The sequence below is a fragment of the Rhodococcus phenolicus genome, assembly GCF_001646785.1.
In the GTDB taxonomy this organism is placed as follows: domain Bacteria; phylum Actinomycetota; class Actinomycetes; order Mycobacteriales; family Mycobacteriaceae; genus Rhodococcus; species Rhodococcus phenolicus.
In genome coordinates, this window is record NZ_LRRH01000038.1 from 1 (window position 1) to 57,671 (window position 57,671).

55 protein-coding genes are annotated in these 57,671 nt (G+C 67.5%); 20 read left to right on the plus strand and 35 right to left on the minus strand.

The window, feature by feature from the left end; genetic code table 11:
* Window position 1 precedes the first annotated feature (1 nt).
* From A8G15_RS11850 to A8G15_RS11870, 5 genes are all read right to left on the minus strand, one after another.
* The gene (locus tag A8G15_RS11850) at window positions 2–574 is read right to left on the minus strand and encodes an alpha/beta fold hydrolase (RefSeq protein ID WP_245687813.1); all 573 of its coding nucleotides are present in this window, start codon (window positions 572–574) and stop codon (window positions 2–4) included.
* A gap of 77 nt (window positions 575–651) precedes the next feature.
* Complete coding sequence (locus A8G15_RS11855) at window positions 652–1,260, minus strand: pentapeptide repeat-containing protein (RefSeq protein ID WP_068159372.1); 609 nt, start codon at window positions 1,258–1,260, stop codon at window positions 652–654.
* Between the two features lie 92 nt (window positions 1,261–1,352).
* Window positions 1,353–2,525 (minus strand): methyl acetate hydrolase AcmB, encoded by a 1,173-nt coding sequence (gene acmB, locus A8G15_RS11860; RefSeq protein ID WP_068159374.1) that lies wholly within the window; start codon window positions 2,523–2,525, stop codon window positions 1,353–1,355.
* A gap of 137 nt (window positions 2,526–2,662) precedes the next feature.
* A complete protein-coding gene (locus tag A8G15_RS11865) occupies window positions 2,663–3,664 on the minus strand; it encodes a helix-turn-helix transcriptional regulator (RefSeq protein WP_082899833.1) in 1,002 nt (333 codons plus the stop codon).
* Window positions 3,665–3,772: 108 nt separating this feature from the next.
* Entirely contained in the window at window positions 3,773–4,666 is an 894-nt protein-coding gene (locus tag A8G15_RS11870; protein ID WP_068159296.1) for a manganese catalase family protein, read from the minus strand.
* A 160-nt stretch (window positions 4,667–4,826) separates the two neighbouring features.
* Here A8G15_RS11870 and A8G15_RS11875 point away from each other — a divergent pair, with 160 nt between their 5' ends.
* On the plus strand, window positions 4,827–5,405 hold the full coding sequence (locus tag A8G15_RS11875) for a hemerythrin domain-containing protein (RefSeq protein ID WP_068159378.1): 579 nt from the start codon (window positions 4,827–4,829) through the stop codon (window positions 5,403–5,405).
* Window positions 5,406–5,421: 16 nt separating this feature from the next.
* Here A8G15_RS11875 and A8G15_RS11880 read toward each other — a convergent pair whose 3' ends face one another.
* From A8G15_RS11880 to A8G15_RS11900, 5 genes are all read right to left on the minus strand, one after another.
* Window positions 5,422–6,390 carry an LLM class F420-dependent oxidoreductase gene (locus tag A8G15_RS11880; protein ID WP_068159297.1) on the minus strand — a complete coding sequence of 323 codons (969 nt, stop codon included), beginning with the start codon at window positions 6,388–6,390 and terminating at the stop codon, window positions 5,422–5,424.
* Window positions 6,391–6,544: 154 nt separating this feature from the next.
* The gene (fahA, locus tag A8G15_RS11885) at window positions 6,545–7,735 is read right to left on the minus strand and encodes a fumarylacetoacetase (protein ID WP_068159298.1); all 1,191 of its coding nucleotides are present in this window, start codon (window positions 7,733–7,735) and stop codon (window positions 6,545–6,547) included.
* Window positions 7,732–8,616 carry a hypothetical protein gene (locus A8G15_RS11890; protein WP_068159299.1) on the minus strand — a complete coding sequence of 295 codons (885 nt, stop codon included), beginning with the start codon at window positions 8,614–8,616 and terminating at the stop codon, window positions 7,732–7,734. Before A8G15_RS11890 ends, fahA begins: the two co-directional genes overlap by 4 nt.
* Window positions 8,613–9,821 (minus strand): homogentisate 1,2-dioxygenase, encoded by a 1,209-nt coding sequence (locus A8G15_RS11895; RefSeq protein WP_068159300.1) that lies wholly within the window; start codon window positions 9,819–9,821, stop codon window positions 8,613–8,615. Before A8G15_RS11895 ends, A8G15_RS11890 begins: the two co-directional genes overlap by 4 nt.
* 238 nt (window positions 9,822–10,059) lie before the next feature.
* Window positions 10,060–10,617: a MarR family winged helix-turn-helix transcriptional regulator gene (locus A8G15_RS11900; protein WP_068159301.1), complete on the minus strand. Its 558-nt coding sequence runs from the start codon at window positions 10,615–10,617 to the stop codon at window positions 10,060–10,062.
* 228 nt (window positions 10,618–10,845) lie between these two features.
* Between A8G15_RS11900 and A8G15_RS11905 the strand changes: the two genes are divergently transcribed.
* From A8G15_RS11905 to A8G15_RS11915, 3 genes are all read left to right on the plus strand, one after another.
* On the plus strand, window positions 10,846–11,529 hold the full coding sequence (locus A8G15_RS11905; RefSeq protein WP_068159302.1) for an IclR family transcriptional regulator: 684 nt from the start codon (window positions 10,846–10,848) through the stop codon (window positions 11,527–11,529).
* 257 nt (window positions 11,530–11,786) lie between these two features.
* Window positions 11,787–14,093, plus strand: coding sequence for a cytochrome P450/oxidoreductase (locus A8G15_RS11910; RefSeq protein ID WP_068159304.1), 2,307 nt, complete (start codon window positions 11,787–11,789; stop codon window positions 14,091–14,093).
* Between the two features lie 41 nt (window positions 14,094–14,134).
* Entirely contained in the window at window positions 14,135–15,484 is a 1,350-nt protein-coding gene (locus A8G15_RS11915; RefSeq protein WP_068159380.1) for an MFS transporter, read from the plus strand.
* A gap of 100 nt (window positions 15,485–15,584) precedes the next feature.
* On the opposite strand, the gene A8G15_RS11920 is transcribed toward A8G15_RS11915, so the two are convergent.
* Window positions 15,585–16,334 (minus strand): MFS transporter, encoded by a 750-nt coding sequence (locus A8G15_RS11920; protein ID WP_342671572.1) that lies wholly within the window; start codon window positions 16,332–16,334, stop codon window positions 15,585–15,587.
* Window positions 16,335–16,373: 39 nt separating this feature from the next.
* Window positions 16,374–17,537, minus strand: a complete 1,164-nt coding sequence (locus A8G15_RS11925) for an RNA-guided endonuclease InsQ/TnpB family protein (RefSeq protein WP_068159307.1) — start codon at window positions 17,535–17,537, stop codon at window positions 16,374–16,376.
* A 121-nt stretch (window positions 17,538–17,658) separates the two neighbouring features.
* Here A8G15_RS11925 and A8G15_RS11930 point away from each other — a divergent pair, with 121 nt between their 5' ends.
* A complete protein-coding gene (locus A8G15_RS11930; protein WP_156665355.1) occupies window positions 17,659–18,231 on the plus strand; it encodes an IclR family transcriptional regulator domain-containing protein in 573 nt (190 codons plus the stop codon).
* Between the two features lie 3 nt (window positions 18,232–18,234).
* Here A8G15_RS11930 and A8G15_RS11935 read toward each other — a convergent pair whose 3' ends face one another.
* From A8G15_RS11935 to A8G15_RS11965, 7 genes are all read right to left on the minus strand, one after another.
* On the minus strand, window positions 18,235–19,215 hold the full coding sequence (locus A8G15_RS11935; RefSeq protein WP_068159309.1) for a permease prefix domain 1-containing protein: 981 nt from the start codon (window positions 19,213–19,215) through the stop codon (window positions 18,235–18,237).
* Window positions 19,212–19,577, minus strand: coding sequence for a PadR family transcriptional regulator (locus tag A8G15_RS11940; RefSeq protein ID WP_068159382.1), 366 nt, complete (start codon window positions 19,575–19,577; stop codon window positions 19,212–19,214). The genes A8G15_RS11935 and A8G15_RS11940 overlap by 4 nt, the downstream gene beginning before the upstream one ends.
* A gap of 70 nt (window positions 19,578–19,647) precedes the next feature.
* A complete protein-coding gene (locus A8G15_RS11945) occupies window positions 19,648–21,210 on the minus strand; it encodes a polyamine aminopropyltransferase (RefSeq protein ID WP_068159312.1) in 1,563 nt (520 codons plus the stop codon).
* Entirely contained in the window at window positions 21,207–21,677 is a 471-nt protein-coding gene (locus tag A8G15_RS11950) for a DUF350 domain-containing protein (protein ID WP_068159313.1), read from the minus strand. The genes A8G15_RS11945 and A8G15_RS11950 overlap by 4 nt, the downstream gene beginning before the upstream one ends.
* 32 nt (window positions 21,678–21,709) lie before the next feature.
* Complete coding sequence (locus A8G15_RS11955; protein WP_068159315.1) at window positions 21,710–22,120, minus strand: DUF4247 domain-containing protein; 411 nt, start codon at window positions 22,118–22,120, stop codon at window positions 21,710–21,712.
* Entirely contained in the window at window positions 22,108–22,614 is a 507-nt protein-coding gene (locus A8G15_RS11960) for a DUF2617 family protein (RefSeq protein WP_068159318.1), read from the minus strand. Before A8G15_RS11960 ends, A8G15_RS11955 begins: the two co-directional genes overlap by 13 nt.
* Window positions 22,611–23,198, minus strand: coding sequence for a DUF4178 domain-containing protein (locus tag A8G15_RS11965; protein ID WP_068159319.1), 588 nt, complete (start codon window positions 23,196–23,198; stop codon window positions 22,611–22,613). Before A8G15_RS11965 ends, A8G15_RS11960 begins: the two co-directional genes overlap by 4 nt.
* Window positions 23,199–23,420: 222 nt before the next feature.
* Between A8G15_RS11965 and A8G15_RS11970 the strand changes: the two genes are divergently transcribed.
* From A8G15_RS11970 to A8G15_RS11980, 3 genes are all read left to right on the plus strand, one after another.
* Complete coding sequence (locus tag A8G15_RS11970; protein WP_068159385.1) at window positions 23,421–24,740, plus strand: YhgE/Pip domain-containing protein; 1,320 nt, start codon at window positions 23,421–23,423, stop codon at window positions 24,738–24,740.
* A gap of 75 nt (window positions 24,741–24,815) precedes the next feature.
* Entirely contained in the window at window positions 24,816–27,047 is a 2,232-nt protein-coding gene (locus A8G15_RS11975; RefSeq protein WP_068159321.1) for an MMPL family transporter, read from the plus strand.
* 142 nt (window positions 27,048–27,189) lie between these two features.
* The gene (locus tag A8G15_RS11980; RefSeq protein WP_068159323.1) at window positions 27,190–28,776 is read left to right on the plus strand and encodes a bifunctional 3'-5' exonuclease/DNA polymerase; all 1,587 of its coding nucleotides are present in this window, start codon (window positions 27,190–27,192) and stop codon (window positions 28,774–28,776) included.
* Here A8G15_RS11980 and A8G15_RS11985 read toward each other — a convergent pair.
* From A8G15_RS11985 to A8G15_RS12000, 4 genes are read right to left on the minus strand one after another with little or no spacing between them, the layout of a single operon-like run.
* A complete protein-coding gene (locus tag A8G15_RS11985) occupies window positions 28,728–29,615 on the minus strand; it encodes a DNA-3-methyladenine glycosylase family protein (protein WP_068159325.1) in 888 nt (295 codons plus the stop codon). The genes A8G15_RS11980 and A8G15_RS11985 overlap by 49 nt on opposite strands.
* Window positions 29,612–30,199 carry a methylated-DNA--[protein]-cysteine S-methyltransferase gene (locus A8G15_RS11990; protein WP_068159328.1) on the minus strand — a complete coding sequence of 196 codons (588 nt, stop codon included), beginning with the start codon at window positions 30,197–30,199 and terminating at the stop codon, window positions 29,612–29,614. Before A8G15_RS11990 ends, A8G15_RS11985 begins: the two co-directional genes overlap by 4 nt.
* Window positions 30,199–30,696 (minus strand): RNA polymerase sigma factor, encoded by a 498-nt coding sequence (locus tag A8G15_RS11995; RefSeq protein ID WP_068159329.1) that lies wholly within the window; start codon window positions 30,694–30,696, stop codon window positions 30,199–30,201. The genes A8G15_RS11990 and A8G15_RS11995 overlap by 1 nt, the downstream gene beginning before the upstream one ends.
* Entirely contained in the window at window positions 30,683–31,180 is a 498-nt protein-coding gene (locus tag A8G15_RS12000) for a methylated-DNA--[protein]-cysteine S-methyltransferase (RefSeq protein WP_068159331.1), read from the minus strand. The genes A8G15_RS11995 and A8G15_RS12000 overlap by 14 nt, the downstream gene beginning before the upstream one ends.
* Window positions 31,181–31,294: 114 nt before the next feature.
* Between A8G15_RS12000 and A8G15_RS12005 the strand changes: the two genes are divergently transcribed.
* The gene (locus tag A8G15_RS12005; RefSeq protein WP_068159333.1) at window positions 31,295–31,900 is read left to right on the plus strand and encodes a ribulose 1,5-bisphosphate carboxylase large subunit; all 606 of its coding nucleotides are present in this window, start codon (window positions 31,295–31,297) and stop codon (window positions 31,898–31,900) included.
* Window positions 31,901–31,903: 3 nt separating this feature from the next.
* Here A8G15_RS12005 and A8G15_RS12010 read toward each other — a convergent pair whose 3' ends face one another.
* From A8G15_RS12010 to A8G15_RS12030, 5 genes are all read right to left on the minus strand, one after another.
* Entirely contained in the window at window positions 31,904–32,644 is a 741-nt protein-coding gene (locus tag A8G15_RS12010) for an SDR family NAD(P)-dependent oxidoreductase (protein ID WP_068159335.1), read from the minus strand.
* A complete protein-coding gene (locus A8G15_RS12015; RefSeq protein WP_068159337.1) occupies window positions 32,641–33,672 on the minus strand; it encodes a phosphotransferase family protein in 1,032 nt (343 codons plus the stop codon). Before A8G15_RS12015 ends, A8G15_RS12010 begins: the two co-directional genes overlap by 4 nt.
* The gene (locus A8G15_RS12020) at window positions 33,669–34,886 is read right to left on the minus strand and encodes an acyl-CoA dehydrogenase family protein (RefSeq protein WP_068159339.1); all 1,218 of its coding nucleotides are present in this window, start codon (window positions 34,884–34,886) and stop codon (window positions 33,669–33,671) included. Before A8G15_RS12020 ends, A8G15_RS12015 begins: the two co-directional genes overlap by 4 nt.
* Before the next feature lie 91 nt (window positions 34,887–34,977).
* Window positions 34,978–35,604: a TetR/AcrR family transcriptional regulator gene (locus A8G15_RS12025; RefSeq protein ID WP_068159341.1), complete on the minus strand. Its 627-nt coding sequence runs from the start codon at window positions 35,602–35,604 to the stop codon at window positions 34,978–34,980.
* A gap of 53 nt (window positions 35,605–35,657) precedes the next feature.
* Complete coding sequence (locus tag A8G15_RS12030) at window positions 35,658–36,785, minus strand: NDMA-dependent alcohol dehydrogenase (protein ID WP_068159343.1); 1,128 nt, start codon at window positions 36,783–36,785, stop codon at window positions 35,658–35,660.
* Window positions 36,786–36,936: 151 nt separating this feature from the next.
* On the opposite strand from A8G15_RS12030, the gene A8G15_RS12035 reads away from it, so the two are divergent.
* Window positions 36,937–37,380 (plus strand): SRPBCC family protein, encoded by a 444-nt coding sequence (locus A8G15_RS12035; RefSeq protein ID WP_068159346.1) that lies wholly within the window; start codon window positions 36,937–36,939, stop codon window positions 37,378–37,380.
* Here the strand turns inward: A8G15_RS12035 and hppD are convergent, their stop codons facing one another.
* On the minus strand, window positions 37,381–38,586 hold the full coding sequence (gene hppD, locus A8G15_RS12040; RefSeq protein ID WP_068159348.1) for a 4-hydroxyphenylpyruvate dioxygenase: 1,206 nt from the start codon (window positions 38,584–38,586) through the stop codon (window positions 37,381–37,383).
* A gap of 186 nt (window positions 38,587–38,772) precedes the next feature.
* Between hppD and A8G15_RS12045 the strand changes: the two genes are divergently transcribed.
* Complete coding sequence (locus A8G15_RS12045; RefSeq protein WP_068159388.1) at window positions 38,773–39,285, plus strand: Lrp/AsnC family transcriptional regulator; 513 nt, start codon at window positions 38,773–38,775, stop codon at window positions 39,283–39,285.
* A 54-nt stretch (window positions 39,286–39,339) separates the two neighbouring features.
* A complete protein-coding gene (locus A8G15_RS12050) occupies window positions 39,340–39,954 on the plus strand; it encodes a dihydrofolate reductase family protein (protein WP_068159349.1) in 615 nt (204 codons plus the stop codon).
* Between the two features lie 228 nt (window positions 39,955–40,182).
* Here the strand turns inward: A8G15_RS12050 and A8G15_RS12055 are convergent, their stop codons facing one another.
* Together A8G15_RS12055 and A8G15_RS12060 are read right to left on the minus strand one after the other, a co-directional pair.
* Complete coding sequence (locus A8G15_RS12055; RefSeq protein ID WP_082899836.1) at window positions 40,183–40,539, minus strand: CD225/dispanin family protein; 357 nt, start codon at window positions 40,537–40,539, stop codon at window positions 40,183–40,185.
* 162 nt (window positions 40,540–40,701) lie between these two features.
* On the minus strand, window positions 40,702–43,896 hold the full coding sequence (locus tag A8G15_RS12060; RefSeq protein ID WP_068159358.1) for a type I restriction endonuclease subunit R: 3,195 nt from the start codon (window positions 43,894–43,896) through the stop codon (window positions 40,702–40,704).
* Window positions 43,897–44,030: 134 nt separating this feature from the next.
* On the opposite strand from A8G15_RS12060, the gene A8G15_RS12065 reads away from it, so the two are divergent.
* From A8G15_RS12065 to A8G15_RS12075, 3 genes are all read left to right on the plus strand, one after another.
* On the plus strand, window positions 44,031–44,510 hold the full coding sequence (locus A8G15_RS12065) for a hypothetical protein (RefSeq protein ID WP_068159360.1): 480 nt from the start codon (window positions 44,031–44,033) through the stop codon (window positions 44,508–44,510).
* A 37-nt stretch (window positions 44,511–44,547) separates the two neighbouring features.
* Window positions 44,548–45,219, plus strand: a complete 672-nt coding sequence (locus A8G15_RS12070) for a DUF4352 domain-containing protein (protein ID WP_068159362.1) — start codon at window positions 44,548–44,550, stop codon at window positions 45,217–45,219.
* A gap of 135 nt (window positions 45,220–45,354) precedes the next feature.
* Window positions 45,355–45,954, plus strand: a complete 600-nt coding sequence (locus A8G15_RS12075; RefSeq protein WP_068159365.1) for a DUF2510 domain-containing protein — start codon at window positions 45,355–45,357, stop codon at window positions 45,952–45,954.
* A 30-nt stretch (window positions 45,955–45,984) separates the two neighbouring features.
* Here A8G15_RS12075 and A8G15_RS12080 read toward each other — a convergent pair whose 3' ends face one another.
* Window positions 45,985–46,566 carry a TetR/AcrR family transcriptional regulator gene (locus tag A8G15_RS12080; RefSeq protein ID WP_068159367.1) on the minus strand — a complete coding sequence of 194 codons (582 nt, stop codon included), beginning with the start codon at window positions 46,564–46,566 and terminating at the stop codon, window positions 45,985–45,987.
* Between the two features lie 96 nt (window positions 46,567–46,662).
* On the opposite strand from A8G15_RS12080, the gene A8G15_RS12085 reads away from it, so the two are divergent.
* The 3 genes from A8G15_RS12085 to A8G15_RS12095 are packed head-to-tail and all read left to right on the plus strand — an operon-like array spanning window position 46,663 to window position 49,317.
* Window positions 46,663–47,676, plus strand: coding sequence for a hypothetical protein (locus A8G15_RS12085; protein ID WP_068159368.1), 1,014 nt, complete (start codon window positions 46,663–46,665; stop codon window positions 47,674–47,676).
* A gap of 43 nt (window positions 47,677–47,719) precedes the next feature.
* Entirely contained in the window at window positions 47,720–48,790 is a 1,071-nt protein-coding gene (locus A8G15_RS12090) for a DNA polymerase III subunit beta family protein (protein ID WP_156665356.1), read from the plus strand.
* 20 nt (window positions 48,791–48,810) lie between these two features.
* Entirely contained in the window at window positions 48,811–49,317 is a 507-nt protein-coding gene (locus A8G15_RS12095) for a hypothetical protein (RefSeq protein ID WP_068159369.1), read from the plus strand.
* A 12-nt stretch (window positions 49,318–49,329) separates the two neighbouring features.
* On the opposite strand, the gene A8G15_RS12100 is transcribed toward A8G15_RS12095, so the two are convergent.
* The 3 genes from A8G15_RS12100 to A8G15_RS12110 form a co-directional block, all read right to left on the minus strand.
* A complete protein-coding gene (locus A8G15_RS12100) occupies window positions 49,330–50,202 on the minus strand; it encodes an SGNH/GDSL hydrolase family protein (RefSeq protein WP_068159392.1) in 873 nt (290 codons plus the stop codon).
* Between the two features lie 911 nt (window positions 50,203–51,113).
* Window positions 51,114–52,724 (minus strand): GMC family oxidoreductase, encoded by a 1,611-nt coding sequence (locus A8G15_RS12105; RefSeq protein WP_068159370.1) that lies wholly within the window; start codon window positions 52,722–52,724, stop codon window positions 51,114–51,116.
* A gap of 167 nt (window positions 52,725–52,891) precedes the next feature.
* A complete protein-coding gene (locus A8G15_RS12110) occupies window positions 52,892–53,935 on the minus strand; it encodes an LLM class F420-dependent oxidoreductase (RefSeq protein WP_068159393.1) in 1,044 nt (347 codons plus the stop codon).
* Window positions 53,936–54,657: 722 nt separating this feature from the next.
* On the opposite strand from A8G15_RS12110, the gene A8G15_RS32505 reads away from it, so the two are divergent.
* The gene (locus tag A8G15_RS32505) at window positions 54,658–54,921 is read left to right on the plus strand and encodes a DUF2510 domain-containing protein (protein WP_082899834.1); all 264 of its coding nucleotides are present in this window, start codon (window positions 54,658–54,660) and stop codon (window positions 54,919–54,921) included.
* A gap of 42 nt (window positions 54,922–54,963) precedes the next feature.
* Window positions 54,964–57,570: a rifamycin-inactivating phosphotransferase gene (rph, locus tag A8G15_RS12115; RefSeq protein WP_068159371.1), complete on the plus strand. Its 2,607-nt coding sequence runs from the start codon at window positions 54,964–54,966 to the stop codon at window positions 57,568–57,570.
* The last annotated feature ends 101 nt before the right edge of the window (window positions 57,571–57,671 follow it).

The window sequence follows — 57,671 nt, forward strand, 5'->3', positions numbered from 1 at the left end:
GCTATCTGCGGCACCCGCCCGCCCGTTTCGACACCTCCATCGCGCGAGGCGCCCGCGTCACCGCGCGGTGCAGCACCGATGCGGCCGGGTGCCGCAGATAGCGGCCCACGCCGTTGTCGGCGAGCCCGGACGCGGCGGTCGCGATGAGCCCCACGCCGACGATGCGGGTACCGATCGCGGCCGGGTACAGCCGCGCATACACCATCGCCACCATGCCGCCCATCGAATATCCGGCCAGCACGATCGGGCCGGCGGGCACCAGCGTCCGCAGCACGGCGTCGAGATCGCCGGCGAGTCCCTCGAGCGTCAGCGCGGAGACGTCACCCGATCCCGAACGGCCGTGTCCCCGTTGGTCGTAGCGCACGATACGTACACCTGGCCGGGTCACGCGGACGCAGACGTCGTCCCAGCTCCCGGCCTCCTGGCAGTGGCCGTGCACCAGGACGACGGTCAGCGCCGCATCCGGCGGACCTTCGATCGTCGCGGCCAACGGCACCCCGTCGTCGGCGACCACCGTGACACGCGAGATCCCGTTACGGGCGGACCCTGTCGACAGCTCGGACATCTCGGACATGGGCACTCCTGCGATGCGGTCTGCCCGGGTAGTCGTCCGACGACCGAATGCCGTTAGCCGCCTTCACCGAATCGTGATCACTGCTCGACGATCACCCCGAACGCGGAGGCCATCGCCACCGCCTGCGTGAGGTCGATCTTCGCGCCCTCCAGCTTCGCCGACGTCCACAAGGCCGCCCCGGCATGCGCGCCGCGCAGGTCCGCACCTTCGAGCCGAAGACCCACCGTTCGCGCACCCGACAGGTCGACGCCCCGCAGCGAGGCGGTACGCAGGTCCGCCTCGACGAGGTTCGTCTCCCGCAGCCGGCAGCCGGTCAAGTCGACGCCGCGCAGGTCCGCCCGGCCGAGAGAAGCCAGGGTCAGATCCACCTCATCGAGCACCACCGGACGTATCCGGCACTGCTCGAACGTCGAACCGAGCAGACTGGAACCACGGAATTCACTGTGCCACAACGTGGTCCGAGTGAACGTACACGAACGGAACGCCGTCATCGTGTGCCGGGACTCGGACAGATCGGCACCTGTGAAGTCACAGTCGGTGAACACCACATGGCTGGTGTCCAGCCCGCTCAAGTCGGCATCACGAAAGCTGCACCCGGTGTAGTTCCGGTTCGTCCAGCGCTGACCGTCCAACCGCGCGTCCGAGAAGTCCTCGCCGACGAATTCCTGATCCTGTTCCGCACTCATGCCCCCGATCCTGCCTTGCCGGGCCGACACCGCCGGCAGGGCCACCTGTTCGACACGGCCGGGACCGGAGAGAACACACCGCTACGGGTCTTCTATCGATATGCGGCAGACTCGAATTCGAGGTATCCGCCGTACGACGCGGGGTCACCGAGCGGCAGGATCTGCGTCGCCCAGAACCCGGCGAGGCCGTTCTCCCGGTCGATCCAGTAGTAGAGATTGGCCAGGCCCGCCCAGCCGAGCGCGCCGGCCGGACGCCCGGTGGGCGCGAGTTCCTCGTTCACCATGAACGGCAGTGCCCAATTCTTGCGGATTCCGGGGAAGAACTCGGTGTCGTGCGACAACGTCGGGTCCACGCCGCGCAGCATCGTGACCTCCCGGCCGTCCAGACCGCCACGGACCGCCTCGGCGACGGTGTGCGCGGACAGCACCCGCCCGCCCGGGCCGGCACCGTCACCCAGCCACATGCGCAGGAACCGCATGTAGTCCGGCACCGTCGTGTACAGGCCGTGTCCACCCATGTGCACCTCCGGGTCCTGCGGCAGCTGCAGGTCGGGAAGCGGAATCAGGGTGCCGTCGTCGGCCCGCTGGTGGACGACGGCCAGGCGGTCACGCATGTCACCGGTGAGGGTGAACGCCGTGTCGATCATCCCGAGCGGTTCGAAGATCCGCTCCCGCATAACGTCGCCGAGCCGGCTGCCGCGTACGGCCTCGACGACCAGCCCCGCCCAGTCGATGTTCGTACCGTAGTTCCAGCGTTCGCCCGGATCGAACAGAAGGGGCGTGGTCAGCGCAGCCATCGTGGCGGACAGGACGCCGGGCCGGGCGTGCTCGGTCGCGAGGCGCCGATAGGTCTCGTCGAAGAAGTCGTAGCCCAGGCCCGCGGTGTGCAGCAGGAGCATCCGGGTGGTGATCTCGCGCTTCGGGGCACGCAACAAGGGGTTGCCGTCGTCACCGAATCCATCGATGACCTGCAGTTTTCCGATCTCGGGCAGGTACTGAGCCGCGGGCGCATCCAGATCGAGCAACCCGTCCTCGGCACACTGCAGCACGGCGGTGGCGGTGATCGCCTTGGTGGTCGAGAACGCGGCGAACACCGTCTCCGCGGTCATCGGAATGCCGGATCCGAGGGCTCGTTCCCCGGCCGCGCCTTCGAACACCGTGCCGTCGCGATCGGTGAGATGAGCGACGACGCCGGGGACCCCGGCCGGGGTGGCGGTGAGCGCATCCAGGACGGGTCCGACGATCGATGCGAAATCCTCGTACACGGGGTTCTCCAGGGTTTTCGGGAGGCGGCCCCGATGGCCGCCCGTTCGCAGCTGCGACGCTACGAACCCCGATGTGACCTGCGCCACCTCCGATCGGCACACCACGTCGCCGATCGGCACCTTCTTCTCCGGCGCGTTCAGTCGCCCCGGGCGAGGGTCTGCGACGGGTTCTCCCCGAACCTGCGGCGGTACGACGCGGCGAACACCCCGAGGTTGACGTAGCCCCACCGCGCAGCCACCTCCGAGACGGTCGCTCCGGGCCCGGCGGCCACGAGTTCATCGCGAATACGATTCAAGCGCACGTCGCGCAGATAGCGGCTGGGTGTGGTTCCGCGGTACCGCCGGAATCCGCCGGACAGCGCCCGCACACTCACCCCCACCGCGGCGGCGACCTCGCTGACCGTGGGGAGCTGCCCAGCGTGCTCGTCGAAGTACTGCTCCGCTCGGCGCACGTAACCCGGGGTCGCCTGCCGATCGCTGCCGTCCAGAGGCACACCCGCACTGGTGGCCCACTCGGTGAGCAGGTGCCCGATCAGCATGTCCTGCAGGTGGATTCCCGGCCGGCCGTGCGCGAGACCGGCAGGGTCCGCCAGAACGGACTGGACGGCGTACGCAAGGAGCTTCGTCCAGCCGGATTCTCCCCCGCCGACCACGCATCTGTGCCGCCACAGCCGATCGTCCGGCAGGAAACCGAACCACCGCTCGGCGAGGTCCGCGACCAGGGTGTGCGGGATCGTCAGGTTGAGCTGCAGGTCCTCGTGGTCGAAGTCGCTACGGTGCTCGATCCGGCTGCAATCGACCACGAAGCATCCGCCCGGCCCCACCTCCACAGAGCCGGCGGCGGTCTGGTGCAGCCCGAGACCACGAACAGTGTTGAGCACCAATATTTTTCCGGCTTCAGGGGAGAACCGGTCCACCGCAACCGGGATTCCGTACCGGAAACGGGTGAGCGTGATCTGCGCGATGTCCGCCGAGAACATGCTCGAACTGGGCCGGACGACCCGACCGGTGGGACGCACCCGATAGGGCATGTAGACGGTGTCCGACCATGCCCGGATCTCGTCCCAATCCGGCGAACGGGTCGCGCTGTCCCGCGGTATGCCGACCGCGAAGGGATCCAGCGACTGCGTCAGGTCCACATCGGCGAGGGTATCGGAGGTCTGACCGCGGATACCCGACGCGGTCCCGGATCGGGACCGCGGGGGGCAACGCTCACGCTGTCGTGGTTGTTCGGTTCGTGATGGTTGTCAGGTCGTAGCGGTGTGATGCTCGTGCGTGAACGGCTTCGTTCCGTGCACCTCGGGTCCACCCTCCGGGTTGTTCTCCGCGCCGTGGTTCTCCCGGATATCGGTGCCGAGCCACTGCTCCGTCGGCGCTTCGACGTACTCCCATTCCATGCCCTGCGGCCACGGTCCCTGGCCTTCGTTCCAGGGCCCCCGCACCGAGTCCGCACCATCGGACATGTTGAACGCGAGATTCTGGAAACGGTCGTCGCCCGCCAGTGCCCCGGGCGGGAAGTTCACCGGCAGCTCGTTCAGCGCCGCGGTGAACTGCTGGTAGTGCGCGACTTCACGAGTCATCAGGAAGGTGAGCGTCTCCTGCACACCGGGATCGTCGGTGAACTGTTTGAGGTACTCGTAGACGATCTTCGCCCGGGTCTCCGCGCCGAGATTGCTGCGCAGGTCGACCGTCGGATCGCCGTTGGAGTTGATGTAGGCACCGGTCCACGGCGTTCCCGCCGAGTTGCTCACATCCGGTCCGCCGCCGGTCAGCGCCAGGTACAGCGGATTGACGGCGACCTGGTGAATGGCCTGTTCCTTACCGTCGGCCGTACCCACCAGCGGCATCCAGTCGCATCGTTCGTTCGCGATCTTGAGATCGTCGTTGAGGCCGTCGAGCAGCATCGTGATCATCGACCCGACCATCTCGAGGTGACTCAATTCCTCGGTGGCGATGTCCATGAACAGGTCGTACATCTTCGGGTTCTTCCGTCGCAGCACGAACGCCTGCGTGAAGTACTGCATCGCTGCCTTCAGCTCGCCGTTCGCACCGCCGAACTGTTCCTGAAGCAACGTGGCGAATCGCGGATCGGGCCGGTCGACCCGCACCTCGAACTGCATATCCTTGTTGTGGATGAACATGTCACTCCCATTTCTGTGTGTGCAGAGGGTCGGGAGCCGGGTACCCGGGCCGCACCAACGGAAACGACCCGTATTCGTCCGCGCCGGTGGGGCACGACCGTTTACCGCCCGCCTGGGACGGGTACGCCGTCGCCACCACGGACCGGAGGCGATGACAATGGTGGATGCGTTCACACTTCTCAGAAACGATCACGAAAGCGTGCTGGGCATGTTCGAGGTGCTCGACGGTGCCCCGCAGGGCAGTGGTGCCCAGCTCAGCGGATTGGGCACCATGGTGACCGATCTGGTCGTCGCCGAGTCACGGCACGAGGCGATCGAACAGCAGCACTTCTGGCCCTTGGTGCGGGAAACCCTCGAGGACGGCGACCGGCTCGCCGATGACGCCATGGCACAGGAGAACTCGGGAAAGCACCTGCTCCAGAAGCTGGAGAACGGCAAACCCGGCGAACCCGAATATCACGGTGCGCTCGCCGCTTTCATCGAAGCGGGCCGCAGGCACATCGCGTACGAGCAGAACGTGGTGTGGCCGCGCCTGGCCGCCGCACTGAACGAGTCCCAACTTCAGGAGCTGGGGGCCACCCTGGCCCGCGCCAAGGAGAAGGCGCCGACGCGCCCGCATCCGGACACACCGTCCGGACCGGGTGCCCAGAAGACGATGGGCGCGGCCGCGGCAACGCTCGACAAGCTCCGCGATGCGGTGACCGGCCGCGAGAATCCCCCGGACCCGCCCGCTCCGTGAGCGGCCGGGACCACGGTCAGCGGGGCGCCAACGCGCGAATCGCTTCCGCGGGATCACCCGGGGTCACCAGCGCAATCGCCGGTGTCGTCACGCCCGCGTCCCGATAGCGCTCGACGTGCTCACGGCACGCGTCCGGACCGCCGTGGATCACCAGTTCGTCGACGACGCTGTCCGGGATGGCTTCGAGCGCGCCCTTGCGGTCACCTTCCGCCCACAACCGCCACATGCCCGCGAACTCGTCCGACCGGCCGAGAAATTCGTGGAACGCGCGGTAGACGGGGACGTTCATGTAGGAGGCGATCATGCGCCGGCCGAGCGCGCGGGCGGTGTCGGTGTCGAAGCCGTGGAGCACGAAGATGCGCGCCACGATCTCCTTGCCGGCACCACCCTCGTGCACGTAGGGCGCGACGGTGCGCACGTCGTCGGCCGACAGCCAGTTGACGATCGCGCCGTCCGCCTCCCGCCCGGCGAGCCGCAGCATGCCGGGACGCAACGCGGCGAGCAGGACCGGGGGTACAGGATCGGCGACCAGGCCGGGGCGGAATCCGTCGATCGCGAACGTGTCGAACTCGCGGCTCACCTTCTCCCCCGCGAGCGCGGACTTCAAAAACCGCAGGGTGTCACGGGCGCGCTTGAACGGCTCGTCGAACGCGATACCGTTCCACTTCTCGACGATGACATCGGACGAGGTGCCCACACCCAGGACGAACCGTCCCGGCGCCGCGGTCGCGAGAGTCGCGGCGGACATCGCGAGGGTCGCCGGACCACGCGTGTAGACGGGGACGATCGCAGTACCCAGACGCAGGGCCGGCGCCCACACACTCGCGAGCGCGAGGGGGGTGAACGCGTCCGCCACGCTCGACTCGGACGACCACACGTCCGTGTATCCCAGATCCGGGAGTTCCTCGATCAGCCGGCGCTGGTCGGGAAGCGGAATGCCGTCGAGGGGGACGGTCAGGCCCCAGCGTCCTGTGGTGTGCGTCATGGTCGCCACCCTAACCACCGATGCACCTGTTTCGCAGTCAGGGCGCCAGTGATGCCCGGGACCTCGTGGGTCCCGGGCATCACTGGTGTGGTCCGGCGCTCGTTCCAGCGGCGCTCCGGTTACTGCGCGGACCTGGTCTCGGTGAAGACCGTGCTCAGTTGCGGTCGCCGGTGGCGGGCAGGATCCGGGTGCGGACCTCTCCGAAGCCGATGCGGGCGCCGTTCGGGCCGGGTGCGGTCGCCGAGATCGCGATCTCGTCGCCGTCCTGGAGGAAGGTGCGGGTCTCGTCACCGACCTGGACGGGTTCTGCTCCGCCCCAGGTAAGTTCGATGAACGCACCGCGCTGGTCCTTCTCCGGTCCGGAGATGGTGCCGGACCCGAACAGGTCGCCGGTACGGGTCGCGGCGCCGTTCACCGCGGTATGTGCGAGCATCTGCGCCGGCGACCAGTACATCTGCGCGTACGGCGGGCGGCTCACGACGTGACCGTTCCACTCGACCTCGAGATCGATGTCCAGACCCCACTTCTCATCACCCTGCAGGTAAGGCAGCGGTTCCGGGTCCTGCACCGGGGTCGCGATGCGGGCCGCCTCGAGCGCGGCGAGCGGCACGACCCACGGGGAGATCGACGTCGCGAAGGACTTGCCGAGGTTGGGGCCGAGCGGCACGTACTCCCACGCCTGGATGTCGCGGGCGGACCAGTCGTTGAGGATGACCGCACCGAAGCAGTGGTCCGCGAACTCGTCGGGGCTGATCTGCGAGCCCATCGGGGATCCGACGCCGACGATGAAGCCCATCTCGGCTTCGATGTCGAGCCGGACGGACGGGCCGAAGACCGGTGCCGGATCGTTCGGGCCCTTGCGCTGTCCGCACGGGCGCACGATGTCGACACCGGACGCGACCACCGTCGACGACCGGCCGTGGTAGCCGACGGGCAGGTGCTTCCAGTTCGGCATCAGCGGATCCGGGTTCTGCGGGCGGAACAACCGGCCGAGATTCGACGCGTGATTCTCGGATGCGTAGAAGTCGACGTAGTCCGCGACCTCGATCGGCAGGTGCATCGTCACGTCCGCGACGGGGAACACGGCGTCGTCGGTGACATCATCACCGACGAGTTCGACGATGGCGGAACGCACTTCGTCCCAGCGACGACGACCCTGCGCCATGAACGCGTTGAGCGACGGCTCGGCGAACACGACGTCGTCCTCGAAGATCCGGCTCAGGTCGAGGACCGTGTCGCCGACGCGGACGCCGACGCGGGGTTCGCTGTCCTCGGTGGAGAAGATGCCGTAGGGGAGGTTGTCGATGCCGAAGAGCGAGCCCTCCGGGATGTCGATGACGGTCATGCGGGAGATCCTTCGATAATCGGGGTAACGGTCGCAGGCACCAGGCCGAGGTCGACGAGATCGACGAGCGGTTCGAGGATGCTGCAGGTACCGAACGAACGGAAACGGCTGCGCACCTCTGCGATCCGCGATGCACTCAGCGCGGACAGGCGGGCAGCGAGGAGAGTTCCGTCTCGCTCGGCCAGCACCGCGGCGATCGCGGCGACGTCTGCGCCGTCGAGCGCCGCGTCGACGGCCGCGAGCACGTTGACGAAGCCGTGCTGTTCGAAACCGGTGTGCGGGTCGGTGTTCCGGACGGCGTGGTGCAGTCCTGCGGTCGCCTTGAACGGTACGCCGAGAGTCACGGCGGCCCGGATCGCCTCGGCCAGTTCGGTTTCGTCCGGGTACGCCTCGGCGACGACACCGCCGGTGCGGAACTTGGCGGCGTGCGCGGTCCCGGCGAGCCCGGCCAGGAGAGCGGCGCGGCGGTCGTCGCGCGGCACCTCGACGAACAGCGAGACGTCCGGCAGCACCGCGGCGACGGTGTCGAGCGCGGTGAGGAATTCGTCTGCAGTGTGGTCGGCGGGTACCGCGATCTCGACCGCGTCGACGGTGACGCCGTCGAGCTCGCGCAGCCGCGCCACCGCGGCCGGCACGGTCGCGGGCCCACCCGGAGCCGTGACGCTGAGGGCGAGCTCACCGCCGAACGGACGGGCTTCGAGCACGCTGGTCAATTCGTCGATGCGCGGGACGGGAAAGACGAACAGTCCCACCAGATCTGTGTAATCGGAGACGCGGTGTCCCGCGTGCGCCGGAAGCGCCTGCTCCAGCGGAGCGTTCCCCGGCGGGAACAACGCCGCGTCGTCGCACAGTCCGGTGAGCAGGGATCCGAGGGCGGTCATCGGCCTGCACCTCGGTTGCGGTTCCAGCTCCCGGCATACGTGGGGTCTTCGCATGCGAATGCACCCTCGCCGAGTTCGAGCGGACGGAACGTGTCGACCATGACGGCGAGTTCGTCGAAGAACTCGACACCGATGCTGCGTTCGTACGCGCCGGGCTGCGGGCCGTGCGCGTGCCCACCGGGGTGGACCGAGATGGAGCCCTGAGCGATGCCGGATCCCTTGCGGGCCTCGTAATCTCCGCCGCAGTAGAACATGATCTCGTCGGAGTCGACGTTCGAGTGATAGTACGGCACCGGGATCGACAGCGGGTGGTAGTCGACCTTGCGCGGCACGAAATTGCAGATGACGAAGTTGTTGCCTTCGAACGCCTGGTGCGCCGGCGGCGGCTGGTGAACGCGGCCGGTGATGGGCTCGTAGTCGTGGATGGAGAACGTGTACGGGTACAGGCAGCCGTCCCAGCCGACCACGTCGAACGGGTGCGTGGGCACGACATAACGGGTGCCGACGATGCCGTGCGACGTGCGGTGCTTGACAAGCACCTCGACCTCGGCCTCGAGGTCGGCGACCTCGACGAGCGCGGACGGTCCGTGCAGGTCGCGCTCGCAGAACGGGGCGTTCTCGAGGAACTGACCGAACCGCGAGAGGTAACGCTTCGGCGGCACGATGTGGCTGTTGGCCTCGATGACGTAGGCGCGCAGCGGCTCGTCGCCGGTGGGGATCCAGCGGTGTGTCGTCGCCATCGGCAACAGCACATAGTCGCCGGACTTCGCTGCGAGCGTTCCGAAGACGGTTTCGACGGTGGCCGTGCCGGATTCGACGTACACCATCTCGTCACCGACGACGTTGCGGTACAGCGGCGACTCCGTCGCCGACACCACGTACGAGATGCGCACGTCGGCGTTGCCGAGGATCAGGCGCCGCCCGGTGACGACATCGGTGTCCGCCCACACCTTCTCGGGGAACAGCTCGTGAAGCTTCAGGTGCCGCGGCTGGAGCGGGTGGTTCGGGGTGGTCGCCTGGTCCGGCAGCTCCCACACGGTGGCGTCGACGATCGCGGACGGGATGTGCCGGTGGTACAGCAGCGACGAGTCGGACGAGAAGCCCTCCTCACCCATCAGTTCCTCGTAGTAGAGGTTGCCGTTCTCGTCGCGGTGCTGAGTGTGACGCTTCGGCGGGATGACGCCGAGCTGTCGGTAGAACGCCATGGGGGTTCAGCTCCTCGCAGGTTCCTCAGGCCGATCGAGGCAGTCACGCCTCGGTATTAATAAACACATTAACTAGTTTTCGGGTGCGAGTGCAACCACGGGGCGATCACAAGGTCGTGACGATCCGGTCTGCTCGGCCACCACCCCACCGGGTGACGGGAACCTTCAGCCGGTCAGACCGAATACTGGTTCCCATCACCCTGGGCTGCGGGGGTCGCCCGGAAAGGTGCGTGCGCGGTCAGTTGCGTCCGCGCACGTCGAACTGACTGCGGTTCGTGATCAGCTTGTTCAGCAGCATGACGAGGATCTGCTGCTCGGCCTCGGTCAGCACCTCGACCCACGCTTCTTCGCGCTCGTTCTGCACGCGGAACGCCTCGGCGATCTCGGTCTCCCCCGCCTCGGTCAGCGACAACTGGACCGAGCGACCGTCGTGACTCGCCGGGGTCCGTTCCAGCAGACCCGCCTCCACCAGCGGTTTTGCGAGATTCGACACCGCGGCGCGGCTCATGCCGGTCAGCCGTGCGGCACCCTTCGGCTCGATCGGTCCGGCCAGCCAGACCACGAACAGCAGGCGGTAGGCCGACCACGACCGGCCGTTGGGGCGGTGCACGGTGGACTCGAGGTCGTAGGTGACAACGTCCGACGCCCGGTTCAGGGTGAGCAGGACCTCGGTGGCGTTGCGGTGATAGTCGCCGAACCTGTTCCCCAGCCGGCTCTTCGCGAGCTCGACGAACGACCAGTAGTCGAGCGAATCCGGCGCGGCCGGCTCCCCCGCCTCGTTCCGCGCATCGTCCATGCGCCCAACCCTATCCCGGCCGGTGGAAGGGGTCTTCGGCGCGGACGGTTCCCGGTGACTCACTGGAATAGTATACGTATTGACTATATTTCCGGTGGGTGTTCCGCCGCGGGCCCGCGCCCACGCTTCCCGGCCACCGCCGTATCGCGGGCGTTACCGCTCCGCACCGAAAAGTCTGTACAAAGGACTCGAACGGACAGCCCGCCGGACGGCCCGAGAAGGACCTACATGAGCACTCTGCAGACGCTCGATCGTGGGCTGCGCGCACTCGATCTCGTGTCGCAGTCGCCGTCCGGAATCTCGGTCGCGGACCTGGCCAGGGAACTCGACGTCCACCGGGCCATCTGCTACCGGATCGTCGCCACGCTCGAGGAGCACTCGCTGGTCACGCGCGCCACGGACGGCCGGATCCGTCTCGGCGTCGCCGCGGCTGTGCTCGCGTCGAGATTCGAACCGCAGTTCGCGGTCGACGTCCAGCCCGTCCTGCACACGCTCGCCGACACGACCCGCGCAACGGCGTTCGTGTCGGTCGCCCAGGGACAGAACTGCGTCGTGATCATGGTCGCCGAGCCGGAAGGCACCCTGTTGCGGGTCGGCTATCGGGTCGGCAGCAGCCACCCGATCGACCGCGGTGCCGCCGGCATCGCGATTCTCGCCCTGCGACCCGAGTCGCCGGGCGACTCCGATGCCGTACGCCGCGCCCGCGCCGACGGCTACAGCCTCACCCGCGGCCAGCTCGAGCACGGTGCCGTCGGCATCGCATCCGGCATCGCGCTGCCTCGGGGTATCGGGGCGAGCACCGGGCTCGAACGCAGCGTGGGAGTCGTCGCGATCGACGGCCTCGACACCGCACGCGCCGCGGATGCGGTCAAGCGCACCGCCCGCGAGGTCGAGCGCCTCATCAGCATCTGACGCTCCCCGCACACCCCCCTTTCCGCAGATCCCGCGCCCACCCGCGCACCCGCCGTGCGGCGACGGCCGGGGTCGGCGCATCCCGTCTTCCGAACCGGCTCCACCCCCGCCGGCCGAGCTGCGTCGTTGCCCGGGCCGCACTTGACCTCGAATGTGACCGCACTTACTCTGTGCGGAGTTCGCTCACCGATACACGATGTGCGTTATTCGTAACTTCGCAGTTCAATGCGGGTTAGACACAGATGGAGAAGTAACCCATGAGCGCATGCCCGATCGATCACACGAGCCTGCACCCCACCGGCTGCCCGGTATCCGCCAACGCCGCGGCCTTCGATCCGTTCACCGGCCCGTACCAGGTGGACCCCGCAGCGTCGCTGCGCTGGTCGCGCGACGACGAACCCGTGTTCTACAGCCCCGAACTCGGGTACTGGGTCGTGACTCGGTACGAGGACGTCAAGGCCGTCTTCCGCGACAACATCCTGTTCTCTCCCTCGATCGCGCTCGAGAAGATCACCCCCGTCTCGGAGGAAGCGACCGCGACGCTCGCGAAGTACGACTACGCGATGGCGCGCACCCTCGTGAACGAGGACGAACCCGCGCACATGCCGCGCCGGCGGGTGCTGATGGACCCGTTCACCCCCAAGGAACTCGTCCACCACGAACCGATGGTCCGCCGCCTCACCCGCCAGTACGTCGACCGGTTCGTCGAGTCCGGCAAGGCCGATCTCGTCGACGAGATGCTTTGGGAAGTCCCGCTGACCGTGGCCCTGCACTTCCTGGGCGTGCCCGAAGAAGACATGGACACGATGCGCAAGTACTCGATCGCGCACACTGTGAACACGTGGGGCCGGCCGGCGCCCGAACAACAGGTCGCGGTCGCCGAGGCCGTCGGCAAGTTCTGGCAGTACGCGGGCCAGGTGCTCGAGAAGATGCGCAAGGACCCGTCCGGCCACGGCTGGATGCCGTTCGGCCTCCGGGTCCAGCAGGAGCAGCCCGAGGTCGTCACCGACTCCTACCTGCATTCGATGATGATGGCGGGAATCGTTGCGGCACACGAGACCACGGCCAATGCGTCTGCGAACGCCTTCCGGCTGCTGCTCGAGAACCGCAGCGTGTGGGAGGAGATCTGCGCCGATCCGAGCCTGATCCCCAACGCTGTCGAGGAGTGCCTGCGCCACTCCGGTTCCGTCGCCGCGTGGCGCCGACTCGTCACCGCCGACACCACGATCGGCGGTATCGCCATCCCCGAAGGCTCGAAGCTGCTGATCGTCACGTCGTCCGCCAACCACGACGAGCGCCATTTCGACAACGCCGACGACTTCGACATCCGCCGCGAGAACTCGAGCGACCACCTCACGTTCGGATACGGCAGCCACCAGTGCATGGGCAAGAACCTCGCCCGCATGGAGATGCAGATCTTCCTCGAGGAGTTCACCACGCGCCTCCCCCACATGGAACTGGTTCCCGACCAGGAGTTCACCTACCTGCCGAACACCTCGTTCCGCGGCCCGGATCACGTGTGGGTGCAGTGGGATCCGGAGAAGAATCCCGAACGCGCCGATCCGTCGATCCTGGACGACCGACGTCCGGTGAAGATCGGGGAGCCGTCGAAGACCAACATCTCGCGAACCGTGTCGGTCGACACGATCACCCCTGCCGCCGACGGCGTTGTCCGTGTACGGCTGTCCGATCCGGCGGGCAGGCCGCTGCCCAAGTGGACTCCCGGATCGCACATCGATCTCGAGCTCGGCGAGCTGTCGCGGCAGTACTCGCTGTGCAGCGACCCGAACGACCTGTCGCACTACGAGATCGCCGTGCTCGAGGAACCCGCGAGCCGCGGCGGCTCGCGCTACGTGCACCGCACCCTGCAGGCAGGGCACCGCCTGAAGATGCGCGGTCCGCGCAACCACTTCAAGCTCGACCCGGATGCCCGCCGCTACATCTTCGTGGCGGGTGGAATCGGCGTCACCCCGATCGTCGCGATGGCCGACCACGCGAAGGCCGCAGGCAAGGACTACGAGATCCATTACTGCGGAAGAGATGTCGACACGATGGCACTACTCGACCGGCTCACCGCCGAGCACGGCGCCGAGCTCGAGGTGCATTCGAGTGCGGCGGGCAATCGCCTCGACATCCCGGCCCTGCTCGCGACGCCTGTCGAAGGCACGCAGATCTACTCGTGCGGCCCGGAGCGTCTGCTCACCGCCCTCGAGGACGCGACTGCGCACTGGCCCGAGGACTCGTTGCACGTCGAACACTTCACGTCGAACCTGGCCACGCTCGACCCGGCCGACGAGCACGCGTTCGAGGTCGAACTCCGCGACTCCGGACTGACCGTCCAGGTGGCGGCCGACCAGACGGTGCTCGACGCCCTCCGTGCGTCGAACATCGACATCCAGAGCGACTGCGAGGAGGGGCTGTGCGGATCGTGCGAAGCCCCCGTCCTCGACGGCGAGGTGGATCACCGCGACATGGTACTCACCAAAACCGAACGGGCTCGGAACAAGTCGATGATGACGTGCTGCTCCCGCGCGTGCGGCACGAAGATCACCCTCGCCCTCTGAACCCGCCCCTCCAGAATTTCCAGCACCCGAAAGGATCCGTCATGGGATCACCGACCGTCACCGGGGCCGACGTGCCACCGGGCCAGGCCGTGACCGACCAGCCACCCAGGTCCAGCTTCAAGCGCGTCCTCACCGGAAGCATGGCAGGCGCCGTGCTCGAGTGGTACGACTTCGCGATCTACGGCATCCTCGCCGCGACCGTCCTCGGTCCACTCTTCTTCCCCGGGGACAGCGGGGTCGCCAAACTGCTGCTGGCGCTGGCCACACAGGGACTCGGATTCGTCGCCCGCCCGTTGGGCGGCATCGTCTTCGGGCATCTCGGTGACAAGTTCGGCCGCAAGCCGATGCTCGTCGCCACCTTCCTCATGCTGGGCACCGCGACCGCGGCGATCGGTCTGCTGCCCACCTACGACCAGATCGGTATCTGGGCGACGGTCCTGCTGGTCGTGCTGCGCATGATCCAGGGCTTCGCGCTCGGCGGCGAATTCGGTGCCGCGGTGCTGCTGGTCAGTGAGTACGGCGAGCCGAAGAAGCGTGGCTTCTGGGCGTCCTGGCCGCAGGCGGGCGCACCGATGGGCACCGTCCTGGCCACCGTCGTGGTGTCCGCGATCGGCCTCTTCCTCACCGACGAGGCCTTCGACCAGTGGGGGTGGCGCGTCGCCTTCCTGTTCGCGATCCCGCTGCTGATCATCGGCTTCTGGGTGCGTCGCGGCGTCGAGGAGTCCCCCGTGTTCAAGGCGGCACAGGAGCAGGCCGCGAAGGCCCCTGCGGCGCAGGAACGTTCGTCGATCCTCGAGGCGCTGTCACGTCCGCGCGCGGTCCTCACCGGCCTGGGCATGCGCCTCGGCGAGAACATCGCGTTCTACGTGTACACGGTCTTCGTCATCGCGTACGCCACCACGTACTTCGACTTCCACCGCGGTGACATCATCATGGCGGTGACGTTCGCGTCGCTGTTCCAGTTCGTCGGCATGATCGGCGGCGGCGCGTGGTCCGACCGGGTGGGCCGCAAGAAGGCGATGCTCGTCCCCGCGATCGTCCTGGTGGTGTGGGCGCCGGTGTTCTTCTGGCTGGTCCAGCTCGAGAGCCTGCCGATGCTGTGGGTCGGTGTGTGCGTGGGTGCGTTCTTCCACGGCATGCTCGCCGGCCCGGAAGCGGCGTGGATCACCGAGCTGTTCCCGACGCGCTACCGCTACGCCGGTTCGTCGCTGGTCTTCCAGGGATCGTCGATCATCGCCGGTGCCCCGGCCCCGTTCATCGCGGTCTGGCTGATCGAGAACTTCGGTGTCGGCACGGTCGTCGGCTACCTGGTGGTCACGATGACGATCACGGTGATCGCGCTGGCACTGAGCCGGGAGACCAAGGGCGTCGATCTCGACGACGTCGCGTAACCTGCAGCGCCCCTTCGACGAACTGCTCCCCGGAGGCCGGACCGAGAATTCGGTACCGGCTTCCGGGGAGCAGTTTTCGTGTGGTCGGGTGCGTACCCGGTCAGCTCGTGACGGGCTCCTTGGCGGACTCGCCGGAGCGCACCATCGCCGGGACCTTCACCAGCGCCAGCATGATCTCGGAGACCACGAGGCAGCCGATCGGGAAGTACAGACCGATCGTGACAATGATCTGCGGCAGGAAGAACGTGAATCCGTACAGACCGCACGCGGCGAACAGGTTCGCCACGGCCGGGTGCAGGATGCGCGGGTTCTTGATCGCCGCGAGCTGCTGCTTGAGCGCCACGATACCGAGCAGGATCGTCGGCGCACCCTGGAGGATGAACACCCAGCGCCAGCCGCTCAGGTCGAACCAGGTGATGTGGTCGAGGATGAGCCCGCCGGTGAAGCTGCCGAGGATCATCGCGATCGGCTGGGCGAGGGCCATCGCGGCGATGGCGCGGCCGCGCTCACCCTGCCGGAACCAGAACGTCAGGTACAGCAGCAGACCCGGGTAGAGGCCGGCCTCGGCGATACCGAAGGCGATCCGCGCCACGTACAGCTGGGTGACGCTGTTGACGAAGCCCATGATGACGGTGACGATGCCCCACGTGATCGCGATGCGCGCCAACCAGATTCGTGCGCCGTACCGCTTGAGGGCCATGTTGCTCGGGATCTCGAAGACCACGTACGCGAGGAAGAATATCGACGCGGCCACGCCGAACGTCGCTGCCGTGATCCCGAGCTCGTGCTGCATGCCGAGCTGGGCGTAGCTGATGTTCGTCCGGTCCATGTAGTTGAAGATGTACAACAACTTAACGTCTCTCCCGCCCGAGGCCAGGAGATTCCCGGCTCAGACCGCAACCGCACCACCACCCGAAGGGAGGTGATCCACTTGACTCACGTCGTCGACACCGGTGTGGCCACGCTCCGCCACAGCCAGAATCACCCTGGCAGCGTTCCGATCCCGGCATGCGGTGTGCCCGCACACCCAGCACCGGAAAATCCGTTCCCCGAGCCCGAGGGGTTGCTTGGCTCTCGCGAAACACCCCGAACACGTCATCGTCGTATACGCGGGCCGCACCACCACCACCTTCCGGCCGGCCCGCCTGCCCTGTTCGACAAGTTCACGCTTGATGGTCGCGACCGCGGCATCGGCGGCCTTGCGCGCCATGGTGGTCTTCGACAGGAACTTGGGTTTGAAATCCTCCACCGCGATGAGGTGATGCGCCTCGACCACGGTCCTGGCCCACATCCGGCCGTCGTGCCGGTTCTGCCGCGCCGCCTTCTTCTGGATTCTCGCGGCCTGCTTACGGGCCTGCCGGTAGCCCCTCGACGGCGGATGGCCCCTGCCGCGACGCCGACGCGCCATCCGGCGCTGGGATTTCGCCAACTCCGCCGCACACCGTTTCCGGTGCCCGGCATGCGGCAGATCGAACCGGGTGTCGGTCGCGGTCGCAGTCTGCGTGACACCCCAATCGATCCCGACACCACTACCCTCGTCGGCGACGGGGATCGGCTCGGCGACGCGGCTCACCACGAACGAGGCATACCAATGCCCCACCGAATCACGCGTGATCCGCACACTGGACGGGTCGGACGGCAGTGCCCGGGACCACACCACCGGGATACTCACGCCTTTGGGCAACACCAGACGTCCGCCGCGGATCCGAAACCCGCGGCGCGTGTACTCGAGCGACGGCAACGTCTTCTTCCGCGCCTTGAACCGAGGCCGGCCCCGACCCTTGACCGTGAACGAAACATCCAACGCCTGCGCGTAGGTACGCAACATCTGCTGCTGCGCGACCTGGGAACCATCCCGCAGCCACGACGACCGTGCCCGAGTCTCGGTCAACAACTTGCTCAGTTTCGCGAACGTCGGTTTCGCGCCGGTCTCGGTTTGGTGGACCGCTTCGTTCCACAGGAACCGGCACCGATGCCACTCCTCGATCAGGGCGCGTTCGGCGGTGGTGCCCGGCCGCAGCCGATAGTTGTAGCGCACCACCTCGGTCCTCATGCCGGGCACGGTAACCGACCTCACCGACACGTTTCCTCGACTTTCACCATCACATCTTTGAAAGGGAGGTCGGCGCTGCCTCTCCCCCCGTGAACGGAGGAGTATCCACGCCGAGCAACGGATGACGATCGGCATGATCCGTACGGCGACCTTCCGGATCGTTGCACGGCCGAGGTCGCTGTCCGCGACCTCCGACCACAAGCGGATCTCGCTGGGCACCGGGCTGGTCACTCTCGCCGAGCCGGTCGAGCAGGATCTGCGCACACTCGCACGGCCGGTCCTGGAAGGCCTGGCCGACGCCGTCGGGGCGACCGCTCACCTCGTGGTGCGCGAATCCGAGCACGAGGCGCGCGCCCTGATGGTCGTCGAGCCTCGGCGCGCGACCGTGCACATCGCGTTCCGGCCGGGCCAGAGCATCCCGATCGAGCGCGGATCCGCGGCGATGGCGATCCTGTCCGCACTGCCCCCCGTCGAGGGCGAGCGCCCGGAGATCGCGGAGGGGCGGCGGCGCGGCTGGGCGATCTCCGAAGGCGAGGTCGTACCCACCACGATCGGCATCTCGGCGCCGGTGCCGGCCCGTCGCGGGGGCCCGCAGGCCGCGATCGGCATCTCGGTGTTCGACGACACGCGCGCCGAGGAGCAGGCCGCGGCGGTCACTGCCGCGGCGCGCGAACTGGGCGAACTGCTGCGCTGACGGTCAGGCGTGCCGGGTCCGGCGCTGTCGCACGCGAGGCGCCGGATCCCGCAACGCCTTCACCCAGCCTTCACCGATCTCCCACACGGCGATCAGTGCCACGACGACGATCACCGTCGTCGAGGCGACGCGTGCGGAGTCCGTCGCCTCACCGAACGCGGCGACGAGATAATCCGGCTCGAACAGTTCGTCGCTCGCCGCCAGCCAGATGACCGGAACCGTGAACAGCAGGTTGAGAACCGTGTTGATCACGGCGAGAGGGACCGTCCATCCTCCGATCGCGTACCGGACGATTTCGAAGACAGCGCTGAGCACCAGCAGGACGAGCAACGCCGGGATCCAGAACGACCAGAGGCCGGGTTCGAGAATCGCAATCGCCGTCCCGTCGTCGGAGTGGAATCCGGAATAGGTGCGCTGGAGGATCAGGAACACGAACAGGAACACGTAGACCGCGACCGCGAACACGGTGTCGGACAGGGACACTCGACGCTCGTCGTCGCCCTCCGGAAGGCGTTCCGGAGTCCACGCGCCCGTGGGGTTTTCGGCAGATCCTCCGGTGCGCTCGAGGACGGCGAAGACCAGGGTCGTCCAGAACACGATGTGCAGGGCAACCGTTGCCGCGGTCCAGATTCCCGATCCGAACGCGGCGAGCACCGAACTTCCCTCGAACGCATCCAGGACCAGGACGACGATGCCGGGGATCGGGGCGATCCACAGCAGCACCGCAAGGAGCCGGCGCCAGTCCAGGTAGAGATCGGGCCCGATGAGATACAGCGGCCGCTCCGAGTAGTCGGCGGCCAGCCGGGCCGGGTCACCGAGATCGGTGAGCACGTACTTCTCGGCCTCGGCCGAGTCGTCGCCGGAGTCGATGCGCGCGTCGACCGCGTCGGCGATCGACCCGCGCAGTTCGCGTTCGATGTCGTCGCGTTTGCTCGCGGGGATGTTCCGCAGGGTCGCAGCGACATAGCGATCGGTGAGCGTCACGACGCGCCTCCTTCGGTGGTGGGTTCGGTGGGGCCGGGGTCGAGCGCGCCGAGACTGCGGGCCAGGGTGTTCCATTCCCGCAGCAGGGATTCCGCGAGTTCGCGGCCCGCCGGGGAAGTCCGGTAGAACTTGCGCGGTCGCGATTCGTCGGTGTTCCACTCGCTGACGAGCAGCCCCTGCTTCTCGAGGCGACGGAGCAGTGGGTACAGCGTGTTCGCCTCGACGGGAAAGCCCGCGTCGGCCAGGGCCTCGAGCAGCCCGTAGCCGTAGCCGGGCGTGCGCAGCATCAGCAGGCTGGCCACCACGACGGATCCGCGGCGCACTTCCTGTTCGTGTACGGCGACAACCTCGGGATCGAGCATGCCGAACACGATAGTGTGTGTCACACACTATCGCAACGGACACAGGCAGCTCGGATCCGGCAGAGGGGTCTCAGCGTTCGAAACCGCGCCGCATGTCGTCGACGATCCGCGGCCGGTCGAGAGTCGACGGCTCGAGCACCCGGCGCTCGCGGTCCAGCGGAAACACCGCCGCCGCGGCGAGCGTCGACGGATCGAGGAAGCGCCGCGACGCGGCTGTCGGCGACAACGCGAGTTCCGGTGGTGTGCCCGCCTGTGCCAGCGTGTAACCCCAGTCCCCGAAACTCGGCACGTGGACGTGGTACGGGGTGACACCCAGGCCCGCCGCCTCGATGCTCGCCACGGTCCGCCAGAACGCATCCGGCGTCGAGTACGGGCTGCCCGACTGGACGACGAGCAGGCCACCGGGGTTCAGCGCCGCGGCGGTGAGCCCGTAGAACTCCGTGGAGTACAACCGGCCCAGCGCCGGGGTGTCCGGGTCGGGCAGGTCGACGATCACCGAGTCGAACCCGGCACCGGCGTGTTCACGCAACCAGCGGAACGCGTCGTCGGCCACGAGGGTGACCCGGTCGTCCTGCAGCGCACCGGCGTTGAGATCGCGGAGGCGGGTGTTGGCCAGGTCGACCACCGCGGGGTCCAGTTCGATCTGCACGATCTCACGAACGGTGTCGTGGCGCAGCACCTCTCGCGCCGCGAGGCCGTCGCCGCCCCCGAGGATCAGGACCCGCTCGGGGTCCCGCGCCAACGCCGGATACACCAGCGCCTCGGTGTAGCGGTGCTCGTCGCGGCTCGAGAACTGCAGGTCGCCGTCGAGGTACAGGCGCACGTCGCCGGCCCTGTCGGTGACGACGATCTCCTGGTACTGCGACCGCTGCGCGAACACCACCGGATCCGGGTACAACCGCTGCCGCGACGTCGTCTCGATATCGGCGGCACGCATCAGCAGCCATCCCAGCAGCGCAGCCGCGATCAGCAGTGCCGCGACCGACAGCACCCGCGCGACCGGCCGCAACTGCCCGCGCAGCAGGAACAGTGCAGCGACCGCGGCGGCACACAGGTTCACCATCCCGGTCAGTGCGGCGCCACGGATCAACCCCGCCGCCGGCAGCAGCACCAGCGGCCACACCAGCCCTCCGATCAACGCGCCCGCGTAGTCCGCCGCGTTGAGATTCGCCAGCACCTTCCCGGTTTCGCGGGCGTCGGAGTCCCGGCCGGTCTGCAGCAATGTCATCAGCAGTGGCACCTCGGCGCCGACGAGCATGCCGATCGCCGCGGTCGCGACGACGAGCACCCACGTGGACGAGCCGACGAACGTGAACGCGACGTACAGCGCCGCCGCGCTGAGACCTCCGACCAGGCCGAGAACCACCTCGACGGCGACGAACGCCTGCGCCGCGTACGGCAGCAGAGGCTTGGCGAGCAGCGCGCCGACACCGAGAGCAGCGACGAAACCCGCTACGATCAGCGATGTTTCGGTGATGCCGCCGCCGGTAAGACTCACCGACAGGGTGAGCAGCGCGAGTTCGTACACCAGGCCACACGCGGCGCACGCCGCCACCGCGGCGAGCAGCACGACCCGCGACCGGCGATCGAGGGCCGGCGCCTCCGCGGCCGGTGCGATCGCGCGCGTCGTCACGAGAGTGCAGCGGCGTTGACCAGGCCCACCGAGACGAGCGTGACCGCGACCGCCCACGCGGCGCCGCACATCCGCGGTTCCGTCACCAGCGCGACCAGGCGGCCGGGCAGCACCCGGTTCATGATCACCAGGGCCACCGCCTGCAAGCCGATCCCGACGAGGCCGTAGACCGCCGAATCCACCAGTCCCTGCGCGAATCCGTCGGAACTGGTGAGAATCGCGGTCACCACGATGATCGCGAGTGCGAGGTGGTTCGCACCGAGCAGCAACGCCGCGTTCGGGTTGCGATCGACGTACACCTGGTGGCGCAGGTTGCCGGGGGTCAGTGCATCCAGGACCGCGAATCCTGCCGCCAGGACCCCGATTCCGACGACGAAGTACGCCAGTGTCGCGAGGACACCACCGACCAGCAGGGCCGGGTCGACGGTGCCGATCTCGGTGTCCGCGGCCAGCCATGTTGCGGTCATGTTGTCAGCTCCCGAATAGAGTTGTGGTGCGGTCATTTCGCGTCCCCCGACCCGCCCGAGGTGTTCCCGGCGGCGGGTGATCCCGGTGTGAAGCCCGGCCCCAGGTAGGCGAAACCGCCACTGCTGTACCGGCCGCCGAGGTCTTCGACGACGATGGTGCTTCCGCCGCCTGCGGCGGCAGCGACGGTGACGATGTCGTCGTCGTACCGCAGGTACTCGCGACCGCCGTCGGCGCTGCGCGCCGCCGGTTCCCGCTCGTCGACGAGGCGGGACACCGTGGTGCCCACGGGATCCGGACTGTAGTAGGTCTCGACGTCACCGGTGCGGTCGCGCAGTTCGTAGGTGTCGGCGATCCAGTCCCGTACCGGCGCACCGCAGCCGGCGGAGAACAGCGTCATCACACCGAGCACGATCACGGCGACCGCCCGCTTCACGGTTGCCACCGGCTCTCGGTCTCGACGATCACCGACTCGTCCCGGTACGGATACAGATGCCAGGTACGCCAATGCCACTGCCCGTCGGCCGCGGCCGCGGTCAGGACGGTGAGCGCGTCGCGGTCGCCGGGGAACGCGGCGCACAGCCAGCCGGACCTGTCGGCGGCCTTCGCGCGGAGCGTCTCGGCACGGCGGCCCAGTGCGCGGCGGGACACCGACTCGGTGCGGCTCGCGAACCGGTAACCGCCCCGGTGTTCGGCGTCGGGCAGCGGCCGGCCACCGGCACCGATCGCGTCGCACGACACCTGCTCGGTGAGGGTGCGGCCCCGTGCGGTCGCGGTGACCACGTGCGAGGCGCCGAGCACACCGAGGGTCAGCGCCCCGGCGACGGGATCGGTCAGGTTCAGTGCCACCAACGGGCGGGGGGCCGGTGCGTCGACGACGAGACCGAGCCGGCCGGCGGACACGTCCCGGGACTCGACGTCGAGCAGGTGCACGGTCACCGTGCGGGACCGGCGTGGATGACGCCGAGTTCACCGCGGGTGACGGCGCGTCCGGTCGACACCTCCCAGGACGCGGTGCGTGCCCACCGTTCGAACGACAACAGGCCGGTACGGTCGGCGGTCGCGTAGTCGGCGTAGTCCACGGTGCCGGTGGGGGCGGTACCCGTCGTGCCCTCCGCGGTGAACCGTGCGGTGCCGCGTTCGATCTGCCGGTACACGCGGTCGTCGAGGATCACGTCGCCGCCCGGTTCCAGGCCCGTGCCCTCACGACGGATCCACAGCGTCATCTCGAGTTCGCCCTCGTCGTTCTCGACGGTGAGCCAGCGGCGGCCGGTGGATCCGTCGAGCAGGTGCTCGTGCCAGCGGTAGCCCTCCTCGTCGAGGGTGATGGTGCCGCGCACCACGTGATCGATCCCCGCGTAGGAGATGATGTCGCCCACCCCGATGGCGTACGGGTCCCACACCTCCGGGAAGTCGGCGAGCGGATCGACCCGTGCTGCCGGTGGCCGCTTCCGGGCCCGGATCACGACGACGGTCGCCACGACGACGAGCACGATCAATACGACGATCAGAATCTCGGTCACTGCGGTGAAGCCCCCTCGGATATACGTCGGGGCCGACCTTACCGGCGTCGAGTGAGGCGTCTCGCGTCGCGGTTGCGGCGTGGTTCTCGACACCCGCGGCTCGCCGGACGCCTGTTTCCGGGCCGTCCGTGTGCACAATCTATGGGCCGGACCAACGGCCCGGTACACGTGGACGAAGGACCTCGCCGCACGCTGTTCGCCGCCCGCCCACGGAAGGCCGGTATGAGTTCCACCGAGAACGTCATCGATCCGCATCACGGCACACTGCGCAGTCCCCGCTTCTGGCTCGGACCGATCCTCGTGGTGACCGCCCTGATGGCGGCGCTGTCCTATCTGTACCTCGGCAGCATGATCAGCCCCGCCGACAACCTGCGGAAGTTCCCCATGGCGATCGTCAATCAGGACGTCGGGGACGTGATGCCGGGCTCGGACGTCCGCCGGAACCTCGGCGACGAGATCACCGCGGGAATCCTCGACGGCATCGACCCCGAGCGCATCGACCTGCAGCCGATGGGTATCTCGGCGATGAACTCCGGGCTGGACAGCGCCGCCCTGTACGGCGCGATCGTCATCCCCAGCGACTTCACCAAGCGAACCGCGATCCTCGCGCAGGGCAGTGTCGTGCCCGGTGACATCGAGAGACCGATCCTCACTGTCTACACCAATCCTCGTACCGGCACGTTCGGCTCGAACATCACCCAGACCATCGCCGACCAGGCCATGACCACGGTGAACACCACGATCGGCGAACAGCTCACCCGCACCGTCGAGGACACCCTCGCCACGAGCGCCCCGGATCTCCAGTTGTCGGGGGGAAGCCGGATCACGCTGGCCGATCCCATCGACGTCCGCGTCGTCGCCCACCGGCCGCTGCCCGACAACACCGGCGCCGGACTGTCGGCGTTCTACTACACGCTGCTGCTGATCCTCGCCGGGTTCACCGGCGGCATGATCGTCAACACCATGGTCGACCAGTCCCTCGGCTTCCTGCCCGCCGAGTACGGCCCGCGGTTCATCGCCCGCGAGACGACCCATCTGTCCCGGATGCGGGTACTGCTCGTCAAGTGGGGAATCATGCTCGTCGTCGCGATGCTGGCCTCGGGCGTGTTCCTCGCGATCGGGACCGCGCTCGGGATGCCGTTCCCGCGTGCGCTGCTCATGTGGGAGTACGGCACCCTCGCGATCACCGCGGTCGGTGTGACCGCGCTCGCCGTCGTGTCGATCTTCGGCCAGGCCGGCCTGCTCGTGAACCTGCTGCTGTTCATCGTTCTCGGACTGCCGTCGTCCGGCGGCACGGTGCCGCTCGAGGCGATGCCGCCGCTGTTCGAGTGGCTCGCGACCTTCGAGCCGATGCATCAGATGTACATCGCGACCCGCGCGATCCTGTACTTCGACGGCCGCGGCGATGCGGGCCTGACGCACGGGTTGTGGATGACGATGCTGGGTCTGGGTATCGGACTGGCGCTGGGCGCGGTGATCACGATGATCTACGACAAGCGCGGGTTCCATCGTCGCCGCGACGCCGCCACCTTGCCGGCGTAGAAGCCCTGACTCCGGCCGGCCCGCCGTGTTGTACTGGTTCGACGCGTCCACCGACCGGACGATCCAGGGGGCCCGATGGCCGAATCGGTATCGACGGACACCCGGAGCGACGGCGAGCCGATCCCGCCGCCGCGTCGGAAGCTGCCGATCTTCACGATCGTCGCGCTCGCGATCGTCGCGTTCTTCGTCGGTGGGATCGGCGGGTCGTTCCAGGGCGAGCTCACCGAGGTCCAGAAGAACGACAACGCCTCGTTCCTGTCGCGCACCGCGGAATCGACGCTCGTCGCGGACGAATCCGAACGCTTCGTGCCGGTCCAGTACCTGCCCGGTTTCGTGGTGTTCCATCGCGACAGCGGACTCACCGATGCCGACCGCGCGGCCGTCGAGTCGGCGCGCACCGCGATCACCGGAGTCGAGGGTGTCGACGTCGAGGGGATGACCCCGACCGAGTTCTCGGCCGACGGCACCACCGCCGCGATGTTCGTGCCGTTGCTCGCCAGCCGTGACGGCACCGACGTCACCGGCGATCAGCTCGTCGCCACCGAGGAAGAGGTGCTCGACGCCGCGCGCACCGCCGCCGGGGACACCGGGCTCGAGGTGTATCCGGCCGGGGTCGGCGGGCTGCTCACCGCGTTCATCGGCGCGTTCGAAGGCATCGACAGTTCGCTGCTGCTCACGGCGCTCGGCGTGGTCGTGCTGATCCTGCTCGTGGTGTACCGATCGCCCGTGCTGTGGGTCTTCCCGCTGCTGTCGGCACTGTTGGCACTGGGTGCGGCGTCGATGATCGTCTACTTTCTCGCGGACGCCGACATCATCACGCTCAACGGTCAGAGCCAGGGCATCCTGTTCGTGCTGGTGATCGGTGCCGGCACCGACTATGCGCTGCTGCTGGTGTCGCGCTATCGCGAGGAACTGCACGCCTACCCGAACCGGTTCGACGCGATGATCCGTGCGTGGCGGGAATCGGTGGGGGCGATCACCGCGTCGGCGGTGACCGTGACGGTGGCGCTGCTGTGCCTGATGTTCTCCGAACTCAACTCCAACAAGGGCCTGGGCCCGGTCGCGGCGATCGGTATCGCCTGCACCTACGTGGTGATGATGACCTTCCTGCCGGTGTCGCTCGCGGTCGCGGGACGATGGGTGTTCTGGCCTCGCCGGCCCCTGCCCGACCACGCCGTCGACCTCGCCACCCACGGAATGTGGGGGCGGATCGCGTCGTGGGTGGGGCGGCATGACCGTCCGGCGTGGATCGGAACGACCGTCGTGCTGATCGTGTTGTGCGTCGCCGGCATCGGCAGCCTGCACACCGACGGACTCACCACCACCGAGAGCTTCACGACGAAACCCGACGCCGTGACCGGCCAGGAGCTCTACACCGAGAAGTTCGCCCCCGGTGCCGGTGCGCCCGCGGTCGTCACCGCGAACGCCGACGCCGCCGATGCGGTGATCGCGGCGATCTCCGGTGTCGAGGGCATCGCGACCGGTCCGGGCGCGGTGTGCCCGCAGATCGACTACGCGAAGGCGCGGGCACTGCTCGCGGCGAACCCCGGTCTCGCGGCCGCACCGGCCGAAGGATGCGCGCCACCGGTTCTGACCGTCGCGCCGGTCGACGGCCGCACCATGATCAACGCCGAACTCGCCGACTCCTACGATTCGCCCGCCGCCCTCGCCACGATCGAACGGCTGCGCGACGCCGTGCACGCGGTACCGGGAGCCGATGCGAGGGTCGGCGGAAACACGGCCGCGACGCTGGATGTGCAGCAGTCGTCGGTACGCGACCGGAACCTCATCATCCCGATCGTCCTGGCAGTGATCTTCGTGGTGCTGGCGGTGCTGCTGCGGTCGCTGCTCGCACCCGTGTTGCTCATCGCCACCGTGGTGTTGTCGTTCGCCGCGACCCTCGGGGTGAGCGGGTTCTTCTTCACGCACGTCTTCGGGTTCGCCGGCGCCGATCCGGCGTTCCCGTTGTTCGCGTTCGTGTTCCTGGTGGCGCTGGGCATCGACTACAACATCTTCCTGATGACGCGGGTCCGGGAGGAAACCGGACGGAACGGCACTCGCTCCGGGGTGCTGCGCGGCCTGGCCGTCACCGGCGGCGTCATCACGTCCGCCGGTGTGGTGCTGGCGGCGACGTTCTCGGTGCTCGGCATCCTTCCGCTGGTGTTCCTCGCCGAGATCGGTTTCGCTGTGGCGTTCGGGGTACTGCTCGACACCATCGTGGTGCGCAGCATTCTCGTTCCGGCGCTCGCCCACGACATCGGCCGGGCCATCTGGTGGCCGTCGGCGCTGGCGCGCGGGCGTCCGTAGATCGTCCTCGACCTCACCACAAACGAAACGCGCTCAACCGCAGGACAACCGCGCACGGTCTTCCGCGCACGGCTGTCTCCGCCGCGTGCGGGTCAGGGAATCCGGTGGGTGAATTGTCGGACCGGACGCGCACACTGTACCGATGCGAACGGTCCTGGTCCCCGATACCGCATCGGGCGGTGAGATACCCGGCGCGAGCTTCATCTCCGTCGACGGGGACGGCCGGCCGCTCACTGCGGCGACGCACCATCGCGATGTCGCGGAGGCCGTGCGCGCCGTCGAAGCCGCGGACCGGCCGCGGTGGATCTGGTCGAACACCGCCACCGTGTATCCGCTGCTCCTGCGAGCCGGCGTGCGGGTGCAGCGCTGCCACGACCTGGCGACCACACGCGCGATCCTCGGTATGCGCGCAGGTCTGCCGGTTCCACCGGGCGACGAGCCGATCGACGATCGGCCCGGCTTGTTCGACACAGCGCCCCCCACCGACCCGAATGCGGTGGTCGCCGAGTTCGCCGAGCAGCGCGGGGTGCTGGCGGGCAACGGGCGGCTCGATCTGCTCGTGGCGGCCGAATCGGCGGGCACGCTCGCGGCCGCCGAGATGGGATTCGACGGCCTGCCGTTCTCCGCCGACGCCCACCGGCGGCTGCTCGAGGAAGCCCTTGGGCCGCGCCCGATCGGCTACGACCTGCCCGTCCGGATCGCGGAGCTGAACGAACGGATCGGCGACGCGTTCGGGCGCCGGCTCAATCCGGCCTCCCCCGCCGAGGTGATCGACGCGTTCCGGCGCGCCGGGATCGAGCTGACATCGACCCGCAAGTGGGTGCTGCGGGAGATCGAGCATCCCGCGGTGCCGTTGCTGCTGCAACACCGGGACCTGTCGAAGCTGTTCAGCACCAACGGCTGGCACTGGCTCGACACGTGGGTACGGGGCTCGCGGTTCCGGCCCGTGTACGTGCCGGGCGCGGTGGTGTCGGGACGGTGGGCCAGCCGCGGCGGCGGCGCACTGCAGATTCCGAAATCGTTGCGCTCCAGCGTCATCGCCGATCCCGGGCACACGTTCGTGATCGCGGACGCCGGGCAGCTCGAACCCCGCATCCTCGCTGCCGTGTCGGGCGATCGACGAATGGTCGCGGCAGCCGGCGCCGACGACCTGTACGCGCCGGTCGCGGCCGACGTGTTCGGCGGGGACCGCGGCAAGGCGAAGGTCGCGATCCTCGCCGTCCTGTACGGCGGAACCTCGGGCGACGCACGCCCGCTCCTGCCGCTGCTGCGCAGTCGTTTCCCGGTCGCGGTCGACTACGTGGAACGCGCGGCCCGCGCCGGTGAGCGCGGCGAGGTGGTGCATTCGTGGCTGGGCCGGGCGTGCCCGCCACCGGAGGACGGATTCCACGAACGCGGCGATGCCCGGTCCCGTGGACGCTTCACCCGCAATTTCGTCGTGCAGGCCACCGCCGCCGAATGGGCACTGTGTGTGCTGGCGGAACTGCGCCGCCGGCTCCTGACGGATCCGGATCGGACCGTCGGCGAGCTGGTGTTCTTCCAGCACGACGAGGTGGTGGTGCACACCCGCAACCCGGAGGCTGCGGCCGCGCACATCGAGGCGTCGGTCGCCGTGGCCACCCGATTGCTGTTCGGGGACACGGCTGTCCGCTTCCCGATGAAGATGTCGGTGCGCACCAGTTACGCAGAGGACGATCCGGCGTCGGCCGGTACGGAGGCCGACGAGTAGACCGTTTCGGTCCACAGGTGGGTCGCCGCGTAGGCCCGCCACGGACTCCACGGTTCCGCGCGGGCTTCGGCTTCACCGGCCGTCGCGACGCCGAGCGCGCGCCGCAGCACCAGATCGCCCCCCGGGTAGGCGTCACGATCGCCGAGGGCACGCACCGCGAGGTAGTCGACGGTCCACGGCCCGATACCCGGCAGCGCCAGCAATTCGTTGCGGAAATCCGGCAGTGCGGGGCTCAGTCCGTCGGCAGCGGCACGTGCCAGTACCTGCACTGTCCGGGCGCGCGCCCGGGTCAGCCCCACCGCGGCGCGCAACTCGTCGGGGTCGGCGTCGGCGAGTCGGTGCGGCAGTGGGAAACACATGAATCCGCGCGGCGCGGGCTCGCCGTAGGACGCGACGAGCCGCGCGGTGAAGGTGCATCCGGCCGCGACACTGACCTGTTGGCCGATCACCGTCTGCACCGCCGTGTCGAACCAGTGCGGAGAACCGAGCACCCGCAACCCGGGGCGCGCGGTGACGAGCGGCGCGAGCAGCGGATCGGCGCTCAGGGCGGTGTCGACGGCAACCGGGTCGGCGTCGAGGTCGAGCCAGCGACGCACGGTCTGTTCGAGTGCGGGTAGGTCGTCGCGGTGCGCGGCGTCGATGGCCGCCCGCACGGTCGGGGCGCGGTCGAACGTGACGGTCACGAGGGCCGGGCCGTGTGCCCCGCGCACCGCCCTCGTGTGGCTGCCGATGGTCGTGTCGTGCCGCTCGAGTCCGGGCACGGTGTGGCCGCGCAGCGATGCGAGCAGCGGGGCTGCCGCGAACGGTTCAGCCACCGGAAGGTCGACGAGTGTGCTCATCCCGACGCCTCCAGGTGCAGCAAGGCGCGTTTGGCGTCGACCCCACCGACGTACTGTCCGATCCCGCCGTCGCTGCGCACCACCCGGTGGCACGGAACGATCACCGGCAAGGGGTTCTTCGCACACGCGGTGCCGACCGCCCGGACCGCACGGGGGCTTCCCGAGGCCGCTGCAACCTCCGCGTAGCTGGCGGTGTGCCCGTAGCCGATCTCCGGAAGATGCACGATGACGTCGCGCCGGAAACCGGTGGCGAGCCGCAGATCGAGCGGCAGATCGAAGGCGTGACGGCGGCCGTCGAAGTATTCGTCGAGTTGCCGTGCCGCGGTGTCGAGGCGCGCAGGCGCCTCGAGGATGCGGGGGCTGATGCGGGTGGCGAGGTCGTCGAGGATGTCGTCGTGTCCCTCGACGGAGAACGCGACCCGCACGATTCCGCTGCCGGTGGCGGCCACGAGCAGCGGGCCGACCGGCGAGTCGACGACGCGGTACGCGAGGTCGAGGAGCCCGGCGGTCTGTGCGTCGACGACGAGCCGGGTGTGCAGCCAGGCGAGATCGGTCGCGGACGCCTCGGGGTGGGGAAGAGTCATCACCGGATTCCTGTCTCGACTTGGTAGTGACGCCGCAGCGCCGCGCGTCCGTCCGCTGCCGCGCGGCGTGCCGCGTCGGTGCTGTTCCCGAGGATCGCCGCGATCTCCGCGTACGGCAGTCCCGCGACGTGGTGATAGACGACGGCGGCGCGCTGCGTGAACGGCAGTGCCGCGACCGCCTGCCACAGCTCGTCGTCGCCGGTGCCGGGCACGCCGGTGGCGGTGGGCCTGTCCGGCAGGGTCTCGACGGGCACGGGAATGCGGGCGCGCACGCGGTGCACGTCGATCGCTTTGCGGTGTGCGATGGTGACCAGCCACGCCTCGACGTTGCTGCCGGGTTTCAGATCCGGGTAGGCCCGCAATGCAGCGAGGAACGTTTCGGACCAGGCATCGTCCGCGTCCACCGGTCCGAGCAGTGCGCGGCACACACGCAGCACGGTTGCTCCGTGGGTCGCGACCACCCGTTCGAAGGGCGGTATCCGCTCAGGCCGGGGCATGGAGGGACCGGGATTCGCGGTCGAGGAGGAACCGCTTGCGGTCGAGCCCGCCCGCGTAGCCGGTGAGGGTGCCGTCGCTGCCGATGACCCTGTGGCACGGAACCACGATGCTCACGGGGTTCCGGCCGTTCGCGGCTGCGACCGCACGGATCGCCGTGGGCCGGCCGATCGCGGTCGCGAGCTCCGTGTACGTGCAGGTGGTGCCGTAGTCGATCGCCCGCAGCGCAGCCCAGACACTGCGCTGGAACTCTGTCCCGGTGAGCGTGAGCGGCATGGTGAATTCGGTGCGGCCACCGGTGAAGTACTCGTCGAGCTCCTCGCGGATCTGCTCGAATCCGCGGTCGGTGTGCGGGCCGAAGGTCGCCGGGTCGGGCCGGTGGCGGTGCTCGGTGAGGTAGAGCCCCGACAGCGCTCCGTCGGTGGTCACCAGGGTCAGGTCGCCGATCGGCGAGTCGATCACGGTGTGTGCTCGCGCTGCGTCCACGATGTCGATCCTTCCATGCGGGGCCGGGGTCTCGTCCGGTAGACGCTGCGACGCCCGCAAACGTGAGATCGACTCGGATGGGTCGGGCCGGGCACCGTCGGGCAGGATGATCCGGTGATCTCTCTACCCGCCGTGCCGTTGCTGTCCTCCGTCGTCGATGCGACCCGCACCGCGCTGGACCGCACGGTCGAGACCGCGGTGTTCGCGGTGTCCGTGCCGGGCCGGGTCGCGGCACTGCTCGACACCGCCGAGGCACTGGTCGCCCGCGTGGACGCGGTGGTCACCGACGCGGCCGCCGCGGTCGCGCACGCCACGTCCGTCATCGACTCGACCACCGCGGTCGTCGCCCATGCCGCCGCGGTCGCCGCCCGCGCGCAGGACGTGGTCGACTCGGCGGGACGCAGCGCGGACACCGCCGATGGGCTGCTCGACACCTACGGTCCCCTCGCCCGGCAGGCCGCTCCCCTGGCCTCGCAGTTCATCGAGGAACTCAGCCCGGAGGAGGTGCACGCCGCGGTGTCGATGCTCGATCAGTTCCCCGACCTCGCCGACCACATGCGTGCTCTCATGCCGATCCTCGGCACCCTGGAGTCCGTGGCCCCCGAGATTCACGAACTGCTCGGCGTCGCCAAGGACGTGCGTCACGCGATCGTCGGGGTGCCCGGGTTCGGCTTCCTGCGGCGGCGCGGCGAGGACAAGGAAGACAACGGCGACGACTGATCGTCACGCCCGGTAGGCGTCGGCCCCCGCCCGGCTGAGCACGAGCCGCGACAGCACCGCTCGCGACGAGAGCTTCAGCAACGCGTCGACCATCTCGACGACGTCGTTCACCTCGAGCATCTCGTTCGCCGGGATCTTCTCCTTGATCCAGTCCGACATGTCGGTGTCGACGTACGCAGGGGCGATCGCCGACGCACTGATCCCGTTGCCCGATTCCTCGGCGTTGAGGGTCTCGACGAGGGAGATCAGCGCGGCTTTCGTGGCACCGTAGACGGACAGTCCCGGTTCGGAGAACACGCCGGTGATCGACGACAACGCAATCACCTTCGCACCCCGGTCGGGTTCGGCGGCGGCAGCCGCGCGGAGCAGCGGAAGCGACGCCTGCAGCAGCGCGAACGGTGCGGCCAGGTTCACCGCGAGGGTCTTGTCGAACCGTCGCATGGGGAATTCGGCGATGGTGCCCGCGGTTCCCACCCCGGCGTTGAGCACGAGAGCCCGCATCGTCCCGAAAGTCGTCTCGTGGGCGCCGACGACCTGCTCGGCGGCAGCCGGGTCGGCCAGATCGACGGCGACGGCCCGCACCTCGGGTGCGCCCGCCGCGAGCAGTTGCGCGGCGACCTTGTCGAGCCGTTCCGGGTCGCGGGCGCTGATCGTCAGCCCGTAACCCTGCCCGGCCAGGCGGGTGGCGACCCCGAGGCCGATACCGCGCGAAGCGCCGGTGACCAGCGCGCTGCGAGAACTCACGACGTCTGTCCCTTCAGGGCCTCCAGGCCCGCTGCCACGAAGGCCGGGACTGCTTCGCCGGCCTTGTCGAATCCGTCACCGACGGTCGCGCCGACGCGCCACCGGTGGTTGATGCCCTCGGCGATCACGGCGAGCTTGAAGTTCGCCAGGGCGAGGTAGAAGTCCCAGTGCGCGATGTCGCGGCCGGACGCGACCGCGTACATCTGGGCGAGGTCGCCGGTGGACGGCAGGCGCGGGCTCGTCCATGCGGCGGGCATCCCGAGCACCAGGTCGAGAGCGGGATTGCGGTACACGCACATCAACGCCAGGTCGGTGAACGGGTCGCCGAGCGTCGCCATCTCCCAGTCGACCACGGCCACGACCTTGCCCACGTCGTCGTGGGAGAGGATGGTGTTGTCGATGCGGTAGTCGCCGTGCACGATCGACGGCGCAGGCGATTCGGGAATCGAATCGGCGAGCGCCGCGTGCAGCCGGTCGATGTCGGGCAGGTCGCGGGTCTTGACCCGGCCCCACTGTCCGGCCCACAGCTTCACCTGCCGGGTCACGTAGCCGTCGGGGCGCCCGAACTCGCCGAGCCCGACGGCGCGGTGGTCGACGTTGTGGAGTTCGGCGAGAACCCGCACGAGTTCTTCGGTGCACGAATCGATTTCGGTATCTGTCAGGCTGTCGAGATCGTCGGTGCTTCGGATCACGCGGCCGTCGACGCGCTCGACGACGCTGAACGGTGCTCCCATCACCGTGTCGTCCTCGCACAGCGCGACGGTGCGCGCGACCGGGACGGCGGAATCCTGCAGCGCGTGTGCGACCCGGTATTCGCGGGCGACGTCGTGTGCCGACGGTGTGAGTCCGGAGGTGGGGGGACGACGCAGCACCCAGGCGGAGGAGTCGTCCGAGATGCCGTAGGTGAGGTTCGACTTGCCGCCGGAGATCAACTCGGCCCGCAACTCGCCGTCGACGGCGACTCCCGCGGTGTCGAGGAATCGGCGCAGGGCAGGAAGATCCAGTCCTTCGTGCCGCACGACGGTCACGACTGTGCCGTCTTCGCGGCGGCCGCCTTGCGGGCGGCGCCGACGGTGCGCTTGGCGATGGCCCAGCGATGTACCTCGGACGGCCCGTCGTATACGCGGAACGGGCGGACTTCGCGGGACAATCGCGCGAGCGGCAGGTCTTCGGACACGCCGAGACCGCCGCACATCTGCACCGAACGGTCCACGATGCGGAAGATCGCCTCGGCCGCGAAGGTCTTGGCGATGGAGGTTTCGTTCGCCGCGTGCGATCCGCCGTCGAGTGCCCAGCACGCGTGGACGAGCAGCGCCCGGGTGGCCGCGATGTCGATCTCGTTGTCGGCGACCATCTTCTGGATCATCCCGAGATCGCCGAGCCGGGAGCCGAAGCCTTCGCGTTCGGCGACATATCCGACGGCGATGTCGTGGCCGCGGCGGGCGGCGCCGAGCCAGCGCATCACGTGCGTCATGCGGGCCGGTCCGAGCCGGACCTGCGCGTAGGCGAAGCCCTCGTCGGGCTTACCCAGCACTGCCGAATCCGGAACGAAGAGGTCTTCGAAGAACACCTCGCAATGGCCGCCGATCATCGACTTGTCGAGGGTGCCGATGTGCCGCCCGACCTTCAGGCCGGGGGTGTCGGCGGGGGCGAGGAACATCGTCGCGCCACCGCGCTCGCCGGGTTCCCCGGAGGTACGGGCCATGATGATGAAGAATCCGGCACCGTCGGCGCCGGTGATGAAATGCTTGTGGCCGTTGATCTTCCATCCACCCGAGACCTTCTCGGCACGGGTACGCAGCGCGTTGGGGTCGGCTCCGGCGCCGGGAGCGGGTTCGGTCATAGCGAACGCGGACCGCACGTCCCCGGCCGCGAGGGGCGCCAGGAACTGCTGCTTCTGATCGTCCGTCGCGATGTGGGCGAGCATGTGCATGTTGCCTTCGTCGGGTGCCGCGATGTTCAGCGCGGTCGGCCCGAACAGGGAGTAGCCGGCAGCCTCGAAGACCGGCGCCCGGTCGACCATGCCGAGGCCGTGCCCGCCGTATTCGACCGACACGTGCGGGGCGAAGACACCGGCGTCCTTGGCGGCCTTCTGCAGTTCGACGCGGGCGCTCTCGCCACCCGCGACGGCGATGTCGCCGCCGTGCGCGTCCTCGACGGGCAGCACCACGTCGCGGATGAACTCCTCGGTCTTCGCGACCAGTTCGACCACCCGGTCCGGGTAGGACAAATCGACTGCCATCGCCACTCCTTCCGTCACCGACCGATCGATCGCTCGGTCTGCCCAACGGTGGCACATCGACCCTGCGAGGGTCAACCCCGAGAGGAGCCCGTCAGCGAGCGCCGACGGAACTGCGCGCGATGGCCAGATACCGCTCGACGATCTCGTCCGGGGACAGTGGCCCGTCGGCCCGATACCAGGTGGCCACGGCCACGCACATCGTCGTCACGGCCCGGCTCGCATCCTCCGGATAGACGGTCGCGAACTCCCCGGCGTCGACGCCTTCCCGGACGATGTCGTCGATCATGCGCTGCTGGATGTCCCGCAAGGCGACGAACGCCTCCCGGCTCTCCGGTTCCATGCTGCGCATCTCGGTGGACGCCACGAACGCCTCGTTGCGCCGGAACATGTGGAAACGCAGCAGCGACTCGACGACCGCGTCGAACCGTTCCGACGGCGTCGGCCCCGCCTCGGCCAGGGCCCGGCGGCTGCGGTCGAGCAGGTCCTCGAGCACCGTCGTGGTCAACGACACCAGCAGTGCCTGCTTCGACGGATAGTGGTGGTACAGACCGGGAACCGAGAGTTCGGCACGAGCGGCGACCTCGCGGATCGAGGTGCCGTCGTAACCGCGTTCGGCGAACGCGTCGAGCGCGGCGGCCAGCGGCTTCGGCAGCACCGCCGGTTCGTAGGTGCGCCACGAGCCGGGGCTGCCGGCGTCCGAATCCTCTCGGGTGTCCATGGATAACACCGTAGGCGACGCCGGCAGCCCCGTTCGACCGTCCCGGTCGGGAATCAGTGGTCGTTGTCGCCGTACAGGACGACGCCGCGCAGGTTCTTCCCGTCGTGCATGTCCGCGTAGCCCTGGTTTATGTCCTCGAGCTTGTACGTGGTGGTGACCAGTCCGTCGAGTTCGAGTTGCCCGCTGCGGTACAGATCGAGAAGCTTCGGGATCTGCGAGCGAGGTCCGACACCCCCGAAGATGGCACCCTGCAGGCGTTTCTGCAGGAGAGTGAGCTCGAACAGGCTCAACGTGACCTGGGTGTCCGTCGCCGCTCCCATGCCGGTGACCACGACCTGCCCACCCTTGGCGGTCAGCCCGAGCGCAGGTGCGATCATGTCGCCGTGGATCTCGCCGACGGTGATGATCGTGACCTCTGCCATTGCGCCCCAGGTGATCTCGCCGATCACCGGAGCGGCCTCCTCGATCGACGCGAAGGTGTGGGTGGCACCGAATTCGACGGCCTTGTCGCGCTTGAACTGCACGGGGTCGATCGCGACGACGTGCCGCGCGCCCGCGTGGGCGGCGCCCTGGACCGAGTTGATGCCGACACCGCCGACACCGATCACGACGACCGTGTCGCCGACCTGGGTGCCGCCGATCGCCGTGGCCGAACCCCATCCGGTGGCCACACCGCAGCCGAGCAGTGCCGCCTTCTCGAGCGGAATATCCTTCTCGATCTTGATGACGGATGCTTCGTTGACGGTGACGTACGGCGCGAACGTGCCGAGCAGGCACATCTGGATGACCGGTTCGCCGCGCAGGCTCACCCGATACGAGTTGTCTGAGATCGCCTGGCCGGTGAGCAGACCGGCACCCATGTCGCAGATGTTCTGCAACCCCTTCGCGCACGAACGACAGCGACCGCAGGCCGGGATGAACGCGAGGACGACGTGGTCGCCCTCCTCGAGGTTCGTCACGCCCGGCCCGACCTTGGTGACGACGCCCGCGCCCTCGTGCCCGCCGAGGACCGGATAGAACGGCAGGGGCGTGGCGCCACTGCGGAGGTGTTCGTCGGAGTGGCACAAGCCGGAAGCCGCCAAGCGGACCTGCACCTCTCCGGCCACCGGGTCGCCCAGGTCGATCTCGTCGATCTCCCACGGCTGACCCGTCCCCTTCAATACTGCGGCCTTGATCTTCACGAACCCTCCATCCGATACCGATGTGGCATGCGTCACCAGTGAGTGAAACAGGACGGCCCGGGTTCGGCAGCAGATTCGAGGAAGCGTTTCCCTCGGGCCGAGTTGCCGATACAGTCAGTAACAGTAATTTGCATCACGAAGGGTTCGCCGCATGATCCACGTCCGGCACAGTGCCGTCGCAACAATCCCCGTCGATGTGGCGTTCTCCTATGTGGACGACCACCGCACGGTCCCCGAGTGGATGTTCGGGGTGAGCCGGTTCGAACCGGTCGGGGCGCAGGTCAACGGGCTCGGCGCGGTCTTCGACGCCGCGATGCAGATCGGGCCGAAGAGCCTCGATTCCCGCCTCGAGGTCGTCGAATGGGAACGCGACCGCGTCATCGTGCTGAGCTCGATCTCGGGTTTCCGCACGTCGTCGAGCTGGAGCTTCACCGACCTCGGCGACGGTCGCTCGCAGCTCGACGTCGACTTCGGATACGAACTTCCCGGTGGTCTCGCCGGGCGCGCGCTGGGAATGCTCATCGAACCGGTCGTGGGCACCGCCGTCCGCCAGACCGAACGGGATCTGCGCACGCGCCTCGGACAACTGACCTGATCAGAAGTTTCCGCGCGCGGCCTGCTCCCGCTCGATCGCTTCGAACAAGGCCTTGAAGTTGCCCTTGCCGAACCCGAGCGATCCGTGCCGTTCGATCAGTTCGAAGAACACCGTCGGCCGGTCGCCGATAGGTTTGGTGAAGATCTGCAGCAGGTAGCCGTCCTCGTCGCGGTCGACGAGGATCCCCCGCTTCTGCAGTTCACCGATCGGTACCCGCACCTGTCCGATCCGGGCCCGCAGTTCGGGGTCCTCGTAGTAGGCGGGCGGAGTGGCGAGGAATTCGACGCCCTCGTCGCGCATCCGATCGACGGCGGCGAGGATGTCGCTCGTGGCCAGTGCCAGGTGCTGGACCCCGGGACCGCGGTGGAACTCGAGGAACTCGTCGATCTGCGAGCGCTTCCTGCCGACGGCCGGCTCGTTGAGCGGAAATTTGACCCGGTGATTGCCGCTGCACACCACCTTGCTCATGAGCGCGGAGTACTCCGTGGCGATGTCGTCACCGACGAACTCGGCCATGTTCACGAAACCCATGACCCGGTTGTAGAAGTCGACCCATTCGTCCATGCGGCCGAGTTCCACGTTGCCGACCACGTGATCGAGAGCCTGGAACAGGTTGTGCGGCGGATCGTCCCGCTTGCGGTAGGTCGACGTCCTCACCACATACCCGGGCAGATAAGGCCCGGTGTAGCGCGAACGGTCGACGAGCGTGTGTCGTGTCTGCCCGTACGTCGCGATCGCCGCGACCCGCACCGTGCCGTGTTCGTCGGTGACCTCGTGCGGTTCCTCGAGGACGGTCGCGCCGCATCGGCGAGCGTGGCCGATGCACTTGTCGACGTCGGGCACCTGCAGCGCGATGTCGACCACCCCGTCACCGTGCACACGATGGTGCTCGGCGATCCGACTGTCCGGATCGACCGCGCCCTCGACGACGAATCGCACTGCACCACTGGTCAGTACGTACGAGTGCCGGTCGCTGTTCCCGGTCGTCGGGCCGGAATACGCGACGAGATCCATGCCGTACGCGGACTGGAGATAGTGGGTGGTCTGCGTGGCGTTTCCGACCGCCCACACAACGGCATCCCACCCACCGACAGGGAAGGGGTCACGATCGGGATCGTGTTCGACGAGACCGATCAGTTGCCTGAGCGTCTCGGGGTCGAGTCGCGCGAGCTTCTCGCTGTCGGTCAGCGTGTACTCGAGGGTCATGGCGGATTCCTCCTGCAACAACGCCCGGGGTGCCGACGGTGCGGCCTGTGTCCTCAGGAGAACGCGCGCGCGGGAACTGTGCAATCGCGAGCCGTGCAGGTGGTCGAACTGCCTGGAACCGGCGGCCTCGACCCGATCCAGCTATACAATCGGTACAGTTTCGCCCGCGATCGGGAGGACGGGGCCGTGCGCTCAGCCGTGCAACTGGACGAACTGGACTTCGCACTGCTCGAGGCACTCCACGACGATCCGAAAACCGGTGCGCTGGAGTTGTCCCGGCATCTGCGGGTCGCCCGCGCAACCGTGTCGGCGCGTCTGCACCGCCTGGAGGAATCGGGACTCGTCGCCGGGTACGAACCGCGAATCGACCTGGCGGCGGCGGGGTTCGAGGTCCAGGCGTTCGTGACGATGGAGATCGCACAGGGCGCCCTCGAAACCGTCACCGGGGAACTCGAAGCGATCCCGGGCGTCCTCGAGGCGTTCGTCACCACCGGGTCGGGCGACATCCTGTGCCGCATCGCGGCCATGTCGCATCGGGGACTGCAGCACACCCTCATCGAACTGAACCGCTCCGCGGTGATCACCCGGTCGACGAGCGTGATCGTGCTGTCCGAACTGGTTCCGTACCGCACGATGCCGTTGCTGCGCACCCTGGAACCCGGCAGGGCGGCCAAGGCACCCGCCTACCGCCGGCGATGAGGTACCTGCCCCCGGACGGTCTGTTCCGTATGAAAGCCAGGAAAGGAGGATCGGATGAAATTGACGGTGACCACATTCGTCTCGATCGACGGGGTCGCGCAGGGCCCCGGCGGACCCGACGAGGATCGGAGCGGGGGCTTCGACCGTGGCGGCTGGGTGGTGCCACTGTTCGACGACGACACCGGCGCGTTCATCGCCGAGTTGTTCGGACGGGTCGACGCGTTCCTGCTCGGCCGGAAGACCTACGACATATTCGCCGCGTCGTGGCCGAATTCCACCGACCCGGACGACGTCGTCGCCGACCGGCTCAACACACTGCCCAAGTACGTCGCTTCGACCACCCTGAAAGATCCACCGTGGGGGCCGACCACTGTGCTGGACGGCGACATCGCCACCGCCGTCACCGAACTGAAGGCCCGGCCCGGCCGCGAACTTCAGGTGCACGGCAGTATCGATCTCGTGCGCGCCCTCCACGAACACGATCTCGTGGACGAATACAACCTGCTGACGTTCCCCGTTGTCGTCGGCCAGGGCCGCCGGCTGTTCGCCGATCACGGCCTCGATACCGGCATGACGCTCGTCGAGACGCGCAGTACGAGCACGGGCGTGATCATCGCCGTCTACCGGCGAGCGGGGCGTCCCGAGTTCGGCACGATGGAAGTGGAGTGAATTCGATCCGGTCGGGAACTCCGAGGCGACAGCAGACCGCGAGTTCGTGCTCACCCCTCCATGAGCACGAAACCTCTTGGCTTACAGAACTGCCGGCGATCCTCGGTGACCGTCGGACGAAACCGAGATCACTGTTCCCGACCGGATCCGCCGATCGGCCGGTCCCCTGCACCGGCCGACCGGACATCTTCCGGTGGATGTTCTCTGTGGATGCTGAGTCTGCGTCGATCAGCGGTACGAGTAGTCCGAGTACGACGGGATATCGTTCACGGCCGACATGGCTGCCGCGAAGACCACCACGTAGAACACGACCAGCACGACGAGGAAGATCACCCACAGAAGCAACGCGATCCTGCCGAGTCGCTTCGCACTGTCCGACGCCGCCTGCGCACCCGCATAGTCGCCCGTCGCCCACAACGGGTACACCTTCGCAGCGTGCGAGAACGCCGAGAACGCCAGCGGCCAGAAGAAGATCAGTGCCGCGACTGCCCATCCGGTGTTCTGGGACGGTAGCGCCGGGCGGATCTGCTCGACGGGAGCGTACTGGAATCCGCCGGGCCGAATGTTCTGAACCTGATGAGTCATCTCGCCTCCGTGAGCAGCCGTGTTGTCGTGTCGTCTGTCGGCCGGATCCCTCTCCGTGAACCCCACCTGACGATGAGATGCAGCGGCGTGGCGAAATGTTCCCGGGCTACCGCCCGGTGTGCCTTTTCGGCGGCTCCGAGCCCCAAAAGGCACACGGCACGGTCAGGCGGCCATGGTCGGCGCGATCGCCTCCATCTGCTCGAGCACCAACTTGATCGCAGCGGGCTGCCGATCCGGCGGGTACTTGTAGCGGGTCAGCAGGCGTTTGACCTGCGACCGCAGTTTCGCCTTGACGTCCTCTCGTACCTTCCAGTCGGTCTTGACGTCGCGACGCATCACCCCGACCAGTTCCCGGGCAATCTGGGCAAGGGTGTCCTCGCCCATGTCGGACAGCGCCGACTCGTTCTGGGCGACGGCGTCGTAGAACGACAGTTCGTGGTCGCCGAGCGGCGGATCGAACCGCTGGCCGCGCTGCGACTCCGCCTGCACTTCCTTGGCGACCTCGACGAGCGCAGCGATCACCTCGGCGGAGGTGAGCTGACTGTTGGTGTATTTGATCATCAGTTCCTGCAGCTTCTGCGAGAATGCGCGCTGCCGGACGAGGTTGTGGCGGGCGACCTTCCGGGATTCCTCGGCGACGAGTTTGCGGAGCGCCTCGATCGCGAGGTTCGGATTCTTCGCCTGCAGGGTCCGTTCGAGGAAGTCGGCGTTGAGGTCGGCCAGCGACGGCCTCGGCATACCTGCCGCGTCATAGATGTCGAGCACCTCACCGGACTCGACGGAGGCCGCCATGAGCGCCCGCAATGCCCGCTTGACGTCCTCGGGTACCGCGACGCCCCGCGCCTGCCGGTCGGCGGCGTCGAACTTCGCCATGTACACGCGAACTTCCTCGAAGAATCTCGCATCCCGGGCGAGCGGTCGCACATCTTCGTGGCCGCTGCAGATTGCCCACAGCCGCGACAGTTGCGATGCGTGCTTGCGGTACCTCGCGGCGAGGGTGTCCTGGCCTTGCTCGACCTTGTTCTCGGGGTTCTGTGGATCCCGCAGGTAGGCGACGGTCGCGAGCACGATGTCGAGCCAGCCGCGCTGACCGGTGGCCGCGCGGTGTGCCTGCCAGTCGAAACCGTGCAGCATGTTGCCGAGAATGGTGAGGGTGTTCTTCACGGCGTCGACGGCTTCGGCGACGGGCCGGCCGAGCGGTTTGGTGGTGCGGTCCGACGCCGTGTACTCGGCGAGCGCGTCGGCGAGATTGTCCGCCACCGGCGCATATGCGACGAGCAGACCGTCGCGTTTGCCGCGGAAGGTGCGGTTCACGCGCGCGAGGGTCTGCATCAGCAGTGCACCCTTGAGCGGCCGGTCCAGATAGAGGGTGTGCAGCGGCGGCGCGTCGAAACCGGTGAGCATCATGTCCTTGACGATCACGAGTTCGAGTTCGTCGTCGATGTCCTTGATCCGCTTCTTGATCGCAGCGTTCGCGGAATCACGTCGGACGTGGTTGCTGATCGGCGGGGTGTCTGCGGCGTCGCCGGAGTACACGACTTTGATGCGACCGGTGGAGATGTCGTCGGAGTGCCAGTCCGGCCGCAACGTCACGATCTCGTTGTAGAGATTGGCGCAGATCTCGCGGGTCGCGCACACGATCATCGCTTTGCCGGATGCGGTCGGATTGTCGTCGGATCCGACGAATTTCGCCATCTCGGCTCGGCGGTTCTCCCAGTGTGCGACAAGGTCACCGGCGAGCACCTTCAGCCGCGCCGGCGTCCCGTACACCGCGTTGATCACGGCGACGGACTTCTCGATGCGGGCTCGTTCGGTGTCGTCGAGTCCCGCGGTGGCCTCGTCCGCGGACGCGTCGATCTGCTCCTCGGTGACCTCACCGGCGAATGCCACTTTCACGAGCCGGCTTTCGAAGTGCACGGGCACCGTAGCGCCGTCCTCGACGGCGCGGGTCAGGTCGTAGACATCGATGTAGTCACCGAACACGGCCTGAGTGTTGCGGTCCTCGAACGAGATCGGCGTTCCGGTGAAGGCGATGAGGGTTGCGTGTGGCAGTGCGTCGCGCAGGTGGCGGGCGTAACCGTCGAGGTCGTCGTAGTGGCTGCGATGGGCCTCGTCGACGATGACGATGATGTTGCGGCGATCGGAGAGCTGGGGATGACTCCGGCCGGTTTCGCGTTCCTCGCGGCTCTTGCCGAATTTCTGCAGGGTCGTGAAGTAGATACCGCCGGTGGTGCGTCCCGACAGTTCGCTGCGCAGCTCTTCGCGGCGACGGATCTGCCGGGGATGTTCCGGTAGCAGCCGGGACCGCGAAAAACCCTCGTAGAGCTGGCCGTCGAGTTCGTTGCGGTCGGTGATCACCACGATCGTCGGATTGGCGAGCTTGGGATGGCGGATGACCTGATTCGCGTAGAGCTCCATCTCCATGGACTTGCCGGAACCCTGCGTGTGCCAGACGACACCCGCCTTGCCTTCGGATTCGACCGCAACGACGGTGGAGCCGACGGCTTTGGCCACGGCGAAGTACTGGTGTGGCTTCGCGATTCGCTTGACGAGACCGTTCTCGCTCTCATCGAACGCGGTGTAGTTGCGGAGCAGTTGCAGGAACCGTTCCTGATTGAACAATCCGAACAGGGCGACGTCGAGCGGATGGTTGTCGCCGGTGAACTCCACCGGCTTCCCGTCGTCGTCGACGTTCCACGGCGAGTAGTGCTCGAAGGGCGTGAACGGGGTGCCGTAGGCGGCGCTGATGCCGTCGGAGACGAGTCCGATCACCGCGTACCGGAACGCCAGCGGGAACTCGCGCAGATACGTCCGGAGCTGGGCGTGCGCGTCTGTGAGACCGGCATATTCACTTCCGGCGTTCTTCAGTTCGACGACGGCGACCGGCATTCCGTTGAGGTAGAGCACGAGGTCGAAGCGCCGCTCGTAATCCCCGCGGATCACGGTGACCTGGCTCGCGGCGAACCAGTCGTTCTCGTCGGGGTCGGTCGAGAGCAGACGGATAGTGGGGGTGACCGCGATACCGGTGTCGTCGACGTACGACACGGCCCGCAACCCCTCGGTGAGATGGTTGTGGATCGCCCGGTTCTCGGCGATGGCATCCGTGGAGGTGGCGGTGCCGATGAACGCGACCGCCTCGTCGACCGTGCCGGCGGGCAGTCCGGGATTGAGCGTGGCGATCGCCGTGCGCAGTCGCGCCGGGACGAGCAGATCGTCCCACGACATGCGTTCACCGGTTCCCGGAGCGATGTCGCTGCCGGGCAGGTGCTGCCATCCGAGCTCGCCGAGAGTGTCGAGGGCCATGTGCTCCCACGACGATTCGGTGAGCCCGCCGGTGAAGTCCAGAACGTCTGCCATGACAACAACTTAGAAGGTCGACACCCCAGGAGCGAGACTGCCGATCGATAACCGGGGTTATCAATCGGAAACTGTCCCGCGGCCGAACCTGGACCGACGATCGAATCGTTCCGTTCCCAGCCCAGGAGGTCGCCGTGACCACTCATTTCGCCCCGGCACCCGTCGAGTTCGACCAGCCGGCCGACAGCCGGTTCTGGCCCGGCTTCTCGGTGGGCGTATGCGCGGCGACGGTGGTCGCGGGAGTGATCGCGACCGGCGCGCTCCTCGCCGATCGGATACCGACCACCAGCGTGTTCGAGATGAACGGCACGCTCACGGTCATCAGCGGCTCCGCGGACAGCACCGTCTCCGCTTTCGAATGCGTCGGCGACCACGGCTTCGACGACATCGCACCCGGCACCACGATCTCGGTGTCCGACGGAGCCGGAGCGGTCCTCGGCGTCGGTCCGCTCACCCGCAGCGTCCGCGAGGGCAACTTCTGCACGTTCTTCTTCGCGGTGCCCGATGTCCGACGCGGTGCGTCCGACTATGCCGTGCGGATCACCCACCGCGGATCGGTGTCGTTCGACGAGACCGATGCCAAATCCGGCGTGCATCTCACTCTCGGCAATTGATCCGCGTCGCCTCCCCTTCTACGAAACGAGTTGTGCAATGACCACTCCCCAGCAGCCTGATCCCCGCATCCAGCCTCCGAACTACGTGCCTCAGCAGCCGGGCGGATGGCAGCCCGCCGCCGGATTTCCGCCGGCGCAGCCGCCGAAGAAGAAGAGGAAGTGGCCGTGGATCGTCGGCGGTATCGTCGCGGTCTTCGTCGTCGCCTCGATGGCCGGCGGCGAGGACGACAATCCGTCGGGTTCGGCGAATTCGGACAACCCGGCCCGGGTGGTGGATGCGCCGGCCGCCGCGCCGGTGAAGGACAATACGCCCGCTGCGATGAACACCCCGGTCCGTGACGGCAAGTTCGAGTTCGTCGTCACCGGCGTGGAGTCCGGCTTGGCGTCGCTCGGTGACAACCCGTTCCTCGCGGAGGAAGCGCAGGGGCAGTTCGTGATCGTCACGATGACGGTCACCAACATCTCCGATGCACCGAAGGGCCTGAGCCCGAGCGACCAGAAACTGATCGACGCGCAGGGACGCGAATTCGGTCCCGATACGTCGGCAGCGTTGAACCTCGACACGGACGTCGCGTTCTGGGACGAGATCAACCCGGGCAACACGGTGACGATGCCGGTCGTGTTCGACATGCCCGCCGGCGCAGTCCCGGACGCGATCGAACTGCACGACTCCATGTTCTCGGGTGGCGCGACCGTCTCCCTCCGGTAGCCACCCGCAGCCGCCGGTGCGCCCGAGAGGGGTCGGGCGCACCGGGGGCGCATCCCGTCCCGTGTCTCCTTTTGGCGGTCCCCACCGCCACAAAGGAACACCACACGGGCCTCGTTTCCCGAAAGGACTTCGACAATGAGCGACGACAAAACCCCCGCTCCGGCAGGCTGGTATCCGAACCCCGATGGTGGACAGCGCTTCTGGAGCGGGTCCGAGTGGCTCGACCTGCCCGACCCCGATACGGACGGCAAACCGAAGCGGCGAATCCCGAAGAAGCCGATACTCATCGGCCTTGCCGTACTTGTACTTGCGGGTGCGGGCGGAACGGTGGCATGGAAGGTCAACCACGACGCCCAGGTCGCAGCTCAGGTTGCCGCGGCGGAGGAAGCCGCGAACCGGGAGACCGAACGCGTCGCAGCGGAGAAGGCCGAGCAGGAGAAGCGCGAGGCCGCCGAACGCCTCTCCCGACAGCTGAGTGTCGCGCAGATCGAATCGAGCATCGAAACGATGGCGAACGAACACGTCGACAAGGGCATGTTCGACGGGCCGGTCCTCAACGTGAGCTGCTCCCCCACCAACGGCGGTTCCACCGACAACCTCACCGAAACCACCACGGTGTTCGAATGTTTCGTCGCTACCGAAGATATCGGGGACGGGCGCATGCGCGGGTACAAGTACCACGCGACGATGAACTGGTCGACCGAGGAGTTCACCTACGGCTTCGGGGCGCCGTGACCGGGCGACCAACTCCGACGGTCGAGGCGCCTACATCGCGGCGCGTACTCCGGCGATGTAGGCGGCAGCGTCGAAATCCTCGATCAGCGACTTCTGGATCATGAATCCCTGGACCACCCCCAGCACGACCGGCGCGACCTCGGTGGCCCAGGTACGCGAATCGACTCCGGATGCAGGCGGATTCTCGACTGCCCAGGCGGCGAGCATGTCGATCACGGATTCGCGCATCCGGGCGAACACGGCGCGAACGAGGTCACCGATCTCCGGATCGATGCTCCCCTCCGCCCACACCTGCAGGACGGCGCTGCCGAGGGAACTCTCGTCCAGGTTCCTCAGTATCGCGGCGACGATGTCCCCCAGGCCGCCGACCTCGGACCCTCCGATGGAAACGAGAAGTGCGCGCCGATCGCCGAGGACGTGGTCGGCGACGGCGACGAGGAGTTCCTGCTTGCCGCCGAAGTATCCGTAGATGGCGCCGGCGGACAGGCCGGATTCGGTGATGATGTCGGCCATCGTCGTGCTGCGGTAGCCCGAGCGCGTGAAGCAGCGCAGAGCTGCGTCGATGATCTCGGCACGCCGAGCAGCGCGGTGCTCCTGACTGACCCTGGGCACGACCGGTTCCCTTCCATCCTCTCGGGGCTGTTGACAAGCACCTTATCCGAGGCATTTTATAGAGAACGAATATTCGTTTTCTCTTGGAGGGTTTCCATGAGCGCCACCCCGGCAACATCGGGCAGCACACCGGTTGCACGCGCGATCGCGCTGGCGGTCGGCGCCGCCGCAATCGTCGGAATCGTTCTGCTGGCCTTCACGTGGCCGGCCGTCACATCGGAACCCCGCGACCTTCCGGTTGCGGTCGCAGGCCAGGAAGCAGCGGTCGCGCAGATCCCCGGCGTCGTCACGGCCCAGGCCGGCGACACGATCGCGCCGGCTCGCGTGACCGACCGCGCGGCCGCGGTCGACGCCATCGAGCATCGGGAGGCCTACGGCGCGATCGTGCTCGGTTCGGCGCCCGGCGACGCCCTCGAGGTCCTGATTGCCTCGGCCGCGAATCCTCAAGTCGCCCAGATGCTTCAAGCGATGGCCGCGCAGATGGGGCAGCGGACCGGAGCGGCCGTCACCGTGACCGACGTGGTGCCGTTCGACGGCGCCGATCCGCGCGGCGCGAAGATGTCGGCAGCCGCGTTCCCGCTGGTGCTCGGTGGAATGGCGGGAGCTGTGATCATCTCGGTTGCGATCGCCACGGCACTTCCCCGCGTAGCGGCACTCGCGGCGTACGCGGTCGCTGCCGGGTTGCTGCTCGCCGGCATCCTCCACAGCTGGTTCGGCGGGCTGCACGGCAGCTACTGGGTCAACGCCGCCGCGGTCGGGTTGACGGTGGTCGCTATCTCGGCGCCGATCGTCGGGTTGCGGAGTCTGCTCGGCATGCCCGGCATCGGGGTCGGCGCGGTACTGATGATGCTGATCGCGAATCCGATCTCCGCCGCCACGATGCCGGTCGAGTTCCTCGTCGGCCCCTGGGGCGCGGTCGGGCAATGGTTCCCGCCCGGCGCGGGCGCGACCCTGCTGCGTGAACTGTCGTACTTCCCCGACGCGAACACCGCGTTCCCGTGGACGGTCCTGGCCATGTGGGCGGCTGCAGGCGTGCTGCTGACGTGTATCGCCGCTGCGCGGGAATCGAAGGCCGACGACGAGGTCCCGGAACTCGCGACCGTCGAATAGCCGGAGTTGCGCTTCAGGTTGGTTGAAGCTCGATGATGGCGAGGTGCAACCTTCCGAACTGATGTCGATCGGGGTCTTCGCCGGGCGTTCGGGTCTGACCCCGAGTGCGCTGCGGTTCTACGCCGACTCCGCGCTACTGCTACCGGCCGAGGTCGATCCCGTGTCGGGTTACCGCTTCTACCATCCCGAGCAGCTGCCCCGGGCCGACATGCTCCGGCAGCTCCGCGAGATCGGCATGCCATTGGCGTCGGTCCGAGCGGTCCTGGACGCGGGACCGGAAGAGGCGGCTCGGATGATCGACGATCACGTCGCGAAAGTGCTCGGCGATGCCACCGCGGCGCGACGCCGGGCGGCCCGCCTTACGGCGACGCTCACCGATACGGCCGCCGCCGTTCCGATCGCCACGTTGAAGGGGCCGGTGCTGGCCGACGCGGTCGAGCAGGTCTCGAGCGCCACGGCGCGCGAGCCCGCAATGCCGGTACTCGACGGCATCCACATCGAGGCCGGCCCGCACGCGATCACCCTGACCGCAACCGATCGGTATCGGCTCTCGACGCGCACCCTGGTGCCCGAGGAACCGATGGCTTCCAGCTGGTCCACAACGGTCGATGCAGGAGACCTGCGGTCCGCGGTCGCCGAGATGCGCCGCTGCACAACGGTGCGCGTGGAAGCATCGGCGCGCGGAATCCGGCTGCGGGCGGTGGAGCGCGAGGATCAGCACTGCAGGCTCGTCGCCGAACCGTTCCCCGACTACCGGGCGATGCTCGCGGATCTGCCGGAGCCCACCACTCGTGTGACCGTCCCCAAGAACGTGCTGCTGCGGGCGCTCGAGGACAGTGCCGGCGAACACATCACGCTGACCGTGGCCGACGGCGTTTCCGAATTCCTCACCGGCGACGAACAATCCCTCGGTTCACTGAACGCCGAAGCGACAGGCGCGGATCTCCGAATTTCGTTTCAGCTCACGACGTTCTACCCGGCGATCAGCACCGCAATCGGACCCGACGTGATGTTGGACCTACGAGGATGGGACCTGCCCGTCACGGTTCGCTCCGCCGACCGCGGTGATCTCACGACCCTCGCAATGCCCATCGACCCCGGCCACACCGCCTGACCAATCCCGAGGAGCACCCGATGACTGTCTCCGCCGAATCCGACCCGACCATGGATGCGATCGCACACGCCGTCACCACAGGACGAGCCGGCGACGCCGCGGCCGCCCGAGAACACTTGCTGGACTTGTGGTCCGAGATCGGCGTCCTGGGCGACCCATTGCACCGCTGCACACTCGCGCACTACCTGGCAGACCTCTACGCCGATCCCGCGCAAGCCTTGACCTGGGACATACGCGCCCTCGACGCGGCCGATGCCGTGACCGACCAACGAGTGCAGGAACACCACGCAGGCCTGCACGTCGCCGGCTTCTATCCCTCGCTGCACCTGAACCTGGCCGACAACTACCGACGACTGGGTTCTTTCGATGCTGCCGCCGGTCACGTCACCGCCGCCCGCGAGCACGCCCCGAACCTGCCGGACGGGCCGTACGGCGACACCGTTCGGGCCGCCATCGACGAGGTCGCCGATGCCATCGACCGGAGGGACCGCACGCGACGCGTCTCCGCACCGGGTGCTACCGGCTGACACCTCGAAGTTTCAGCGCACCACGCCGAGTACCCGGCTTGCCATGTGCGCCATGCCGGCGGCGTTCGGATGCAGCGGGCTCGACGACGGACCGGCCTCACGTCCCTCGAACCATCGTTGCCCTGGTGCGGCACAGGCGTCATGCCCTTCTGCGCCCGCAGTGACGTCGACGAACTCGGTACCGGACGTCGCTGCCGCCGTGGCGAGGACTCCGTTCATCATCGCGAAGAAGCCTTTCGCCCAGACAGCGTCGGCGTTGCTGATCGGAAGGTTCGGCCAGCATCCGCGATCTCCGAAGATTCCACCGTGCCCGACCAGCACGATGCGCGCGGCGGGCGCCTTCATCCTGATCGCGGCAAGTGTGGACCAGACCTTCGGTCCGAGTCCGGCGAGCGCGGACAGCGCCCGGTCGCTGACTGCCGGATCGTTTCGGCATCCGGCGTCACCGCCAGGTGCAGTGGCATAGCACTGGGAAACCAATGTGGGCCAGTTGATGTCGTTGCCACCGATACTGAGCGTCACCAGTGTGGCGTCCGAGGGCATCCGTTCGATCTGCGGGAGCACCACCCCCATCGACGTCGGCTGCGGCGTGTTCGTCACATGCTCGGTGCGGGCTCCGGTGCACGATAGGTTGAGGAACGACGCCGCACCGACTCCCTGGGCGACAAGCGTCGGATAGCCGAGGTTGGAGCGGCCGCACCCGTTGGTCTGCGCGGTCCGGTCGAGAGAGGGGCCGGCGGCCCGCGAATCCCCCAGCGCGACGTACCGCACACCACCGCTCGCAGGAGCCGCCGAGACGGGGGCCGGAAACGCGAACGAGACGGCGGCGGTAGTCGCGACGACGGCGGCGGTGACGGCGGCGCGGAGTCCAACGGGCTTGCTCATGATCAGCAGTATCCGTGACGGCTGCCGTGACAACATGGAGATCGGGTGACGTGTTTCTGTGTCGTGGAACAATGAGGATGGGTCGTCGCACCTGCACGCGCCGACGACCTCGCATCGCGCGCATCTCCGACGGGGTGCGGCCGACGCCACCATTCGCCGTGTGGGCGTGGACTTTTCCGAGCGAACGATACATTCACTCGATCTGAAGAGCTGAGCGATACATTCGCTCGGGCGCGGGCGCCACCACCCTCCGACATCGGCACGCTGACCGCGGCACGTGAACAGCACTAGAACAGCCGTTCGAGTTGACCGCCCCCACTCCGCGTGGCACCATCCCAAGATCACCTGAAAACAGGTCGACCCCGGCCGGTGCGCCAACACCGATCCGGGGTCTGGGCACACGACAGACAGGACTGTCATGCACCGTAGGCTGGATTCTATCCACGCGCCCGATCGAGGCGCGCACCGACGAGCGACTCCGCTCGACCCCCTGTCGACGTCCTGACGCTTCCGCTCCCCGACCCCGCCGGTCGAGGAGCTACAGGCGTTTCCTCCACGGTATGCACGAGGGCCGTTCCGGTGACCGAGGCATGACCGTGTCCGTCGCTACCCTCCCGTAGTCCGACGTCAGCGCATCGCCGCTGCGGGTCTTTCGGCCACGGAGCCGAACCCGAAACCGACAGGGCACCAGTACCTTCAGCCTCCACAGCTGGTGGTGGAGCACCCGATCGCACGGGTCGACACGCACGACCGGGTCCAGCCGAAGCCACACGTCACCACCGACGTGGGGCCAGAAGTGCTGGCCGAGACGGTCTATCGGGGCATGGCGACCGGGCAGCGTTGGGGAAGGGGCCGAGCAGACTCAGGGACCCGTAGGGTCTCCGATCGGTTCAGGGCAGCCGCCCTGACATTCAGCCGTGCAGGATCAGGGCTGCGCACCTCTCGCCGATCATGATCGCGGGCGCGTTGGTGTTGCCACCGGTCACACTCGGCATGATCGATGCGTCGGCAACGCGCAGTCCGTCGATTCCGCGAACTCGAAGCTGCGGGTCCACGACCGCCCGCTCGTCGACCCCCATCCGGACCGACCCGACCGGGTGATAGACGGTGTGGATACGGTTGGGCAGTTCTTCGCGCAACGCTGCTTTGTCGGTGAATTTCGCACCCGGAATGAGTTCGCCCTCGTTGTCGCCGGTTCCCGCCATGATCTCGCGGACCATGTTGATGCCCTCGAGAAGCACTTCGGTGTCCTTGGGCACCGTCAGATACGCCGGATCGATGAGGGGTGCGGCCGTCGGATCTGCTGAAGCCAATCGGACGGTCCCCCGGCTCTCCGGGTAGATGAGGGCCGGGAAGACGCTTTGACCTGGTTTTTTGCTAGCAGGAACGACTCGCTTGTCGGAGTCTTGATTCGGCGACGGATATACCCAGTAGAGGCTGAGTAGTTGCAGGTCGGGAATCTCGCGCGCATGGGAGGTGCGCACGAAGGCGACCGATTCGAATGAGGAACCAGCCGCCCACGACGATCCCGGACGGACCCGTTCGGCCGCCAGTCCACGCATGAAGTACGGCGCCGTCGGCCTGCGCAACGCTGATTTCATCTTGAACGACAGGGGGACGAAGAGGTGGTCGTGGAGGTTGTCGCCCACCGGCAGATCTGCGTGGACGACGATGCTGTGCTCCTTCAGGTGCGCGGCAGGACCGATCCCGGACAGTTGCAGAATCTGAGGCGACCCGTACGTGCCGGCCGATACGACGACCTCGCGCGACGCTCCGATCACCTGCTTGCCGCCCTCGACCAGGATTTCCACGCCTGTCGCGCGGGAGCCCGCGATGACGATCTTCGCCACCGTCACATCCGTTAGCACGGTGAGATTGGGCAACGGATCTTCGTGCAGGTAGCCCTTGGAGGTGGAGTACCGCAGACCTTTCGAAACACTCTGTTGAAAAACTGCGACACCTTCCTGGCTCTCGCCGTTGTAGTCGTCGAGCTTCGGCACACCCAGGCGCGTCGCGGTGGCGTCCATGAACGCGTGCGCCGCGTCGGTGATGGTGTGCTGACGGGTGACCTTGATCGGACCGCCGGACCCGCGCAATGCGCTCGCGCCGTCCTCCCAGTCCTCCATCCGCTTGAAGTACGGCAGGACGTCGTCGTAGGCCCAGCCCGTGCAGCCTTCGGCGGCCCAGTCGTCGAAGTTCTTCTTGTTGCCTCGGACGAAGAGCATCCCGTTGACCGAGCTGGATCCGCCGAGGATCCGGCCGCACGTCATCGGGATCCTACGGTTGAGCGCGTTGCGCTGCGGCGTCGACTTGTAGCCCCAGTCGAACAGCTTTTTCAGCTGCGGCGTCGAGTGCATGACGTTGATCGCACCCGGGATCTGGAAAAGCAACTTGGCCCAGCCCTTGTTGTCCGCTCCTCCCGCTTCGAGCAGCGCGACGGACGCGCCGCTTTCGGCGAGCCTGCGCGCGACCACACAGCCCGCGCTGCCCGCTCCAACAACTACGTAGTCGGCCTCGGTCATGTCTGTGCTCCGTACGCGACTCGACGCAAAAGGACACCCGAACACAGGGTATTCGCTCTGCACCGCCGGCAACACCGTCACGACGTTGCGGAATGAGGGAGATGCAGCGATTCGTGAGACAGAATCGGCAGTCCATCCGGACCGGACATCCGCGTCCGGTCGTTCTGCTATCCGTCGACGATGGACCGAAGCTTATCGATCTGTGCGATTCTCTCCGACGAATCACCATGGAGGAACTTGACATTGAGAGTGGTCGCACCGGACTCCGCAAAGGCCGCGACTCGCTCGCGTACGTAGCTTTCCGGACCTATCAACGAGATGGCCCGGACCAACGCGTCCGGCACCGCCGCAGCAGCTTCGTCCTTCTTCCCGTCCAAGTACAGGTCCTGGATGACCTTCGCCTCGGCCTCGTACCCGTAGCGGCACGCGAGGTCGTTGTAGAAGTTCTTTCCGCGCGCGCCCATACCGCCGATATACAGCGCAAGCGTGGGTTTGACCAGGTCCAACAGGTGGTCGACGTCGTCGCCGATCGCCAGTGCCGGGCTCGCATAGATATCGAGGGCACCGAGAGAAGGATCGCGCAGCGCGCGTCCCTTACCGAGCGATTCGCCCCACACATCGTGTGCGCGTTCCGGGTTGTAGAAGACTGGTTGCCACCCTTCTGCGATCTCCGCCGTCAAAGCCACGTTCTTCGGTCCGAGCGCGGCGATGACGATCGGGATGCGTTCACGCACCGGATGATTGATGATCTTCAACGGCCTCCCGAGTCCGGTTCCCCGATCCGGGGGCAGCGGAATCTGATAGTGCTTGCCGTTGTGGATCACCGGTTCGCGCCGCCACACCTGGCGGCAGATGTCGACGAGTTCACGGGTACGACCCAGCGGCGCGTTGTACGGCACCCCGTGGAACCCTTCGATCACCTGCGGCCCGGAAGCGCCGATGCCGAGCACGAACCGGCCGTCGGACACGAAGTCGAGGCCGGCCGCGGTCATCGCCATCAGCGACGGGGTACGGGTATAGATCTGGAAGATGCCCGATGCGAGCTGCACACGTGACGTTTTCGCAGCGAGGTATCCGAGTTGGCTGACGGCATCGAACGAGTACGCCTCGGCCATGAAGATGATGTCGAGGCCGGCGCGTTCGAGATCGGCGACCTCGGCGACGGTCTCGGCGAATCCGCCGCTGTAGGTGATCATCGTTCCGATGCGCATCGAGAAGTTCCCGTCCAATTGTGCGGTGCGGTCCTGGGATCCGCATGCCACGATCTACGTTCGCAGTTCAGCACCTGGCCGGACGCGACACAAGGACGCATCGCCGATGGGTTTCATCGCCGCTACCTATGTGACGGTGGTGGTTGTCCGGCCTTCCATGAACGAAAGGGCACCCACAGGCCATTTCGGAATGAGCTTCGACGTGGTAGATGACGTTCGAGGCCCGGTCGGTCGGTGATCGAGCGACTTGGGAAGATCCCCGGAGTGAAACGCGGTCCAGGCGACCGGAATGCTCACGAAATTCGCCTGGACCGTCTGTGCCGCGGTCCGCGGAAGCCCGTTCCGGACCTCCCACCCGCAAACTACTGCGAGTTCTGGTCTTGGGCCGGTGTCTGACCCGTCTGGCCGGTGCCGCGGATCTTGCGCCACTGGGTGGTGACGACGTACTTGACGAGCAGACCGTAATTGCGGAGCTTCTCCATCGTGAATCCTTTCGGGGCTGAATTGCATGTCGAACCGCGTGGATTCTACGGGCCGTCCGCATCGTTTGATCGATTCGATCAAATATTGATTCAAGTAACTGCAACAGGACATTTCACGGTCGCGATCACTGGGCATCGTCACAATCACCGAGCGCCGGACGCCGCGCTGTCGTGGTCGCCTTCGTCGCAGGAATCGTCGCAGTGATCGTCAAGCCGTCGAAGTCGAGAGTTCCACCGGCCGTGCCCAATGCGATACAGGCGAGTTGGTACACGGACCCGCAGAACCCGGCGATGGTGCGCTACTTCGACGGTTCGATGTGGACCTCGCAGACCAACCTCGCGCGCAGACCCCGTCTCGTAGCTCTCCAACCGCCGACAGGCCTCACTGATCGAGTGAGACGAATCGTGGAGGGGCGACCGCGCGAACCACGAACACGGCCTGTTCCCACTTTCAATATATACACGATTCGCGGCCCTCATGAGGCCCCGATTTTCGGTCCATAATCGCCCGCAGAACGCCGGAACCAGCGGGGAAGGGCATGCGGCATGGACTATGTACTGGGCTTCGAGGAGATCGGCCGGACGCAGATCGAGGTGGTCGGCGGCAAGGGCGCGAACCTCGGGGAGTTGTCGCGCATCGACGGCGTTGTCGTCCCGGAGGGCTTCTGCGTGACGACCGAAGCGTTCCGCCGTGTCGTCGACGGCGCGCCGTCGCTCGACGCACTGCTCGATCGGCTCGCGGACCTCTCGTCGGACGATCGGGAGCAGATCGGTGCGGTGAGCGCGCAGGTCCGACGCACGATCGAGGAGTGCGGCGTCCCGGACGAGGTGTCGGCGGAGATCGAGCGGTCGCTGTCGCGGCTCGGCGGCGACACCGCGTGCGCCGTGCGGTCCAGCGCGACCGCCGAGGATCTGCCGTCGGCGTCGTTCGCCGGGCAGCAGGACACGTACCTGAACGTCACGGGTCCGGACGAAGTCCTGAAGCACGTCCGCCGATGCTGGGCATCGTTGTTCACCGAGCGTGCCGTCACCTATCGGCTGCGCAACGGGATCGACCACCGCAGGGTACACATGGCGGTGGTCGTGCAGCGGATGGTGTTCCCGGAGGCGTCCGGGATCATGTTCACAGCCGATCCCGTCACCTCCGATCGGACGGTCGCCTCGATCGACGCCGGGTTCGGTCTCGGTGAGGCGCTGGTGTCCGGCCAGGTGAACCCGGATGTGTACACGGTGCGCGACGACGTCGTGATCGGCAGGAAGGTCGCAACCAAGCCATTTGCGCTGCACGCCGCGTCGTCGGGTGGGACCCGGATGCAGGAGGTCGCGCCGGAGCGGCAGAACGAAGCGGTGCTGACAAACGAGCAGATCGTGCGGCTCGCGCAGTTGGGCCGCCGGATAGAAGCGCATTTCGGCTGCCCTCAGGACATCGAGTGGTGCCTGCTCGACGACGGATTCCGGGTCGTGCAGAGCCGTCCGATCACCACGTTGTTCCCGGTTCCAGAATCGGACGACGGCAAGAACCGCGTCTACGTCTCGGTCGGACACCAGCAGATGATGACCGACGCCATGAGGCCGTTGGGAATTTCCTTGTGGCAGATGACGAGTACAGCTCCGATGCGGCACGCCGGTGGGCGGCTGTTCGTCGATGTCACCGAGCGGCTCGCGTCCCCGACCGCCGGCACCGCTGTGGTGGCTGCGCTCGGCAAATCCGATCCGTTGATCGGGGATGCGCTGCAGACCGTTCTCGACCGGGGCTTCGTCCCGCAGCATCCGGACGACGAGCCGAAGGCTGCACCGATGTTCGGCGCCGCGGACCCGATCGACACCGATCCGGCGATCGTCACCGAGCTGATCGCGCAGAGCGAGGCCTCCCTCGCGGTGCTGAAACGCGACATCGCGACGAAGACCGGGACGGAACTGATCGACTTCATCCGGGCCGATATCGGGGAGCTGCGGCGAGTGCTGTTCGACCCGCGCGGCTACCAGGTGCTCGTGGCCGGAATGAACGCCGCCGACTGGCTGAACGATCAGCTCTTCGACTGGTTGGGTGAACAGAACGTGGCCGATGTTCTGACGCAATCGGTTCCGAACAACGTGACGGCAGAGATGGGCTTGGCGTTGCTGGATGTGGCCGACGCGATCCGGCCACATCCACAGGTCGTCGCGTTCCTGCAAAACGGCGAGGATGCGGGTTTCGACGACGACGCGTTCCTCGACGAACTGGAAAAGCTCGACGGGGGTCGCGAGGCACGCGTCGCGATCGAGGACTATCTCGACAAGTACGGCGTGCGCTGCGTCGGCGAAATCGACATCACCCGACCCCGTTGGAGCGAATCTCCGACGACACTCGTGCCGCCGATCCTGGGAAATATCAAGGGTTTCGGGACGGGCGAGTCCGCTCAGCGCTTCCAGCAGGGCCTCCGAAACGCCGAGCAGAAAGAACACGAGGTGCTGGAACGCTTGCGAGCCTTGCCCGATGGGGACAGCAAGGCCCGCGAGACGAAGCGGATGATCGATCACGTCCGCACGTTCACGGGGTATCGGGAGTACCCGAAGTACGGCATGGTGAGTCGCTATTTCGTGTACAAGCAGGCGCTGTTGCGCGAGGCCGACCGCCTCGTCCGGGACGGGGTTGTTCGCGACCGGGAGGACATCTTTTATCTGCGGTTCGACGAGCTCGCCGAGCTCGTTGCGACGCAGCAAGAGCGTGGCGAGCTGATCGATGAGCGGCGGGAGGAGTTCCGCTCGTACCGGTCGCTGGCAGCACCGCGCGTGCTCACCTCCGACGGCGAGGCTCTCACGGGGGCGTACCGACGCGAGGATCTTCCGGACGGTGCGCTCGCCGGAATGGCCGTGTCGTCCGGGACCGTCGAGGGGCGTGCCCGCGTCGTCCTCGATATCGCGCACGCCGACCTGGGGGCGGACGACATTCTGGTCACCGCCTACACCGACCCGAGCTGGACGCCGCTCTTCGTTGCGATCAAGGGACTGGTGACAGAGGTGGGTGGCCTGATGACGCACGGTGCGGTGATCGCACGGGAGTACGGATTGCCGGCAGTCGTAGCGGTCGAGAACGCGACCCGGCTGATTCGCGACGGGCAGAGGATTCGGGTGCACGGGACGGACGGGTACGTCGAGATCCTCAGCGAGTGATCTGCCCTCTGTTCGGCCAGAGCCCGGCATACCAAGACCCCTTGGTAGATTCGCTCTCATTGTTCGTGCTTGAACTCACCAAATCGAGCACGGTGCGCGAG

Coding starts and splice junctions, on each gene's coding strand:
- A8G15_RS11880 (WP_068159297.1), bottom strand. CDS start 6,390: ATGACGCACACCACAGGACGCTGGGGCCTGACCGTCCCCCTCGACGGC.
- A8G15_RS12020 (WP_068159339.1), bottom strand. CDS start 34,886: ATGGCAGTCGATTTGTCCTACCCGGACCGGGTGGTCGAACTGGTCGCG.
- A8G15_RS11995 (WP_068159329.1), bottom strand. CDS start 30,696: ATGCCCCGGCCTGAGCGGATACCGCCCTTCGAACGGGTGGTCGCGACC.
- A8G15_RS12095 (WP_068159369.1), top strand. CDS start 48,811: ATGACTGTCTCCGCCGAATCCGACCCGACCATGGATGCGATCGCACAC.
- A8G15_RS12035 (WP_068159346.1), top strand. CDS start 36,937: ATGATCCACGTCCGGCACAGTGCCGTCGCAACAATCCCCGTCGATGTG.
- A8G15_RS12075 (WP_068159365.1), top strand. CDS start 45,355: ATGAGCGACGACAAAACCCCCGCTCCGGCAGGCTGGTATCCGAACCCC.
- A8G15_RS11940 (WP_068159382.1), bottom strand. CDS start 19,577: ATGCTCGATCCCGAGGTTGTCGCCGTACACGAACAGGAAGTGCGCCGC.
- A8G15_RS11850 (WP_245687813.1), bottom strand. CDS start 574: ATGTCCGAGATGTCCGAGCTGTCGACAGGGTCCGCCCGTAACGGGATC.
- A8G15_RS11930 (WP_156665355.1), top strand. CDS start 17,659: ATGACGATCGGCATGATCCGTACGGCGACCTTCCGGATCGTTGCACGG.
- A8G15_RS12105 (WP_068159370.1), bottom strand. CDS start 52,724: ATGACCGAGGCCGACTACGTAGTTGTTGGAGCGGGCAGCGCGGGCTGT.
- A8G15_RS11915 (WP_068159380.1), top strand. CDS start 14,135: ATGGGATCACCGACCGTCACCGGGGCCGACGTGCCACCGGGCCAGGCC.
- A8G15_RS11895 (WP_068159300.1), bottom strand. CDS start 9,821: ATGGCGTTCTACCGACAGCTCGGCGTCATCCCGCCGAAGCGTCACACT.
- A8G15_RS12025 (WP_068159341.1), bottom strand. CDS start 35,604: ATGGACACCCGAGAGGATTCGGACGCCGGCAGCCCCGGCTCGTGGCGC.
- A8G15_RS12100 (WP_068159392.1), bottom strand. CDS start 50,202: ATGAGCAAGCCCGTTGGACTCCGCGCCGCCGTCACCGCCGCCGTCGTC.
- rph (WP_068159371.1), top strand. CDS start 54,964: ATGGACTATGTACTGGGCTTCGAGGAGATCGGCCGGACGCAGATCGAG.
- A8G15_RS11985 (WP_068159325.1), bottom strand. CDS start 29,615: ATGAGCACACTCGTCGACCTTCCGGTGGCTGAACCGTTCGCGGCAGCC.
- hppD (WP_068159348.1), bottom strand. CDS start 38,586: ATGACCCTCGAGTACACGCTGACCGACAGCGAGAAGCTCGCGCGACTC.
- A8G15_RS11910 (WP_068159304.1), top strand. CDS start 11,787: ATGAGCGCATGCCCGATCGATCACACGAGCCTGCACCCCACCGGCTGC.
- A8G15_RS12055 (WP_082899836.1), bottom strand. CDS start 40,539: ATGACTCATCAGGTTCAGAACATTCGGCCCGGCGGATTCCAGTACGCT.
- A8G15_RS12085 (WP_068159368.1), top strand. CDS start 46,663: ATGAGCGCCACCCCGGCAACATCGGGCAGCACACCGGTTGCACGCGCG.
- A8G15_RS11855 (WP_068159372.1), bottom strand. CDS start 1,260: ATGAGTGCGGAACAGGATCAGGAATTCGTCGGCGAGGACTTCTCGGAC.
- A8G15_RS11905 (WP_068159302.1), top strand. CDS start 10,846: ATGAGCACTCTGCAGACGCTCGATCGTGGGCTGCGCGCACTCGATCTC.
- A8G15_RS12050 (WP_068159349.1), top strand. CDS start 39,340: ATGAAATTGACGGTGACCACATTCGTCTCGATCGACGGGGTCGCGCAG.
- A8G15_RS11870 (WP_068159296.1), bottom strand. CDS start 4,666: ATGTTCATCCACAACAAGGATATGCAGTTCGAGGTGCGGGTCGACCGG.
- A8G15_RS11990 (WP_068159328.1), bottom strand. CDS start 30,199: ATGACTCTTCCCCACCCCGAGGCGTCCGCGACCGATCTCGCCTGGCTG.
- A8G15_RS11980 (WP_068159323.1), top strand. CDS start 27,190: ATGCGAACGGTCCTGGTCCCCGATACCGCATCGGGCGGTGAGATACCC.
- A8G15_RS12060 (WP_068159358.1), bottom strand. CDS start 43,896: ATGGCAGACGTTCTGGACTTCACCGGCGGGCTCACCGAATCGTCGTGG.
- A8G15_RS12110 (WP_068159393.1), bottom strand. CDS start 53,935: ATGCGCATCGGAACGATGATCACCTACAGCGGCGGATTCGCCGAGACC.
- A8G15_RS11900 (WP_068159301.1), bottom strand. CDS start 10,617: ATGGACGATGCGCGGAACGAGGCGGGGGAGCCGGCCGCGCCGGATTCG.
- A8G15_RS11975 (WP_068159321.1), top strand. CDS start 24,816: ATGGCCGAATCGGTATCGACGGACACCCGGAGCGACGGCGAGCCGATC.
- A8G15_RS11950 (WP_068159313.1), bottom strand. CDS start 21,677: ATGACCGCAACATGGCTGGCCGCGGACACCGAGATCGGCACCGTCGAC.
- fahA (WP_068159298.1), bottom strand. CDS start 7,735: ATGACCGTCATCGACATCCCGGAGGGCTCGCTCTTCGGCATCGACAAC.
- A8G15_RS11970 (WP_068159385.1), top strand. CDS start 23,421: ATGAGTTCCACCGAGAACGTCATCGATCCGCATCACGGCACACTGCGC.
- A8G15_RS12070 (WP_068159362.1), top strand. CDS start 44,548: ATGACCACTCCCCAGCAGCCTGATCCCCGCATCCAGCCTCCGAACTAC.
- A8G15_RS11925 (WP_068159307.1), bottom strand. CDS start 17,537: ATGAGGACCGAGGTGGTGCGCTACAACTATCGGCTGCGGCCGGGCACC.
- A8G15_RS11890 (WP_068159299.1), bottom strand. CDS start 8,616: ATGACCGCCCTCGGATCCCTGCTCACCGGACTGTGCGACGACGCGGCG.